Annotated in this window: 58 protein-coding genes and 2 pseudogenes (1 of these 60 cut by a window edge); 35 read left to right on the top strand and 25 right to left on the bottom strand. The window is 66.2% G+C overall.

All coding sequences use genetic code 11. The features are described from left to right. A pseudogene (locus tag AWC27_RS31300) lies at nt 1–225 on the top strand (PE-PGRS family protein); the annotation flags it as partial. 25 nt (nt 226–250) lie between these two features. Here AWC27_RS31300 and mmsB read toward each other — a convergent pair. The 3 genes from mmsB to AWC27_RS21640 are packed head-to-tail and all read right to left on the bottom strand — an operon-like array spanning nt 251 to nt 3,826. Further along, nucleotides 251–1,126, bottom strand: a complete 876-nt coding sequence (gene mmsB, locus AWC27_RS21630; RefSeq protein ID WP_085672373.1) for a 3-hydroxyisobutyrate dehydrogenase — start codon at nt 1,124–1,126, stop codon at nt 251–253. A gap of 10 nt (nt 1,127–1,136) precedes the next feature. Further along, nucleotides 1,137–2,297 carry an acyl-CoA dehydrogenase family protein gene (locus AWC27_RS21635; protein ID WP_085672374.1) on the bottom strand — a complete coding sequence of 387 codons (1,161 nt, stop codon included), beginning with the start codon at nt 2,295–2,297 and terminating at the stop codon, nt 1,137–1,139. An 8-nt stretch (nt 2,298–2,305) separates the two neighbouring features. Continuing rightward, nucleotides 2,306–3,826 (bottom strand): CoA-acylating methylmalonate-semialdehyde dehydrogenase, encoded by a 1,521-nt coding sequence (locus tag AWC27_RS21640; RefSeq protein ID WP_085672375.1) that lies wholly within the window; start codon nt 3,824–3,826, stop codon nt 2,306–2,308. A gap of 118 nt (nt 3,827–3,944) precedes the next feature. Here AWC27_RS21640 and AWC27_RS21645 point away from each other — a divergent pair, with 118 nt between their 5' ends. The 7 genes from AWC27_RS21645 to AWC27_RS21675 are packed head-to-tail and all read left to right on the top strand — an operon-like array spanning nt 3,945 to nt 8,456. Beyond that, entirely contained in the window at nt 3,945–4,775 is an 831-nt protein-coding gene (locus AWC27_RS21645) for a DUF4226 domain-containing protein (protein WP_139837140.1), read from the top strand. 5 nt (nt 4,776–4,780) lie between these two features. Beyond that, complete coding sequence (locus tag AWC27_RS30400; protein ID WP_483869952.1) at nt 4,781–5,386, top strand: DUF7956 family protein; 606 nt, start codon at nt 4,781–4,783, stop codon at nt 5,384–5,386. Nucleotides 5,387–5,445: 59 nt separating this feature from the next. After that, a complete protein-coding gene (locus tag AWC27_RS21655) occupies nt 5,446–5,985 on the top strand; it encodes an RNA polymerase sigma factor (RefSeq protein WP_085672376.1) in 540 nt (179 codons plus the stop codon). Continuing rightward, nucleotides 5,982–6,689: a Rieske (2Fe-2S) protein gene (locus AWC27_RS21660; RefSeq protein WP_085672377.1), complete on the top strand. Its 708-nt coding sequence runs from the start codon at nt 5,982–5,984 to the stop codon at nt 6,687–6,689. Before AWC27_RS21655 ends, AWC27_RS21660 begins: the two co-directional genes overlap by 4 nt. A gap of 29 nt (nt 6,690–6,718) precedes the next feature. Next, complete coding sequence (locus AWC27_RS21665) at nt 6,719–7,123, top strand: cupredoxin domain-containing protein (RefSeq protein WP_085672378.1); 405 nt, start codon at nt 6,719–6,721, stop codon at nt 7,121–7,123. After that, nucleotides 7,120–8,049, top strand: coding sequence for a metallophosphoesterase family protein (locus tag AWC27_RS21670; RefSeq protein ID WP_085672379.1), 930 nt, complete (start codon nt 7,120–7,122; stop codon nt 8,047–8,049). Before AWC27_RS21665 ends, AWC27_RS21670 begins: the two co-directional genes overlap by 4 nt. Continuing rightward, nucleotides 8,046–8,456 carry a hypothetical protein gene (locus AWC27_RS21675; RefSeq protein ID WP_085672380.1) on the top strand — a complete coding sequence of 137 codons (411 nt, stop codon included), beginning with the start codon at nt 8,046–8,048 and terminating at the stop codon, nt 8,454–8,456. Before AWC27_RS21670 ends, AWC27_RS21675 begins: the two co-directional genes overlap by 4 nt. Before the next feature lie 183 nt (nt 8,457–8,639). Here the strand turns inward: AWC27_RS21675 and AWC27_RS21680 are convergent, their stop codons facing one another. The 9 genes from AWC27_RS21680 to AWC27_RS21720 all read right to left on the bottom strand — a co-directional run bounded on the left by AWC27_RS21680 (nt 8,640) and on the right by AWC27_RS21720 (nt 17,021). Continuing rightward, nucleotides 8,640–9,821 carry an MFS transporter gene (locus AWC27_RS21680; protein ID WP_085672381.1) on the bottom strand — a complete coding sequence of 394 codons (1,182 nt, stop codon included), beginning with the start codon at nt 9,819–9,821 and terminating at the stop codon, nt 8,640–8,642. Then, on the bottom strand, nt 9,821–10,846 hold the full coding sequence (hemB, locus tag AWC27_RS21685) for a porphobilinogen synthase (protein ID WP_085672382.1): 1,026 nt from the start codon (nt 10,844–10,846) through the stop codon (nt 9,821–9,823). Before hemB ends, AWC27_RS21680 begins: the two co-directional genes overlap by 1 nt. After that, a complete protein-coding gene (locus tag AWC27_RS21690) occupies nt 10,843–11,661 on the bottom strand; it encodes an aspartate/glutamate racemase family protein (RefSeq protein ID WP_085672383.1) in 819 nt (272 codons plus the stop codon). Before AWC27_RS21690 ends, hemB begins: the two co-directional genes overlap by 4 nt. Next, nucleotides 11,658–12,860: an FAD-dependent oxidoreductase gene (locus AWC27_RS21695; RefSeq protein WP_085672384.1), complete on the bottom strand. Its 1,203-nt coding sequence runs from the start codon at nt 12,858–12,860 to the stop codon at nt 11,658–11,660. Before AWC27_RS21695 ends, AWC27_RS21690 begins: the two co-directional genes overlap by 4 nt. After that, a complete protein-coding gene (locus tag AWC27_RS21700) occupies nt 12,857–13,612 on the bottom strand; it encodes a hypothetical protein (RefSeq protein WP_139837141.1) in 756 nt (251 codons plus the stop codon). The genes AWC27_RS21695 and AWC27_RS21700 overlap by 4 nt, the downstream gene beginning before the upstream one ends. 348 nt (nt 13,613–13,960) lie before the next feature. Continuing rightward, nucleotides 13,961–14,452, bottom strand: a complete 492-nt coding sequence (locus AWC27_RS21705) for a lipoprotein LpqH (protein WP_085672386.1) — start codon at nt 14,450–14,452, stop codon at nt 13,961–13,963. A gap of 92 nt (nt 14,453–14,544) precedes the next feature. Beyond that, a complete protein-coding gene (rfbC, locus tag AWC27_RS21710; protein ID WP_085672387.1) occupies nt 14,545–15,153 on the bottom strand; it encodes a dTDP-4-dehydrorhamnose 3,5-epimerase in 609 nt (202 codons plus the stop codon). Between the two features lies 1 nt (nt 15,154). Then, complete coding sequence (gene rfbB / locus AWC27_RS21715; RefSeq protein ID WP_085672388.1) at nt 15,155–16,150, bottom strand: dTDP-glucose 4,6-dehydratase; 996 nt, start codon at nt 16,148–16,150, stop codon at nt 15,155–15,157. Nucleotides 16,151–16,160: 10 nt separating this feature from the next. After that, the gene (locus tag AWC27_RS21720; protein WP_085672389.1) at nt 16,161–17,021 is read right to left on the bottom strand and encodes an LLM class F420-dependent oxidoreductase; all 861 of its coding nucleotides are present in this window, start codon (nt 17,019–17,021) and stop codon (nt 16,161–16,163) included. A 219-nt stretch (nt 17,022–17,240) separates the two neighbouring features. Here AWC27_RS21720 and infA point away from each other — a divergent pair, with 219 nt between their 5' ends. From infA to truA, 8 genes are all read left to right on the top strand, one after another. Continuing rightward, nucleotides 17,241–17,462, top strand: coding sequence for a translation initiation factor IF-1 (gene infA / locus AWC27_RS21725; protein WP_003418601.1), 222 nt, complete (start codon nt 17,241–17,243; stop codon nt 17,460–17,462). Between the two features lie 48 nt (nt 17,463–17,510). Further along, nucleotides 17,511–17,624 carry a 50S ribosomal protein L36 gene (gene rpmJ / locus AWC27_RS21730; protein WP_003879483.1) on the top strand — a complete coding sequence of 38 codons (114 nt, stop codon included), beginning with the start codon at nt 17,511–17,513 and terminating at the stop codon, nt 17,622–17,624. A gap of 174 nt (nt 17,625–17,798) precedes the next feature. Then, nucleotides 17,799–18,173, top strand: a complete 375-nt coding sequence (rpsM, locus tag AWC27_RS21735; RefSeq protein ID WP_036352829.1) for a 30S ribosomal protein S13 — start codon at nt 17,799–17,801, stop codon at nt 18,171–18,173. 3 nt (nt 18,174–18,176) lie between these two features. Then, nucleotides 18,177–18,593: a 30S ribosomal protein S11 gene (gene rpsK / locus AWC27_RS21740; RefSeq protein ID WP_085672390.1), complete on the top strand. Its 417-nt coding sequence runs from the start codon at nt 18,177–18,179 to the stop codon at nt 18,591–18,593. A 13-nt stretch (nt 18,594–18,606) separates the two neighbouring features. Next, nucleotides 18,607–19,212: a 30S ribosomal protein S4 gene (gene rpsD / locus AWC27_RS21745; RefSeq protein WP_083113012.1), complete on the top strand. Its 606-nt coding sequence runs from the start codon at nt 18,607–18,609 to the stop codon at nt 19,210–19,212. An 83-nt stretch (nt 19,213–19,295) separates the two neighbouring features. After that, nucleotides 19,296–20,339 carry a DNA-directed RNA polymerase subunit alpha gene (locus AWC27_RS21750; protein WP_085672391.1) on the top strand — a complete coding sequence of 348 codons (1,044 nt, stop codon included), beginning with the start codon at nt 19,296–19,298 and terminating at the stop codon, nt 20,337–20,339. A gap of 34 nt (nt 20,340–20,373) precedes the next feature. Next, complete coding sequence (gene rplQ, locus AWC27_RS21755; protein ID WP_085672392.1) at nt 20,374–20,979, top strand: 50S ribosomal protein L17; 606 nt, start codon at nt 20,374–20,376, stop codon at nt 20,977–20,979. Beyond that, nucleotides 20,900–21,817, top strand: a complete 918-nt coding sequence (gene truA, locus AWC27_RS21760; protein WP_085672472.1) for a tRNA pseudouridine(38-40) synthase TruA — start codon at nt 20,900–20,902, stop codon at nt 21,815–21,817. The genes rplQ and truA overlap by 80 nt, the downstream gene beginning before the upstream one ends. On the opposite strand, the gene AWC27_RS21765 is transcribed toward truA, so the two are convergent. From AWC27_RS21765 to AWC27_RS21795, 7 genes are all read right to left on the bottom strand, one after another. Continuing rightward, nucleotides 21,814–22,962, bottom strand: coding sequence for a PPE family protein (locus tag AWC27_RS21765; protein WP_085672393.1), 1,149 nt, complete (start codon nt 22,960–22,962; stop codon nt 21,814–21,816). The two genes, truA and AWC27_RS21765, sit on opposite strands and share 4 nt — an antisense overlap. 29 nt (nt 22,963–22,991) lie before the next feature. Next, nucleotides 22,992–23,990: a PPE family protein gene (locus AWC27_RS21770; RefSeq protein WP_085672394.1), complete on the bottom strand. Its 999-nt coding sequence runs from the start codon at nt 23,988–23,990 to the stop codon at nt 22,992–22,994. A gap of 359 nt (nt 23,991–24,349) precedes the next feature. Then, nucleotides 24,350–25,489 carry a PPE family protein gene (locus AWC27_RS21775; RefSeq protein WP_085672395.1) on the bottom strand — a complete coding sequence of 380 codons (1,140 nt, stop codon included), beginning with the start codon at nt 25,487–25,489 and terminating at the stop codon, nt 24,350–24,352. A gap of 14 nt (nt 25,490–25,503) precedes the next feature. Beyond that, a complete protein-coding gene (locus tag AWC27_RS21780) occupies nt 25,504–26,553 on the bottom strand; it encodes a PPE family protein (RefSeq protein WP_085672396.1) in 1,050 nt (349 codons plus the stop codon). Nucleotides 26,554–26,664: 111 nt separating this feature from the next. Next, nucleotides 26,665–28,314 carry a purine-cytosine permease family protein gene (locus AWC27_RS21785; protein WP_085672397.1) on the bottom strand — a complete coding sequence of 550 codons (1,650 nt, stop codon included), beginning with the start codon at nt 28,312–28,314 and terminating at the stop codon, nt 26,665–26,667. 128 nt (nt 28,315–28,442) lie between these two features. Then, entirely contained in the window at nt 28,443–29,111 is a 669-nt protein-coding gene (locus AWC27_RS21790; protein ID WP_085672398.1) for a cutinase family protein, read from the bottom strand. Nucleotides 29,112–29,142: 31 nt separating this feature from the next. Then, nucleotides 29,143–29,961: a cutinase family protein gene (locus tag AWC27_RS21795; RefSeq protein ID WP_211281686.1), complete on the bottom strand. Its 819-nt coding sequence runs from the start codon at nt 29,959–29,961 to the stop codon at nt 29,143–29,145. 118 nt (nt 29,962–30,079) lie between these two features. Between AWC27_RS21795 and eccB the strand changes: the two genes are divergently transcribed. Continuing rightward, nucleotides 30,080–31,420, top strand: coding sequence for a type VII secretion protein EccB (gene eccB / locus AWC27_RS21800; protein ID WP_245847387.1), 1,341 nt, complete (start codon nt 30,080–30,082; stop codon nt 31,418–31,420). Here the strand turns inward: eccB and mycP are convergent. After that, nucleotides 31,388–32,749 carry a type VII secretion-associated serine protease mycosin gene (gene mycP, locus AWC27_RS21805; RefSeq protein ID WP_085672400.1) on the bottom strand — a complete coding sequence of 454 codons (1,362 nt, stop codon included), beginning with the start codon at nt 32,747–32,749 and terminating at the stop codon, nt 31,388–31,390. The two genes, eccB and mycP, sit on opposite strands and share 33 nt — an antisense overlap. Beyond that, nucleotides 32,746–34,056: a type VII secretion integral membrane protein EccD gene (gene eccD, locus AWC27_RS21810; protein ID WP_085672475.1), complete on the bottom strand. Its 1,311-nt coding sequence runs from the start codon at nt 34,054–34,056 to the stop codon at nt 32,746–32,748. The genes mycP and eccD overlap by 4 nt, the downstream gene beginning before the upstream one ends. A gap of 93 nt (nt 34,057–34,149) precedes the next feature. On the opposite strand from eccD, the gene eccCb reads away from it, so the two are divergent. The 9 genes from eccCb to AWC27_RS21855 all read left to right on the top strand — a co-directional run bounded on the left by eccCb (nt 34,150) and on the right by AWC27_RS21855 (nt 43,821). Continuing rightward, complete coding sequence (eccCb, locus tag AWC27_RS21815) at nt 34,150–37,674, top strand: type VII secretion protein EccCb (protein WP_372516914.1); 3,525 nt, start codon at nt 34,150–34,152, stop codon at nt 37,672–37,674. Further along, entirely contained in the window at nt 37,671–38,858 is a 1,188-nt protein-coding gene (locus AWC27_RS21820) for a type VII secretion-associated protein (RefSeq protein ID WP_085672401.1), read from the top strand. The genes eccCb and AWC27_RS21820 overlap by 4 nt, the downstream gene beginning before the upstream one ends. 52 nt (nt 38,859–38,910) lie before the next feature. Then, complete coding sequence (locus tag AWC27_RS21825; protein ID WP_085672402.1) at nt 38,911–39,219, top strand: WXG100 family type VII secretion target; 309 nt, start codon at nt 38,911–38,913, stop codon at nt 39,217–39,219. Between the two features lie 16 nt (nt 39,220–39,235). Beyond that, nucleotides 39,236–39,538 carry a WXG100 family type VII secretion target gene (locus AWC27_RS21830; RefSeq protein WP_085672403.1) on the top strand — a complete coding sequence of 101 codons (303 nt, stop codon included), beginning with the start codon at nt 39,236–39,238 and terminating at the stop codon, nt 39,536–39,538. Nucleotides 39,539–39,760: 222 nt separating this feature from the next. Next, a complete protein-coding gene (gene rplM, locus AWC27_RS21835; protein WP_085672404.1) occupies nt 39,761–40,204 on the top strand; it encodes a 50S ribosomal protein L13 in 444 nt (147 codons plus the stop codon). After that, nucleotides 40,201–40,659, top strand: coding sequence for a 30S ribosomal protein S9 (gene rpsI / locus AWC27_RS21840; protein WP_085672405.1), 459 nt, complete (start codon nt 40,201–40,203; stop codon nt 40,657–40,659). The genes rplM and rpsI overlap by 4 nt, the downstream gene beginning before the upstream one ends. 123 nt (nt 40,660–40,782) lie before the next feature. Then, nucleotides 40,783–42,120 carry a phosphoglucosamine mutase gene (glmM, locus tag AWC27_RS21845; RefSeq protein ID WP_085672406.1) on the top strand — a complete coding sequence of 446 codons (1,338 nt, stop codon included), beginning with the start codon at nt 40,783–40,785 and terminating at the stop codon, nt 42,118–42,120. A 49-nt stretch (nt 42,121–42,169) separates the two neighbouring features. Further along, the gene (locus AWC27_RS21850) at nt 42,170–42,472 is read left to right on the top strand and encodes a type VII secretion target (protein WP_085672407.1); all 303 of its coding nucleotides are present in this window, start codon (nt 42,170–42,172) and stop codon (nt 42,470–42,472) included. 2 nt (nt 42,473–42,474) lie between these two features. Next, nucleotides 42,475–43,821: a hypothetical protein gene (locus AWC27_RS21855; RefSeq protein WP_085672408.1), complete on the top strand. Its 1,347-nt coding sequence runs from the start codon at nt 42,475–42,477 to the stop codon at nt 43,819–43,821. 4 nt (nt 43,822–43,825) lie between these two features. Here the strand turns inward: AWC27_RS21855 and AWC27_RS21860 are convergent, their stop codons facing one another. From AWC27_RS21860 to AWC27_RS30405, 4 genes are read right to left on the bottom strand one after another with little or no spacing between them, the layout of a single operon-like run. After that, nucleotides 43,826–44,869 (bottom strand): LLM class F420-dependent oxidoreductase, encoded by a 1,044-nt coding sequence (locus tag AWC27_RS21860; protein ID WP_085672409.1) that lies wholly within the window; start codon nt 44,867–44,869, stop codon nt 43,826–43,828. Nucleotides 44,870–44,888: 19 nt separating this feature from the next. Further along, complete coding sequence (locus tag AWC27_RS21865; RefSeq protein WP_085672410.1) at nt 44,889–45,239, bottom strand: ester cyclase; 351 nt, start codon at nt 45,237–45,239, stop codon at nt 44,889–44,891. 26 nt (nt 45,240–45,265) lie between these two features. Then, the gene (locus AWC27_RS21870; RefSeq protein ID WP_085672411.1) at nt 45,266–46,105 is read right to left on the bottom strand and encodes a dienelactone hydrolase family protein; all 840 of its coding nucleotides are present in this window, start codon (nt 46,103–46,105) and stop codon (nt 45,266–45,268) included. A gap of 9 nt (nt 46,106–46,114) precedes the next feature. Then, nucleotides 46,115–46,462 (bottom strand): DUF2510 domain-containing protein, encoded by a 348-nt coding sequence (locus tag AWC27_RS30405; RefSeq protein ID WP_139837149.1) that lies wholly within the window; start codon nt 46,460–46,462, stop codon nt 46,115–46,117. A gap of 144 nt (nt 46,463–46,606) precedes the next feature. Here AWC27_RS30405 and glmS point away from each other — a divergent pair, with 144 nt between their 5' ends. From glmS to alr, 9 genes and pseudogenes are all read left to right on the top strand, one after another. Continuing rightward, nucleotides 46,607–48,475, top strand: a complete 1,869-nt coding sequence (gene glmS, locus AWC27_RS21880; protein WP_085672412.1) for a glutamine--fructose-6-phosphate transaminase (isomerizing) — start codon at nt 46,607–46,609, stop codon at nt 48,473–48,475. Continuing rightward, nucleotides 48,476–49,339, top strand: coding sequence for a DUF4436 domain-containing protein (locus AWC27_RS21885; protein WP_245847390.1), 864 nt, complete (start codon nt 48,476–48,478; stop codon nt 49,337–49,339). Further along, complete coding sequence (locus tag AWC27_RS21890) at nt 49,336–50,163, top strand: DUF4436 domain-containing protein (RefSeq protein WP_085672413.1); 828 nt, start codon at nt 49,336–49,338, stop codon at nt 50,161–50,163. The genes AWC27_RS21885 and AWC27_RS21890 overlap by 4 nt, the downstream gene beginning before the upstream one ends. A gap of 39 nt (nt 50,164–50,202) precedes the next feature. Further along, the gene (locus tag AWC27_RS21895) at nt 50,203–50,913 is read left to right on the top strand and encodes a rhomboid-like protein (RefSeq protein WP_139837143.1); all 711 of its coding nucleotides are present in this window, start codon (nt 50,203–50,205) and stop codon (nt 50,911–50,913) included. A 20-nt stretch (nt 50,914–50,933) separates the two neighbouring features. Next, complete coding sequence (locus AWC27_RS21900) at nt 50,934–51,611, top strand: rhomboid-like protein (RefSeq protein WP_245847393.1); 678 nt, start codon at nt 50,934–50,936, stop codon at nt 51,609–51,611. 10 nt (nt 51,612–51,621) lie between these two features. Further along, complete coding sequence (locus AWC27_RS21905; protein WP_085672414.1) at nt 51,622–53,037, top strand: NAD(P)H-hydrate dehydratase; 1,416 nt, start codon at nt 51,622–51,624, stop codon at nt 53,035–53,037. A 35-nt stretch (nt 53,038–53,072) separates the two neighbouring features. Continuing rightward, a complete protein-coding gene (gene gad, locus AWC27_RS21910; RefSeq protein ID WP_085672415.1) occupies nt 53,073–54,458 on the top strand; it encodes a glutamate decarboxylase in 1,386 nt (461 codons plus the stop codon). A 38-nt stretch (nt 54,459–54,496) separates the two neighbouring features. After that, a pseudogene (locus tag AWC27_RS21915) lies at nt 54,497–54,740 on the top strand (molybdopterin-dependent oxidoreductase); the annotation flags it as partial. A gap of 22 nt (nt 54,741–54,762) precedes the next feature. Further along, nucleotides 54,763–55,915 carry the 5' portion of an alanine racemase gene (gene alr, locus AWC27_RS21920; RefSeq protein ID WP_085672480.1) on the top strand. 26 nt of this gene lie beyond the right edge of the window, so the window shows 1,153 of its 1,179 coding nt (coding positions 1–1,153); it begins with the start codon at nt 54,763–54,765; the stop codon falls past the right edge of the window.

Below are 55,915 nucleotides of genomic sequence, written 5' to 3' on the forward strand. Positions count from 1 at the left end.
TGCGGCGGCGACGGCGGTAACGGCGGCGCCGGCGGAAACGCGATCTGCGGCGGCGCCGGCGGACCAGGGCTGGCGGGGTCCGGCGGCAAGGGCGGTACCGGCGGCAACGGCATGCTGATCGGTGACGGTGGTAATGGTGGCAAGGGCGGAACGGGCCCGCTGGCGGGCGCCGGTGGCACCGGCGGCGCCGCCGGGCTGCTGCTCGGCTTGGACGGGTTGACGTAGCCGGCGGGTAAAGCGGTGCGATGAACTAGTTGCCGCGCAACGTCTCGATCACGGCGCTGAAGTCTTTGTCGGCGTGCTCGGCGGCGAACCGAGCGTAGATCTCGGCGGCGTGGCGGCCCAGCGGCGCCGTCGCACCGGTGGAGTTCACCGCATCCATCGCCAGTCCTAGGTCCTTGTTCATCAGTGCCGTCGCAAACCCCGGCTTGAAGTCGTTGTTGGCCGGTGAGCTCGGCACCGGTCCCGGCACCGGGCAATTGGTGTGTACCGCCCAGCAATTGCCGGTGGCTCCGGTGATGACGTCGAACAGCGATTGCGCCGACAATCCCAGTTTTTCGGCCAGCACAAACGCCTCGCCGATCGCGATCTGCTGCACGGCCAGCACCATGTTGTTGCACACCTTGGCGGCCTGTCCCGCGCCGGCCGAACCGCAGTGAATGATCTTGCCCGCCATGGGTTCCAAAATCGGACGGGCCTTTTCCAGCGCTGCCTCGTCACCGCCCACCATGAACGCCAGCGTTCCGGCGACAGCGCCCTTCACCCCGCCGGAAACGGGTGCGTCGAGCTGGAGCATGCCGTGCGACTGCGCCAGCGAGTGCACCTCCCGGGCGTCGTTCACCGAGATGGTGGAGCTGTCGATGAACAGCGTCCCGGCTTGCGCAGCGGGCAGCACCTCGGCATAGCAGCGCTTGACCACCTCGCCGTTGGGCAGCATCGTGATGACTACGTCGGCGGTGGCCACCGCTTCGGCCGGGTCGTCGAATACCGTCGCACCCTTTTCCGCCGCGGCCGATGCTGCGGCGGGCACCGGGTCGAAGCCACACACAACATGTTCGGCCGCAACGAGATTCGCCGACATCGGCGCTCCCATGTTGCCCAGGCCCAGGAACGCGATGGTGCTCATGTCCGCCTTTCTAAGCGGTAGCTCGAAAACGCGCGGCCTCGGCGCGGCCGATGACCACCCGCATGATTTCGTTGGTCCCTTCCAGGATGCGGTGCACCCGCAGATCGCGGACGATCTTTTCCAGACCATACTCCCGCAGATAGCCGTAACCGCCGTGCAACTGCAACGCCTTGTCGGCGACATCGAAGCAGGTGTCGGTCACGTAGCGCTTGGCCATCGCGCACAGTTCGACCTTGTCGGCGGCATCGGCGTCCAAGGCACTGGCGGCGCGCCACAACAACATTCGCGACGTCTCGACACCGGTGGCCATGTCGGCCAGGGTGAACCTGATGGTTGGCTCGTCGAGCAGGCTGCTGCCGAAGGCGGATCGCTCGCGCACATAGGCGCCGGCCTTGTCGAACGCGGCCTGGGCACCACCCAGTGAGCACGCCGCGATGTTGAGCCGGCCGCCGTTGAGGCCGTTCATCGCGATGCCGAAGCCGGTGCCCTCGCCGTCGGCGCCACCCAGCATCGCCTCGGCAGGTACCCGCACACCGTCGAGAATCACCTGAGCGGTGGGCTGTGCATGCCAGCCCATCTTCTCCTCCGGCGCGCCGAAACTCAGTCCGGGCGTGTCCTTTTCGATGACGAACGTGGAGATGCCACGCGGTCCTTCGTTTCCGGTACGGGCCATCACGACGTACACATCCGATGCTCCCGCGCCGGAGATGAACTGCTTGACACCGTCGAGCACATAGTCTGCTCCCTGCCGGACGGCTCGGGTACTGAGCGCGCTGGCGTCGGACCCGGCGTTGGGCTCGGTCAGACAGTAGCTGGCGATGACGTCCATGCTGGCCAGCTGCGGCACCCAGATCTTGCGCTGTTCGGCGGTACCGAAGGTGTCGATCATCCAGGCGCACATGTTGTGGATGGACAGGAATGCCGCGGTCGTCGGGTCGGCAATGGCCAGCTGCTCGAAGATACGCACGCCGTCGAGCCGGCGCAGCCCGCTGCCGCCCACGTCGTCGCGGCAGTAGATCGCGGCCATGCCCAACTCGGCGGCCTCGCGCAGCACATCCGTCGGAAAGTGCTTGCTGGCATCCCATTCCAGGGCGTGCGGAGCAAGGCGCTTTTCGGCGAAGGCGGCGGCCGTTTCGGTGATCACCCGCTCTTCGTCGTTGAGGGTAAACATGGATGGCTCTACTTCATTGTGGGGATGACGAATTCGGCGCCATCCTTGATGCCGGAGGGCCACCGCGAGGTCACGGTCTTGGTCTTGGTGTAGAAGATGATGGACGAGGGGCCGTGCTGGTTGAGGTCGCCGAAGCCGGAGCGCTTCCAGCCGCCGAAGGTGTGGTAGGCCACCGGAACCGGGATCGGCACGTTGATCCCGACCATGCCCACCTGCACGCGGGAGACGAAGTCGCGCGCGGTGTCGCCGTCGCGGGTGAACACCGCCACGCCGTTACCGTATTCGTGCTCCGACGGTAACCTCAGGGCCTCCTCGTAGTCGTGCGCGCGCACGATGCACAGCACCGGTCCGAAGATCTCGTCGGTGTAGATCGACATGTCCGGGGTGACGTGGTCGAACAGGGTAGGCCCGATGAAGAAGCCGCTCTCCAGATTGGCGTCGCCGAAGGTGAGGTCGTCACTGGCGCGATCGCGGCCGTCGATGACGAGTTCGGCGCCGGCCTCCACGCCCTGGCCGATGTAGTCGCGCACCCGGTTCAGCGCCGCCTCGGTGACCAGCGGGCCGTAGTCGGCCTTGGGGTCCAGGCTGTGCCCCACGCGCAGGTTGTTGATCCGCTCGATCAGCCTGGCGCGCAACCGATCTGCGGTCTGTTCGCCAACGGGAACGGCGACGCTGATCGCCATGCAACGTTCGCCGGCACTGCCGTAGCCGGCTCCGATCAGCGCGTCGACCGCCTGGTCGAGATCGGCGTCGGGCATCACGATCATGTGGTTCTTCGCGCCGCCGAAACACTGCGATCGCTTGCCGGTGGCAGCGGCCCCGGAGTAGATGTACTGCGCGATATCGGAGCTGCCGACAAAGCCGACCGCCTTGATCTCGGGGTGGTTGAGGATGGCGTCGACGGCTTCCTTGTCGCCGTGCACCACCTGGAACACGCCGGCGGGCAGCCCCGCCTCAACGAATAGCTCGGCCAGGCGTACCGGAACCGATGGGTCGCGCTCGCTGGGCTTGAGAATGAACGCATTCCCGCAGGCCAAGGCTGGTCCGGCCTTCCACAGCGGGATCATCGCCGGGAAGTTGAACGGGGTGATGCCGGCGACCACGCCGAGTGGCTGCCGTAGCGAGTAGACGTCGATGCCGGGGCCGGCGCCTTCGGTGTATTCACCTTTGAGCAGGTGCGGAATCCCGAGGCAGAACTCGATGACCTCGATACCGCGCTGAATGTCGCCCTGCGCGTCGGGCACGGTCTTGCCGTGTTCGCGGGATAGCAACTCGGCCAGCTCTTCGGTGTTCTGGTTGACCAGCTCGATGAAGCGCATCAGCACCCGGGCGCGGCGCTGTGGATTCCAAGCCGCCCAACCCTTTTGGGCCTCAGCTGCCGATGCCACCGCAGCGTCGATGTCGGCCTGCGATGCCATCGGCACCTGCGCTTGGACGCCGCCGGTGTTGGGGTCGAAGACGTCGGCGGTGCGGGTGGACTGACCGGCGGTGCGCTGCCCGTCGATGAAGTGGGGGATCTGCGTGGTCATGGGTGCCCTTGAGGGTCGATGCGTGCAAGGCGGATACTTGCATATCCTAGTAAATCGGCTCGGACGATGGCAAGGCGGGTGACTTGCCACGCGGATTGGGACTGCCTAGCTTTTCGGCGTGTCCAAAGACGCGGGTCTGGGTGCTGATGCGGCGAGAGCGCGCGAAACGGTGCTGGCTGCGGCTATCCGACCATGTGTGGAGGCCGACCAGGTAGTCGCCCCAACGCTGCGAGCCGCCTATGAGAGCGCGGTGCGCGGACGACGGCAGCTTCGCGCAATCGCGGCTGATATCGAAAGCGCCGTGGCTAATCAGCGGGGGCTGGCCCTCGACACTCCTGCCGGTGCTGCAGCCTTCTCACGGTTTCTTGCCGTCAAGACAAAAGACATCAACCTGGTAGTTGCCGAGACCACCGCACACGCCCGCGCCGGGGCGACCGCACTTGAATCCCTGGGGCCCTCGTACCAAGCTGTCGGGTTCGGCTCCAAGCCGGAAGAACCGCCGCCTGCGCCGGTGCCGTTTCCTCCCTACCAGCCGAAGGTGTGGGGAGCGTGCCGAGCCCGCGGGCAGGACCCTGAAAAGGTCGTCAGGACCTTCTATCACGCGCCGATGAGCGCGGGATTCCGGTCGCTGCCCGCCGGTGACTCGGTCTTGTATTGCGGCAACGGCAAGTACGGTCTGCTACACGTCGAGAAGGAACACGAAGCCCAGTGGGATCAAATCGCGAACGCACGATGGCCGACCGCCGGCAATTGGCGCTACCTCGCCGACTACGCGATCGCTCAGGCGCTGGCCTATCCGGAGCGGGTGGAGTACAACCAAGACAACGACACGTTCGCGGTGTACCGCAGAATCTCGAGTTCGGATGGCACTTACGTCTTTACGACCCGCGTTGTCATTTCGGCGAGCGACGGCAAGATCATCACCGCATTTCCGCAGACGAAGGGGTAGATAGGTTGGCCAAACAAGGCGCCGAGCCGCCGCGTAGCTATACGGGGCGCCGCGATCTCATCGCTGAGAAGCTCGAGCCCTACTTTCATACCAGCGTTATGCTTCCGAGGAACACCAGACCCACCTCGGAAGCGGCTGAGAAGTTCTGGGACGACTCTCTGCTGTGCAGTTGGGCCGATCGAGAAACGGGCTATCGGCGCACAGTAACCGTGTCGATCTATCGGGCGGCCGACGGCCGACGGCGAGCCGACGAGATTCGCGGCATGATGCGAGAAGAGTGCCCGCCCGGCCTAGATCTGCGGACACCAAACCCGGAGGCTTACGAAATCACCGGCCCGCTCCCAGGAGAATATGTCTTCGTGCTGCACTACCTAGGCCATGTGAGAGCCGTAGTGGGTAATTGCGTTATCGAACTCATGCCGATGGGCACAGCGATCGACCTGAGCAAACTAGCCGATGTGGCGCTGGATATCGGCCGCACCGTCGGATGCTCGGCCTACGAGAATGACTTCACACTGCCGGACATGCCAGAAGAATGGCGCAATCAGCCCATCGGGTGGTACGCAGACGGATTCCCTCCCTACATCCCAGGTCTATCAGATCCGGGATAAGTCGCTGGTGCGCCTCGGGTCTGTAACCCGATCTGCTATTGATCGGGTGAAGGAGACACGTGACGGCACAAAACGACCCCGCCGGCCCGCGACCGTTGCGCGCGGTGCCCGACGACGGCTACCCGAGCTGGGAAGCGGTGTACCAGGACAACGCCATCTGGGTGTACCGCACGCTGTTCGCCCGGGTCGGAAACCGTGCAGACGCCGAAGACCTCACCGCCGAGGTCTTCCTGGCCGCGTTGCGACCGCTGCGTCTGACGGCCAGCGTTGCAGAGGTGCGCGCCTATCTGCGGGCTACCGCCCGAACGGTGCTCGCCGCGCACTGGCGGGAAACCCTGGGCCGGGAGATCACCTCGATCGAGGACATCGAGCAACCTCCCGATAGCGAGGACGCAATCAGTACCGCGCCGCAGCGGGTCGCCCGGGTACTCGAGAATCTGCCCGATCGCTATCGTCACATTCTGGAATTGCGTTTCCTGCAGGGGCATTCGATAAAGGAGTCAGCCGCAGAACTCGGGGTGAGCGTTGCCAACGCCAAAGTGCTCCAACACCGCGCCTTGCGATTGGCGGCGCAGGTCAACGATGGAGGTCAGCGATGAACGCGCGAGGTTTGCGTCGCTACGTCGATGACCTGTTGCGGGGGCGCCGGCCCAAGGCGTTTCAGCCCGACGACTTCGAGGCGGCACAGATCCGCACCGCTATCGAGCTGCGCGCCGCCCGTCCGGACGCCGAACTGGCCGATGCGCCCAGCCAGGAATTTCTTGCCGACCTACATGGTCGGCTCGCCGAGCAGATGTCCGGCGCGCCAACGCCATCGGCGCCGAAGCAAAGCTCTACGCGCCGGCAGGTCATTGTCGGCACCTCAGCTGCCGCGGCGGCGGCGGTGACGGCGGTCTCCGTCGATCGACTCGTGGTCGGCGGTCTGGGTACCGAAGCTCCCGCGGTGGCCGGGCAATTGACGCCCAACACCGGAAGCTGGCAGCGGGTCGCCGCAAGTTCTGATGTGCCCGACGCGGTGATGCATCCGTTCGATCTCGGCTCGGTCAGCGGATTCGTCCGGCGCGTCGACGGCAAGCTAGAAGCCGTATCGGGCGTATGCACGCATCAAGGATGCCGGCTGTGGTTCGACGCACCTGATGACCGGCTGCGCTGCCCGTGTCATTCGACATCCTTCGCGCCCAGCGGCCAGGTACTCACGCACCAATTGCCGATCGCGCCAAAGCCGTTGCCCACGTTGATGGTTCGTGAAGCCGACGGAGTCATCGAGGTGTTCGCCCCGCCGCGGCCGGAAGCGTCGACGTAGTCGTGTAACCAGCTGCCCTATCTAGGGGCATGCTCTCGTTGATATCTAGAAAGCACCAGGCCGCCGCGTTGGCGGTGGTCGTGCTGCTGGCCGGATGCTCATCATCGCGGCCGGCTTCGCAGCCGTCGGCAACTTTGGGGATGCCCATGGGTACCGCGTCGCCCACCGGCACCACGCCCGTGGCCGGCGACCAGGTCAGCATCGAGAACTTCGCGTTTGCTCCCGCGGCGGTGACGGTCCGCGCTGGCAGCACGGTCACCTGGACGAACCGTGACGAAGAACCGCACACGGTGGCCGCGAACGACGGGTCGTTTCATTCGCCCGGGATGGGCACCGGGGCCAGCTTCTCGCAAACTTTCGCTACGCCCGGCACGTTCGACTACGTCTGCTCGATACATCCGTCCATGCACGGCACGGTGGTGGTGACGCAATGACCAGGGATCCGAACGCCATGAGTCGCCGCCAGCTGATCCGGCACACGGCGTGGTTCGGCGCGGCGGTGGGTCTGGCCGTTTCCGGTGGCGAAGTCATCTCCCATGTCGCAGGGGCTGCTTCGGCCCAGCGCGCCATGGCCCACCCCACGCTGCGGTTCGCCCAAATCAGCGACAGTCACCTTGGATTCACCGGCGCGGCCAATCCCGACGTCGCGGCCACCTTCGGCCACGCGATCGACCGGGTCAACAACCTCGGCTACATACCGGATTTCGTCATCCACACCGGCGACCTCACCCACCTGTCCAGTCCGGAACAGTTCGACCAGGTCAAGCAGATGATGGGCAAGCTCAACACGCCGCACGTGTTCACCGTTCCCGGCGAGCACGATTCGGTCGACGATGCGGGCCAAAAATACCGCAGCGTCTTTGGTGCCGGGACCCGCGGCGACGGCTGGTACAGCTTCGACATCGCCGGTGTCCATGTGATCGCTTTGGTCAACACGTTGAACCTGAAGAAGCTGGGGCATCTGGGTGTCGACCAATTGGAGTTCGTCCAAAAGGATGTAGCCGGCTTGTCGAGCGATACCCCCATCATCGTGATCAGTCACATTCCGCTCTTCGCCATGTACCCGGATTGGGGCTGGGGCACCGACGATGCCGCTCAGGCGCTCAGCTATCTGCGCCGGTTCTCGTCGGTCACCTGTCTCAATGGTCATGTCCACCAACTGTTTTCCAAGACCGAGGGCAACGTGACGTTCTACAGCGGAACCACGACCGCCTACCCGTTGCCACGCCCCGGGGATGGGCCGGCGCCCAAGCCCGTCACCCTGCCGGCCGGCCGGCTCGGCGATGCACTCGGCATCCGCGAGGTCAGCTACACCCGGGGACAGCAAGCTCTGGCGCTGAAAGAGCGGTCGCTGCAATGACATCGACGGCGATCCTGCTCCGCATCGGGCTGGCGGCGTCATTGGCCGTCAGCGCTATCAGTCACACCTACCTGTATATCCATGGTTACCAACACATCCCGGCAATCGGCACCGCGTTCTTGGTTCAGGCCAGCGTCTCATTCGCTCTGGCGCTGCTCATCCTGCTGGGCGGTCCGTGGTGGCTGTGCTGGGGCGCGGCCGCGGTGGCCGGCGGCTCGCTGGTCGCGTTCGGACTGTCTCGGACTGTCGGGGTCTTCGGCTTTGTCGAGCGGGGCTGGGATCCTGCACCGCACGCGGCACTGAGCGTGGGGGCCGAACTGCTGACCGTGCTGTTGTGTGCCACAGCTCTACACGGCCTCGACCGCAAACGGAGTTCGCGCTTAGCCGTTCATCCCGGGATTACCTGACGCCCCCTGGTGCCCTCGTGAAGTAGGCCCGACGGTGCCGCCGGTGGCCCCGGCGGCGCCGGTCGTGGCTAGGCCGCCGGGCCGGCCGGTGCCCCCAGTGCCGCCTCGCCGCCGGCTCCGCCGCAGATCGCGTTTCCGCCGTCGCCACCCTGACCGCCGTTGCCGCCGCAACTGCTACGGGTGTTATCCCTTTTCCTCAGATGGCACGGATCGGGTGGCGATATTCGGTGCCCGATTGGGCATTACCCGAGTCACGTAAGCAATCGCAGCGAGTACCGCGAATCCCGACGCGAACATGGGCAATGCTGCTGCCGACACCCCGGCATGTAGCGCGAGTCCACCAAGGCTGCTGCCGATGGCGCTACCGAGGTAGATCGCCGACGCATTGACCGCCACGGCAACCGCGCCCCGGTCCGGCGCGCGCTCGAGCAGTAGATGCTGTTGCGGCGGTGGCGATCCAAAACCCGCGGCGCCCCAAACCGCCACTGCCACACAGAGAACCACGATCACACTGCCCGCGGGCGTGATCGCCGCCATCGCTACGATCAACGCCGCCAGGACGACCAGCATCACCCGGGTGGTACTCGACGAGCGGTCGATGAACGGGCCGATCGCGAACGCTCCGATGATCCCGCCGATGCCCCAAATCCACAGGTACAGAGTCGGATTGGTGATCCCCGCGGTTGCCCGTAACACCGGGGCGATGTATGTGTAGAGGCCGAGGCTGGCAATGTTGAACAGCACCGACACCAGCACAATCGGCGTCACCCGCCGGTCCACCAATGTGCCCAGCCGAGCCTTGATCCCGGGTGGTGCGCCGACCTGCAAGCGCGGCATGAATCGCGCGATGCCGATGGTCGCGACGATGCCGACGGCCGAGAGCAGCCAGAGCGCAGACTGCCACCCCTGTGCCCGCGCCAGCAGCATGCCCAGCGGTACTCCGACGACCGTCCCCACGCTAAGCCCACCGAGAATGACCGACAACGCGCGTCCGCGCTGTTCGGGCGACACCAGATAGGCCGCGGCCGCTGCCGCCGTCGGCGAATACAGGCCTGCGCCAACACCTGCCACGGCGCGGGACAGCAGCAGCACCGCGAATGATTCCGAGGCGGCGGTGCCGATGTTGCCGATGGTGAACACGATGATCGACGCCAGCAGGATCGTCTTGGTACTCAACCTGGTCAGCACCGAGGACAGCAACGGGCCCGACACCGCGTAGCAGAGTGTGAAAACCGTGACCATCTGTCCGACCATCGACTCGGCGGTGTGCGTCGCGGTTGCGATCTCGGGAATCAGGCCGGAAATGATGAACGTGCCCATGCCGAGCGCGAACGTGCCGACCGCGAGCAGGAACACTCTGTGCATCAGAACTCGATCCCGCGCGCGATCGCGTCGGCTACCTCGGTAGCCCAGTAGGTGAGGATGTTGGTGGCCCCGGCGCGGCGGATTGCCAGCAGGGATTCGCGGATTGCCTCTTCGCGGTTCAGCAGCCCTTGTGCGGCCGCCGCTTCGACCATCGCATACTCGCCGGACACCTGATAGGCGGCCACCGGAAGGTGAACCAGTTCGGCCACTTTGGCGATGATGTCCAGGTAAGGCAGGGCCGGCTTGACCATGACGATGTCGGCGCCCTCGTCGACATCCAGCAGGACTTCGCGGATCGACTCCCTGATGTTGCCCGGGTACTGCTGATAAGTGCGGCGGTTGCCGACCAGTGAGGACTCCACCGCCACGCGGAACGGGGAATAGAACGTAGATGCGTACTTCACGGCGTAGGCCATCAACGTGACCGACTGATACCCGGCGGCGTCGAGCCCGCTGCGGATCGCACCGATCTGGCCGTCCATCATGCCGCTGGGCGCGACGACATGGGCACCGGCTTCGGCTTGTGCCACAGCCACTTCGGTGAACCGGATGACGCTCGGGTCGTTGTCGACTTCGCCATTGGCATCGAGAACACCACTGTGTCCGTGAGTCGTGTATTCGTCGAGGTTGATGTCGGCCATGACGACGGTCTGGTCGCCGACCTCGCGGACCACGGCCCGCAGCGCCCGCTGCATTATTCCGTTCGGATCCGACGCCTCCGAGCCGATTTCGTCCTTGGTCGACGGGATGCCGAAGAGCATGACGCCGCCGCATCCGACCGCCGCGGCGGTGGCCGCAGCCTGTACGGCCGACTCCACCGAGTGCTGGAACACACCCGGCATCGAGCGGATCTCGCGCGGCCGGTCGATGCCGTCGCGAACCATGATGGGCTGGATAAAAGCGGCCGGAACCAGCTGCACCTCGGCGGTCAGCCGGCGCAGGGCCGGTGTCCGTCGTAGCCGCCGCGGCCGATGCGGATTGGCTTCCGTCGACAGCGCCTCCCTGCCGTGGAACGAAATACTCATACGGGATGCTCCTGTTCGATGCGGTTGGAGGCGAACACAGAATCGATGTGGTCCACGACAGCCGCGTCGGGACGGGCGAACCAGTAGCCGACGTCGGTTCGCGCGGTGCAGCGCAGCGCGCGCAGCCGCACCTCCGTTTCTGCCGACTTCAGCAGCAGCCCAAGCGGGTCCAGGACCGGCAAGCCCGCCACTTCACGGACTTGGTAATGCCACACGATTTCTGCCGGCAGGCCTGTGGCGGGCAGGATGACCTGGGCGCCGGCCGCGCGGGCGCGCGCTGCGGCCTCGGCGAACTCGCTGAGGAACTGGTCGGGATCGCCGGCGATCGCTGAGGTGGTGGCCGAGATGCTGCCCGGAACCAGTTCGTAACTCGCCAACAGGTGGTCGGTCCGGTAGCGGCGGACATTCTCGATTATCGGCTCCTTCAGGCAGGGCACCATGCCGATGAAGCTGTACCGGACATCCTGCTGGGCACAGTAATTGGATGCCGTCCTGGTCAGACCCAAGGTCGGTATCGTCGCCAAGGCGCGGGCGTTGGTCAGCCCCGGGTCCTGGCCTGCGGCGATCACCCAGGCGTCGTATCCGTCCCGCTCGGCTTGGGCCGCCGTCTCGGCGAAGTACTGACTGAAGCGCAGCGCGACCACACCGTATTGCACGTAGTCGTAAGGTGTTTCGTAGTCGTAGGTGCGCCGCGGCAGGGTATGGATGACCACGTCCGTCCCGGGATCGACGACCGCTTCAATGTGCTGCTCGTACCAGTCGTCGAGTGCTGGCATGCGTCCTTTGACGATGTGCTTTTGCAACCAGATCTTCATCGCAGTCCTGCCTGTAGGGGTAGGGGAGTATCCAGGAGTGAGGCTTCGATCAAGAATCGCCGTGCTTTGTCACGGTCGCCGGCCAGGCTCGCGATATCGTCCAAATGCGTTGTGAGCGAAACACTGTCGTTGTCCTGTAAGCCGCGCACTCGGCGTTCGGTGCGCGGTATGACATGGTCGAGCAGGTATTGGCGGCGGGTTTCGGCGATGTCGGCGACGACGGACTTGTCGACTCGCCTGTGCAGCCAATCGGCCAGGGCGGGCATCAGCGCAAACGCGTCGTGCAGGCCCGAGTTCATGTTGAGACCACCGGCCGTCGACGTCACATGCGCCGCGTCGCCGATCACCAGGACCGGGCCGAGGCTGGACAGGTAGGAATCCACCACGCCACGGCCAAGCTGATAGCTTTCGATGCGGTCGATGGCGAGATCGTCTGCGGCCCAAGGTGTTGCATCGGCGATGGCCTGAGCGACCCGGACCGCATCGGGCCGATCGCCGATGGACCTCACGATGACGCGAGTATCGGCGGCCATACGCAGTGTGCTGAGGCCGTCGCCGTCGCCACGGAAGTAACACAGCCCCGAGAGGGGTTGGGCAGCCGATGCCGGCAGTAGCGCGGCGAGATCCGCTCGGGCGTAGGCGCGAAGCGCAGCCGTCGGATAGCTGCGGACCGCCAGTGCGATCCCGGCCCGCCGGCGCGTCAGTGAATGTGAGCCGTCGCATCCGATGACCACGTCGGCGGTGGTGGTGTGGCGCCGGGAATCCGTGGCTAGAACGGTGACGCTGGGCAGTTCCGGGTCGAGGTCGACCACGGCTGCACCGCAGCGCAATTCGATTGCGGGATTGCCGGCGATCAGGTCGGCCGCCCGATCCAGTAGCGCCTGCTGGTCGAGATGGATGCGGAACGGGTGCTTCGTCAGCTCGCTGAGCAACCGGTAGTCAAGCTCCGCGAGAATGTCGGCGCGGTTGTCGCGCCACTGCAGCGAAGCCACGGTGATCGCCCCGGGCACGGCGGCCAAGTCGATGTCCATGGTCTGCAACAGATCCAATGTCGACGGATGGAACGTGGCTGCATGCGACGTCGTCACCAGCTCGTCGTTGCGCTCGAGCAGTGTCACCTCGACGTCGTTTCTTGCCAGCAGCAGCGCGGCGACCACGCCCACCGGGCCCGCGCCCACGATTACCGCATGCGGCTTCATTGCAGCCGAGCCAGCGGATCCGGGTCGTTCAAGGTGAGCCGCAGCCAGTCCACGCTGCACGAATTCGTCGTGAAGAACTCTTGGCCGGCGAACGCGTGGGTGAGGGCGGCCACGGCCTCGCGGGTATGTATCCCGGTGCCGAGAAACAAGATAGGCGTGCCTGTGCGCCGCGAATTGAAGGCATCGTGGACGGCGGCCGTGATGTCTTCGGTGCGCAGACCATACGGCGACGCAGCGACAGTGCCGGTGCGGCTATCCACTACGTTGATCACTGAGCTGATTCGCAAACCCGCACTGTCCCAGTAGCTTTTGGAGAGCTCGGTGAGCCAATCCGCATAGGGCGACGCGATGGTGATGGTGTCGATGTGCCGGTGGCGCAGCCAGCCGACGACCGCTACGGTCGTCGACACGGCTAGTGCGCCGACGCGCTCCGAAGACCTGCGGCACGCGCACAGGTCGGGCCCGAAACCCTGAAGGTAGTGATTGCCACTGCAGCAGGCCACGATCGCGTGCAGCGGCATGTCGCCGAAACTGGCCAAACGCGAGGGCAATTCAGCGGCGTAGTGATCGAGGCGCTGCCGCAACGGCAGGTCGCTGTGTACCCCGTAGCGGGTCGTAGAGAAGGCGAATGTATGGCCGCCGAGGGCCAGATAGTCGTCTTCTACCGCCGTGTTGGCCGGTGGCACCACCAGACCGACGCGCGGTTTGCGCCGTTGTACGCCCCCTGGACCCCCGCGCCCATCGGTTGCCACGACCGAACCTTTCGGGATTTAGGCCGCCTTCACAACTGGTTGCGCTGGGAAGTGTACGGCCTTTCGCCCATCGGGTGTGCAATTTGTCCGTCAACCGGCGTCTTCTTGACGCTTGTGCCCGTATTGCCCGGGGTCCTCGCCTGGCTAATCTTTGCGCCATCGCAAGGGCAACCCGGAAGGAGGTGATTATGTCCCACGACCTTCTTTTCGGCGAGGTCGAGGCTTTGTATTCCGCCAACGTACTTCGTGCCGACGAGCTGACCGAATGATCGGTATGCCACTCGAGCCGCGCGCGGGGATCTCGTCAGCGCCGATCTGAGATCCCCGCCGCAACCACATCCATCCCGGCTACGGGCAGGTGGCGTCGACCTCGAACGTCTTGCTGACCTGTTGCCCGGCATTGTCAACGCCGGTGGCGGTGCCGGTGATCTTGTAGGCGTTACCGGTTTTTGTCGCGGTGGCGCTGTTACCGGGCGCGCCCTCGGTGAAGCTGAGGACAACCCCGTCCACCGTGCCGAGTCCGGCGGTGTGCACTGCCGACGCGTCCTGCTCGAGGCCGACGATGACGCCGGTGAGCATGTCGCCGACCGCGATGGAGAACCTGCCCTCATTCGTCGAGCACACCACTGGGCCACTGACGTTCTGCTGCTGACCGCCGACGATGACCTTGGTTTCCCCCGACGCCGCCGGAGTGCTGCTGGATGCGGGGGCCGAACTCGTGGCCGCACTGGACGCGCTCGTCGAGCTCGATGACGGACCCGAGTTCTTGTCGCTGGAGCAGCCCGCCATGCCCGCAATGACGGTCGCCGCGCTGACGGCGATCAACAACTCACGCTCCACCAGGTTCTCCTCACTTGTCGGTCTACATCCGCGAGATCGGCGGATCTAGTGAAGCAGTATGTATGGCCGCACAGCTGCGGTACAGATGATCTTTAGCTACTGCGCAGGTTCTCGATGAACCGTTGGGTCTCCGCCCAGGTGGGCAGCAGCCCGCAAGCGCGCACTTCCTCGAAGCCGGGGGCGGCGGCATCGCGGTCGGACAGGCTGGGCCGAGCACCGTCGACCAGCGGCCAGTCGATCGCCAGGGCCGGATCGGTGGCGCAGATGGTGTGCTCGCGCTGCGGGTTGTATTCGGCCGAGCACAGATACATCACGGTCGAATTGTCTTGCAGCGCAAGGAAACCATGCGCGAGCCCTTCGGATATGTAGATCGTGCGCCGGTCCCTGTCGTCCAGCAGCACCGAGTCCCATTGGCCGAAGGTCGGTGAGCCAACCCGGATGTCGACGACGACGTCGAACACCGAACCGGACACACACGTGACGTATTTGGCTTGACTGGGTGGCAGCTGGGCGAAGTGCAGACCGCGCAGCACGCCCGCCGACGACACCGAACAGTTGGCTTGGCGGACATCCAACCGGTGACCGGCGAATGCGGCGAAGCCGTGGTCAGTGATCCATTCGAAGAACAGTCCGCGCGAATCGCCGTGCACGGTCGGTGTGATTTCCCAGGCACCCGGGACGCCGAGTTCGCGTACCTTCATGTCACTGGCCGCGTTGTTCGTAGCGGGCTTCGGCGGCGTCCTTGAGCGGACGCCACCACGACTCGTTTTCCCGGTACCAGTCGATGGTGGCGCGCAGGCCCTCCTCGAAGTCGGTATGCTTTGGCGCCCAACTCAATTCGTTGTACAGCGTGGACGGGTCGATCGCGTAGCGCAGGTCGTGGCCGACGCGGTCGGTCACGTGGTCGAAGTCATCGGGCCCGTGGCCCATCAACCGCAGCAGCGTGCGCAGCACGGTCAGGTTGTCGCGCTCGCCCTCGGAGCTGATCAGATAGGTCCGGCCGATCTGGCCCTTCTCCAAAATCCGGCGTACCGCGCTGTTGTGGTCCTCGACGTGGATCCAGTCGCGGACATTGGCGCCGGCGCCGTAGAGCTTGGGGCGTCGTCCGGTAAGCACATTGGTGATCTGACGCGGGATGAACTTCTCGACGTGCTGATAAGGCCCGTAGTTGTTGGAGCAGTTGGAGATCGTCGCCCGTACTCCGTAGGAGCGCACCCAGGCCCGCACCAGCATGTCGCCGCCGGCCTTGGTCGCCGAGTACGGACTCGACGGGTTGTACGGAGTGGACTCGGTGAACCGTGCTGGATCGTCGAGCTCCAAGTCGCCGTAGACCTCGTCGGTCGAAATGTGGTGCAGCCGAACACCGTGTCGCCGCACCGCTTCCAGGATGGTGAAGGTGCCCAGCACGTTGGTGTGCACGAACGGCTCGGGGTTGTCCAGTGCGTTGTCGACGTGAGACTCCGCGGCGAAATGGACTACCGCGTCGGATTCTGCGACCAGCTGCGAAACCAGTTCTGCGTCGGCGATGTCGCCCTGTACCACCCGCACAATGTCCTCGACGTCTGCCAGCGACTCGCGCCGGCCGGCGTAGGTGAAGGCGTCGAGCACCGTCAGCGTGTCGTCTGGGTACTCGCGTACGGTGCTGTGCACGAAATTCGCGCCGATGAATCCCGCGCCACCGGTGACGAGCAACCGCATGGGTCAAACCCTAACGGGTCAGCCCTAGTGCTCCGGCCAGTTCGGTGAGCGCGGGGACCAGGTTCTCGCTCTTGGTGAGGACCTGAACGGGGACGTGGTCGGCACCGGCATCCAGATGCTCGGTGAGCCGGGCCGCGATGGCCTCGGGGGTGCCGTAGGCGACCACGGCATCCACCAGCCGGTCGCTGCCCGGTTTGGCGACGTCGTCGTCGGTGAAGCCCAGGCGCTTCCAGCTGTTGAGATAGTTGGCGAGGTTGAGATACATGTCGAGCGCCTTGCGCCCGACGGCGCGGGCCTTGTCGCTGTCGGTGGTGAGCACCACCTTGTGCTCGGGGGCCAGGAACGTCCCGGGACCGATCAGCTCACGGGCCTGCGCCGTGTGCTCGGGAGTGGTCAGGTACGGGTGGGCGCCGGCGCTGCGCTGAGCGGACAGCTTGAGGACCCGTGGGCCCAGGGCCGCCACCACGCGCCGCTCGGCGGGGACGCCGTACTCGTCGAGCTGGTCCAGGTACTCCGTCAGGGCGTCATACGGCTTTCGGTATTCGGTGACCGCCTCGGGATGTCCGACGCCGATACCCAGCAAGAAACGGCCCGGGTATGCCCTTTCGATCCGGTGAAACGACTCGGCGACCGGCTCGGCCGGCGCGGACCAGATGTTGACGATGCCGGTGGCCACCTGCAAGGTGGTGGTTGCTTCGAGAATGGGCTCCACCCAGGCCAGCTCGGCCGGCGGTGAGCCGCCCACCCAAACCGCCCCATAGCCCAGGGCTTCGATTTCTTTGGCCTGCTGGGGCGTGACACCCCTTCCGAACGATCCGAAGCGGCCGAGATCGGGCTTCTTGGTGGCTTGGTTGGTCGCAGAGGCGCTCATGGTTGGACTAACCCGCCGGCCGCCGCGCCCTATTCCAGCTCGCGTGTTTTGCGCAGGGAGTGGCGGTGCGAGTAAGGTGGACCAACGGTGCGGCGTCCGTGCCGGCTTCTGGCGTGCCCAGTCTTGGAATTTCCACCACCGGCTCACGTTGAGTAGTCGTAGTACGTGCTGCGCCGAACGGGGTGCACCGACGAGATAGAGAAGGATCGCCACAACGTAATGGCCAAGAAGGACGGTGCCATAGAGGTCGAGGGTCGCGTGGTCGAGCCCCTGCCCAATGCCATGTTTCGCATTGAGCTGGAGAACGGTCACAAGGTGCTCGCCCACATCAGCGGCAAGATGCGGCAGCACTACATCCGCATCCTGCCCGAGGACCGCGTGGTCGTGGAGCTGTCGCCCTACGACCTGTCGCGCGGCCGGATCGTGTACCGGTACAAGTAGCGCGACGATATTTAAGAAAAGCCCAGGAAGAACAGGACCGAGACTGCCGTGAAGGTGAACCCGAGCGTCAAGCCAATCTGTGACAAGTGCAGGGTGATCCGTCGGCATGGGCGGGTCATGGTGATCTGCTCTGATCCGCGCCACAAGCAGCGGCAGGGCTGATAGCCCACACTCCGCGACGACAACTGAATGCAGACCTCCCAGCACCAATGAGCGGGCTGGCATCTACAGAGATGGGCCGGCTCACCCACGCCCGGACGGAGGCCGGGCCCCTACCAGCAGGTGGGGAACGGACTGGGAAAAGACCTCCGCTGAGAAAAAGAGGAAACGCCACCTATGGCTCGACTAGTAGGCGTCGATCTGCCGCGCGATAAGCGGATGGAGATCGCGCTGACTTACATCTTCGGCATCGGCCGGACCCGTTCCAACGAAATTCTGGCTGCCACTGGCATCGATAAGGACCTGCGCACCAAGGACCTCACCGATGACCAGCTCACCCATCTGCGTGACTACATCGAAGCCAACCTGAAGGTGGAGGGTGACCTGCGCCGCGAGGTACAGGCCGACATCCGTCGCAAAATCGAGATCGGCTGCTACCAGGGTCTACGGCACCGCCGCGGACTGCCGGTGCGCGGCCAACGGACCAAGACCAATGCGCGGACCCGTAAAGGCCCCAAGCGCACCATCGCAGGCAAGAAGAAGGCCAGGTAACCGATGCCACCGAAGAAGGCAAGTGGGGCAGGTCCCAAGAAGGGGCAGAAGACCCGTCGCCGGGAAAAGAAGAACGTCCCGCACGGCGCCGCGCACATCAAGAGCACCTTCAACAACACGATCGTGACGATCACCGATCCGCAGGGCAACGTCATCGCCTGGGCGTCGTCGGGTCACGTAGGGTTCAAAGGCTCCCGCAAGTCGACACCGTTCGCCGCTCAGCTGGCTGCCGAGAACGCCGCGCGCAAGGCCCAGGAGCACGGAGTGCGCAAGGTCGACGTGTTCGTCAAGGGTCCGGGCTCCGGCCGCGAGACCGCGATCCGCTCGCTGCAGGCCGCCGGTCTGGAGGTCGGGGCGATATCCGACGTCACGCCGCAGCCGCACAACGGCGTCCGTCCCCCCAAACGTCGGCGCGTCTAGGAGATAAAAGCAAATGGCTCGTTACACCGGACCCGTCACTCGCAAGTCGCGCCGGCTGGGCACCGACCTCGTCGGTGGCGACCAGTCGTATGAGAAGCGGCCTTATCCGCCCGGCCAGCATGGCCGCGCCCGGGTCAAGGACAGTGAGTACCGCCAGCAGCTGCAGGAGAAGCAGAAGGCGCGTTTCACCTACGGCGTGATGGAAAAGCAGTTCCGCCGCTATTACGAAGAGGCCGTTCGCCACTCGGGCAAGACCGGTGAGGAACTGCTGCGCATCCTGGAAAGCCGGCTCGACAACGTCGTTTACCGCGCCGGGCTGGCGCGCACCCGCCGGATGGCCCGCCAGCTGGTCAGTCACGGTCACTTCACCGTCAACGGCGTGCACGTGAACGTGCCCAGCTACCGGGTGTCGCAGTACGACATCATCGACGTCCGGGACAACTCGCTGAACACGGTGCCGTTCCAGATCGCGCGGGAGACCGCCGGTGACCGTCCGATCCCGAGCTGGATCCAGGTCGTCGGCGAGCGCCAGCGCATCCTGATCCACCAATTGCCCGAGCGTGCTCAGATCGATGTGCCGCTCACCGAGCAGCTGATCGTCGAGTACTACTCGAAGTAGCGCAGGTTTCCGCCGGTGCGACCGCACCGGCGGGTCTTAACGGCATCAAATAGCGGGTGCCGAGAAGGAGAAGAAGAAACACCATGCTGATTTCTCAGCGGCCCACCCTGTCCGAGGACATCCTCACCGACAACCGGTCCCAGTTCGTCATCGAACCGCTGGAGCCCGGATTCGGTTACACCCTGGGCAATTCGCTACGGCGTACGCTGCTGTCGTCGATTCCCGGCGCGGCCGTCACCAGCATTCGGATCGACGGCGTGCTGCACGAGTTCACCACCGTGCCCGGCGTCAAAGAGGATGTCACCGACATCATCTTGAACCTCAAGGGTCTGGTGGTGTCCTCCGAGGAGGACGAGCCAGTCACCATGTACCTGCGTAAGCAGGGTCCGGGCGAGGTCACCGCGGGCGACATCGTGCCTCCCGCGGGCGTCACCGTGCACAACCCGTCGATGCACATCGCGACGCTGAACGACAAGGGCAAGCTCGAGGTCGAGCTTGTCGTCGAGCGGGGCCGCGGTTACGTCCCGGCCGTGCAGAACCGTGCTTCCGGCGCCGAAATCGGCCGCATTCCAGTCGATTCCATCTACTCGCCGGTGCTCAAGGTCACCTACAAGGTGGACGCGACCCGTGTCGAGCAACGCACCGACTTCGACAAGCTGATCCTGGACGTGGAGACCAAGAGCTCGATCACCCCGCGCGACGCGCTGGCTTCGGCCGGTAAGACTCTGGTCGAATTGTTCGGTCTGGCACGCGAACTCAACGTCGAAGCCGAAGGCATCGAGATCGGGCCGTCGCCGGCCGAGGCCGACCACATCGCGTCGTTCGCGCTGCCCATCGACGACCTGGACCTGACCGTGCGGTCCTACAACTGCCTCAAGCGCGAGGGTGTGCACACCGTCGGCGAGTTGGTGTCGCGTACCGAGTCCGACCTGCTCGACATCCGCAACTTCGGCCAGAAGTCCATCGACGAGGTCAAGGTCAAGCTGCACCAGCTCGGTCTGTCGCTCAAGGACAGCCCGCCCAGCTTCGACCCGTCCGAGGTCGCCGGCTATGACGTCGCCACCGGTACCTGGTCCACCGAGGGTGCCTACGACGACCAGGACTACGCCGAAACCGAACAGCTCTAATTTCGCTTTGGACATCTAGACAGGAGCCCCTCCAATGCCCAAGCCCACCAAGGGCCCTCGCCTCGGCGGGTCGTCTTCGCACCAGAAGGCGATTTTGGCCAACCTGGCCACGTCGTTGTTCGAACACGGCCGGATCAAGACCACCGAGCCGAAGGCCCGGGCATTGCGGCCGTACGCGGAGAAGCTGATCACCCATGCCAAGAAGGGCACGCTGCACAACCGGCGTGAGGTGCTCAAGAAGATCCGCGACAAGGATGTGGTGCACGCCCTGTTCGCCGAGATCGGGCCGTTCTTCGCCGACCGCAACGGCGGCTACACCCGGATCATCAAGGTCGAGGCGCGCAAGGGCGACAACGCCCCCATGGCCGTGATCGAGCTGGTGCGGGAGAAGACGGTGACGTCCGAGGCGGATCGGGCGCGTCGGGTGAAGGCGTCGAAAAAGGATGCCCCCGTGGCAGCAGCCGCGGCGCCGCAGGCGGCCGTCGAGCCGGAAGCCGCTGAAGGTCCGACGGCTGAAGAAGTCGAGACTCCTGAGGTCGAGACTGCTGAGGCCGAGGCTGCTGGGGCCACCGACGAGGCCGGCGAAGAGGTCACCGAAGAAGCCGCCGAAGAGGCCCCCGAAGAGGCCCCCGAGAATTAGTGGGGACGTCCGTCTGCGGCTCGACATCGCCTATGACGGAACCGATTTCGCGGGCTGGGCGGCACAAGCCGGACAGCGAACGGTCGCCGGCGTTCTCGATGAGGCGCTGACGACCGTTTTCCGTGCGCCGGTCCGGCTGCGCGCGGCCGGGCGCACCGACGCCGGAGTGCACGCCACCGGGCAGGTGGCTCACGCTGACGTGCCCGTCGAGTCGTTGCCGAATGCCTATTCACGCACACTCCGCGCCGGTGATCCGGAATTCGTGCCGCTGCTGCGCCGGCTGGGCAGATTTCTGCCCAGCGATGTCCGAGTCATTGATATCACCCGTGCGCCAAGCGGATTCGACGCTCGGTTCTCGGCGCTGCGACGCCACTACACCTACCGGTTGTCGACAGCTCCCTACGGTGTGCAGCCGCAGCTGGCGCGTTACATCACCGCATGGCCGCGGGCTCTGGACCTCTCCGCGATGAACGCGGCGTCGCAAGACTTGTTGGGACTGCACGATTTCGCGGCGTTCTGCCGCCATCGCGACGGTGCCACCACCATCCGGGAGCTGCAGCGGCTGGACTGGACGGGCGACGGCGACCTGATCACCGCACACGTCAGCGCCGACGCGTTCTGCTGGTCGATGGTGCGGTCGCTGGTCGGAGCGCTGCTGGCGGTCGGCGAGCACCGGCGCACCGCGGCTTGGTGTCGCGAATTGCTCAGTGCGCCAGCACGATCCAGCGACTTCGCGGCCGCGCCGGCGAGGGGATTGACCATGATCGGCGTTGACTACCCGCCTGACGATCAGCTCGCAGCACGCACCTTGATCACGCGCGACCTGCGCTCGCGCTAGCCGGCACAGGGCGGCCGGGCCATGACGGTGAGACGAACCCCGTAGCGGGGACCGGTTCCGGCCGAGCCGGCGCCTGACCCGGCCAGCGGCATACCCCCCAGCAGGTTACCGGGCATGCCCGACTCCGGCGGCTCGATGACATTGCTGACGCGCAGGGGCGCCGCGAGCGGACGTAGCGCCGGGCCGGCTTGGGCCCACGGAGCGGGCACCGACAACTTGCCGATCGCGGGCGCGGTACCCATGGCGGCCGAAACGTGCCCCGCACTCAGCAGCGCTCCCAAGTCGTTGGCGGCCGCCGACGCAGCAGTGCCCGCGCCGGTAGCCGCCGACGGGATGAGGCCCTGCAGTGCGTTCGCCGACGACAGGGCGCTGTTGGCCATACCCAACCCGAAGTAGGGCAGTCCGATCGTGTCGTAGAGGAAGGATTCGAACGGTTCGTACCAGGTCAGCCATCGCTCTAGCGGTCTTTTAGGCGTCGACGACGTTCCGCTGCTCATGGGCCGGGATACCGGCGAGGCCATGTTTCGCAGTGCTTGCGGCACTTGGGAAATCACCCGTCCCAAGTTCGTCTGCGCCGCGCCGGCGGCCGCGGCGGCAGCTGGGTTGGCGGCCGGGTTGGCGATCGGCGGCGGCTCGGCGAACGGCGTCACCATCGAGGCGGTCGCCGACGCGCCGGCGTACTGGTACATGGCTGCCACATCCTGGGCCCACATTTCGCCGTACTTGGCTTCGATGGCCGCAATGGCCGCGGTGTTTTGGCCTAACACGTTGGCTGCAACCAGCGACATCAGCTGCGCGCGGTTGGCCGCGATAAGCGGCGGGGGTACGACGGCAGCAAAGGCGGTCTCGTAGGCGCTGGCCGCCAAGCGTGCGTGGGTGGCGGCCTCTTCGGCCCGGACCGCAGTCGCGCGCATCCACGCCGCGTACGGTGCGACCGCGTCGGCCATGGATGTCGACGCGGGGCCCACCCACTCGTCGCGGTGCAGTCTGGTGACAACCGTGTGGAAATCGCCAGCGGTCGAACGCAACTCGGCGGCCAGTCCGTTCCAGGCCGACGCGGCGGCCAACATCGACGAGGCACCGGGACCGGAATACATCCTGGTGGAGTGAATCTCGGGGGGTAGCGCTCCGAAATCGAAATGCATTGCAGCAGATTCCTTAACCTAGTGCCGCGCTATCCACCGGCCGGCGGCCGTGGTACCACGCTGACGGGGAAGCCGTATTGGCGATGGGCATAGTTCGTCGCGGGAGCCCCGCGCCGCGTTGGTATCCCTCGAAGTAGTCCGCTTGCATCACGTTCCGAGGCGGCGGCGAACACGGAGCGCGAAATCGTCGTGACCTCGGCCTTGGGTGCTGACTGCGGACCGGCCCAACTCGGCGGCGTCGACATCAGGCCGACCCGGCCGGCCGTGCCCATACCGGCCGACACCGCGATCGGCCCTCGGCTGGTGCGCACCAAGCTCGGCAGTGCCGTGGCGGCTGCCGGTGTTGGCGCCGGAGGGAAGATCATCGCCTGCGCTACCTGCCCGGCATTGAGGACAAACCCCGTCGCGTCGTAGAACAATGACTCGAAGGTCGACAGTGCTTCCCAGGCTGTGGTCGAAAGAATCGGGAAATGCTCGCCGAGAGTGTGGTTCCTCGACGGCGGCGTGGTCGGCGGCGGTGGTGGCGCGAAAGGGGTCAGCTGCGCAGCAATCGCCGAAGAGCCGGCATAGCCGTACATGGCGGCGGCGTCTTGAGCCCAGAACTCCGCGTACTGCGCCTCGGTTGCCGCGATTGCCGGAGTGTTCTGACCGAAGAAATTGGTGGCGATCAGGGCGATCAACAATGCCCGGTTGGCAACGATCACCGGCGGCGGCACCGTCATCGCGAACGCTGTCTCGTAGGCTGCGGCCGCCGCTCTGGCCTGCATGCCGGTCTGCTCGCACCGTGCTGCCGTCGCCCCGAGCCAGGCCACATACGGCGCGACCGCGGCGACCATCGACGCCGACGAAGGCCCCGCCCAGGCCGAGCTGATTAGCCCCGAAATCACCGTCTGGCAGCCGATTGCCGCCGAACCCACTTCCGCTGCCAGTCTCTCCCAGGCTGCCGCGGCGGCGAGCAACGGCCCCGAACCCGCGCCTGAATACATGCGGCCGGAATTGATCTCGGGTGGTATTGCTCCGAAGTTCATTGCCGGCAGGCGAATGTGTGGCTTTTCGGTTGCGCCGGGAACAATGGCGGGAATTCGACTATTGCGCCGAATGTCAATTCTCTTTACACCGACGGGGTTACCGGACGTGCGCACTGCATCTAGCTGGCACTTCAATTGATCTGCGCCGCAAGTTATTTGAGCGGGGACGGCCGTGATTAGACCTTGGCGGGTCGGCATGTCAACCGTCATCGAATCCGTCCTGAGCAAAGCGGAATTGTTCGACTACCGACAACAAGCATGCCTACTGCGATAGTATGAATAAGAAATAATCCATACCGTCAATAGTTGTCAATTGTTATGAGCGTTACATACGCCCCGAAAATGTGTCGTGCGTCAAACTAACCGGCAGACGGCGGCCGGGTCATCACCGTCAGCCGGACGCCGTAGCGCGGACCCGAACCGGCTGCGCTTCTGCCCGAACCGCCAACCGGCATGCCGCCCACCACGTTTCCAGCCGGAGCGAACTCGGCCGGTTCCACCACGTCGCTGACGTACTGGGTGTCGGGAATGGGAGTCGCTGCCGGGCTGGCGCCAGCCCAGGTGGGGGGTACCGACATCTTGCCGCCGATGTTGGCCGCGCTACCCGTTGCCGCGGCGACCGGCCCGCTACTGACCACTTGGGTCGCGCCGGTCGCGCCGGCCACGGCCGCGGCTGCCTCGGGCGCGGCGGCCGCCGGCAGCATGCCCATGGTCTTGGCGGTCGAGGCGAAGAAGCTGGCGATGCCGGCGCCGAAGAACGGCAGGCCGAGCGTGTCGTAGAAGAAGTTTGCAAACGGGGCATACCACTCGAGGAACTTTTCGATCGGCCCGAAGGGGTCGATCATCGGCGACGTCAGGCCGCGCAGCACGCCCGGTACCTCAGAGAGCAGCCGGGACAGCGTGGACTGCGTCGCGCCGGCCGTGCTGGCCGCGGCATGCGCAACGGCACCGGCCTGGGCGGCCAACGCGCTGGGGCTACTGGTCTGCGGCGGGGGAGTGTAGGGCGTCACCGTCGCCGCGGCCGCCGAGGCGGCCGCGTAGCTGTACATGGCCACGGCGTCCTGCGCCCACATTTCGCCGTAATGGGCTTCGGTGGCCGCGATCGCAGCGGTGTTGAGGCCCAAGAGATTGGTATTGACCAGTGACGTCAGCTGGGCACGGTTGGCCGCGATCAGCGGCGGCGGCACTGTCGCTGCGAAAGCGGTCTCATACGCGGCCGCGGCCAGACGCGCCTTGCTCGCCGATTGTTCGGCTTGCGCGGCGGTAGCGCGCAGCCATGCCAGATAGGGCGCGACCGAGTCGGCCATGGCCGCCGACGACGGGCCCACCCACTCTTCGGAGCGCAATGCATCGATCACGCCCTCGTATGCGGTTGTAGCCGAATTCAATTCGGCGGCCAGCCCGCTCCAGGACGACGCGGCGGTCAACATCGATGCCGACCCCGGTCCGGAATACATTCGCATGGAGTTGATCTCCGGCGGCAGCGCCCCAAAATCCATTGTTTGCTCCTCTTTCAGCCCGCAGCCGGCGGCCGCGACATCACCCGGAAGCGGCGGCCGTAGCGTCGCCGGGCGAAGGTGCTTGGGCGGCCCCCGCCCGTCAGTGGTGCCCCTGGAAACAGGGGTCCTGGTCCATTGGTGGCGGCGGGTACGACGGTCTCCGAAACCTCCGCAGTCGCACCGGTTAACGTGACCGGCGCTGCGCTCCAGCTGGGCGGTACCGACATCAGGCCGATCTTCTCCGCCTCGCCAATACCCGCCGAAACCGGGCCCGACACGGCACTCACCAGACCTGGCGACAGCCCGACAGCAGCACCGCCGGCACCGGCCGCGGCCGGCGCGGAGTCTGGGATCACTTGTTGGGCGAACAGAGTGGCCAGCTGAACGATGCCGATTCCGAAATAGGACAAACCCCAGGTGTTTACCAGGGTGTTCCAGACGCTGGTCGGGATTATGGGAAACCACGGCGGTTTGACCGGGGCCAGCGGTTTGAGCTTGGCGACTAGCTGCGCGGCGTTTTCGGGGTTGGTGGTGTCCGGCGGCGGCGCGAACGCAGGCAAGACCGAGGCGGCTGCCGAGGTGCCGGCGTATTCGTACATGGCTGCGGCGTCTTGCGCCCAGAACTCGGCATATTCTGCTTCGTTGGCCGCGATCGCCGGTGTGTTCTGCCCGAAGAAGTTTGTTGCGATCAGAGCCATCAACAGGACTCGGTTTGCGGCGATGAGCGGCGGTGGCACCGTCATCGTGAACGCGGCTTCATAGGCCGCGGCCGCGGCCCTGGCCTGCATGCCCGTCTGTTCGGCTTGGCCGGCCATCGTGTTCAGCCACGATACGTACGGCGTGACGGCGCCGATCATGGACACCGACGCGGGCCCCTGCCACGGCATCCCAGACAGCTCAGACAGCACCGAGCTGTAGCCCGCCGCCGTGGCGCTGAGGTCACTTGCCAGCCCGTCCCAGGCGGCTGCGGCCGCCATGAGGGGACCCGAACCAACACCGGCATACATGCGGCCGGAGTTGATCTCGGGCGGTAACGCCCCGTAGAAGTTGGGGTTGATCGGCATGGCAATACGGGACAAAGCTTTCGTGAGCAGGGAAAAACCTTAGACGCAAAGACCGCCTAAGGAAATAATAGCCTAATGCAACATTAATTGCAGGCTAGTGTAGTCTTGCGACTACGCGTGGGCTGGAAGCAGATGCTCGGCGTCTCGATCCGTGGACAGGCACAGTGAGCAGATATGTGCCTGGTGGCTTTGGCAGATCAACATGTCGGGCCGCTCGAAATCGTGCGAGCAGACGTGGCAGTTCAGTTGCTCGGCCGAGGGGTTGCCGTGCTCGTCGTACATGGGCAGATCGATGCCGTCGTGGGTGCGCCGCAGGTAGTACTTGCCTTTGGTGAGGATTGCCAAAATCGGCGGCATCACCAACGCGATGACGATCGCCACCAATGGCGAATAGGGCCGTAGCGTTGCACCCAGGCCCCCGAAGAAGGCGAGGATCGACAGCCCCGCCGCCAGCAGCATCGAGCCGAAGCCGACCGGGTTGATGGCATAGAGCATGCCCCGGCGGAATTCGGGAGTGCGCGGCGACAGCCCGAGCAGGTACTTGTTGAAGACGATGTCGGAGGCAACCGTCACCACCCAGGCCATGCCGCAGTTGGCGTAGAAGCCGAGGATGGTGTTGAGGAAGTCAAACATGTTGGCTTCCATCAGGATCAGTGCGATGCCGAGGTTCACTCCCAGGAACACCACTCGCCCCGGGTAGTGCTTGGTGACGCGGGTGAACGAGTTCGTCCATGCCAGCGAGCCCGAATAGGCGTTGGTCACATTGATTTTGATCTGGCTGAGGACCACGAGGACTACCGCCAGGGTGAGCGCTAGCCACCCCGGCATGAAGTTGCGGTAGATCTGCATGAACTGGTGCACCGGCAGATTGGCGATCGTGATTGCGCCGGCGACGTTGGAGATCAGGTACACCGCCAGGAAGAGCCCGATGATTTGTTTGAGCGCACCGAAAATCACCCAGCCGGGTCCGGCTAGCACCATCCACGTCCACCACTTGCGCGAATTCTCCGGCGTGCGCGGCGGCATGAAACGCAAATAGTCGATCTGCTCGGCGATTTGAGCGATCAGCGAGAGGCAGACGCCGGCGGCCAGCAGGGCAGAGCCGACCGTGACGCCGCCCTTGCCGTCCTTGCCGGCATAGGAGAAGAACTGCGATATCGATCCGGGATGGCTGATCACCAAGTAGGCGAATGGCGCCACCATCAGGGCCAGCCACAGCGGGGTGGTCCAAAGCTGAAGCTGGGAAAGCACTTTCATGCCGTACATCACCAGTGGGAAGATCAGCAAGGTCGAGCAGGCGTAGCCCAGCCACAGTGGGACGTGCAGACCCAGGTTGAGGCCCTGGGCCATGATCGAACCCTCGAGGGCAAAGAAGATGAAGGTGAACGTCGCAAAGATCACGTTGGTTACCACCGACCCGTAGTAGCCGAAACCGCTGCCGCGGGTGATCAGATCCAAGTCGATGTTGTAACGGGCGGCGTAGTAGGCCAGTGGAAAGCCGGTGGCCAACACCACCAGGGCGAAGATCCCGATGCCCCACAGGGCGTTCGCGGTGCCCCAACTGATGCCGACGTTGGCGCCGATGGCGAAGTCGGCAAGGTAGGCGATGCCGCCGAGCGCGGAGATGCCCACCACCGCTGGTGACCATCGCCGGTAGCTGCGGGGTGCGAAGCGCAGGGTGTAGTCCTCGAGCGTCTCACCGGCGGCCTTCGTGGTGGACAGCTCGGTCGCGTCCTCGAGCTGTGTCTCGATGGCTTGCATCAAACCTCCCGAACGCGCGCGAACCTGTCAAGTGACTGCGAAAACCCTTGGGAATTCCTGGAACTGGTCAGCATCGTTGGTGAGGTCGGGAAATCCTAACCTCGCATGCGGCGGCCCGCCAATTTTCGCTAGAGCTTGCCGACGACGAAACTTGCGGCCTCATTGGTCAAGCCGGGCACGTAGCCCATGTGTGCCTTCCACTGATTGCCGTCCGAACAGACGGGGTCGCCCGCGTTGCACAGGTTGTCGATCTTGCCCGCGAATTGCGGGCTCAGCGCTGTCAGGAGGCCGCCGGCCCGGCCGGACGGATTCCCGAAAAGGGTGACCGCGGCGACGTGTTGGGCGGCTTCGGGCGGTAGCGGCTGGGTGAAGCCGAGTCCAGGTAACGGTGCCGCGGTGACGATGTCCATGACCGCGGCGCCCTGGGAGTATCCGCCGAGCACCAGCTTGGTGTCGGGGCAGGTGTTGGCCATCTGCTGGACGTGGTCGCTGGCGTCGTTGGCGCCGTCGGCCGCGGCCAGGAAGTCTTTGTTCGCCGGGTAGTTCACCCCGTATGCGCCGACGTTGCGGCCGGTCTGCTGATGCAGCGAGTTGATCAGGGCCTGGCCCACCCGGCCTACGCCGGGCGGCTCACCGGTTCCCCGGGCGAACACCACCTCGACATCCGGGCATCCGGCCGCCGATGCTTTCGGGGCCAGCGGCGTTGCCAGTAACAACGCGGCCGCCGCGATCGCGGCGGCCGCCAGGCTGGCGAGGCGGTGTGCCCAACATCGTGCACCACTGGGGATAGACCTCATGGCGCAATGTTACGGGCTTACTGACGGTGCGTCAGTGAACCTGCACGGCGTTGGTGTTGGGCACCTGCGATCCGGGCACCTGCTGAATGGGCACCTGCTGGCCGGGTATCTGCGGGCCGGGGCCCGGCGCCAGTTGTGGACCCGGTGCCTGCGGAACCGAACCCGGGATCTGCACAATCGGGGGGCCCATCAACTTGGTCGCGACGAAACTCGCGGCCTGCGTGGTGTACACGGGCACATAACCTTCGGTGTGCCCGCTCCACTCGTTGCCCGGGCCGGCGTGACAGATCGGGTCGCTGGGGTTGCACAGGTCGATTGCCTTGGAGCCCAACAGCGCGCTCTGGGTGGTCAGGGATCCGCCGCTACGGTTGGCCACATTTCCGAAAACCGCGACCGCCGCGATGTTGTCGGCATATTCCGGCGGCAGCGGGCTGCCAAAGCTGATGCCGCCCAACGGAACTCCGGCAACGATGTCGATGACGTCGGCGCCTTGCGAATAGCCGCCCAGGACGATCTTGGTGGTGGGACAGGACGCGGCCATGGACTTGATGTGAGAGATGGCGTCGTTGGCGCCGTCGCCGGTGTGCAGCTGCAGGCGGCTGGCGGCGTAGTTCACCGCGTACACGCCGATGTTCTTACCGGTCTGCTGGCGCAGCGAGTCGACGAAGGCGTCGCCGACGCGGCCGATGCCGGGAGGCTCGCTGGTGCCCCGGGCGAAAGTGACTTCGGCGTCCGGGCAGTCGGTGGCCGAGGCGACCGGAGCGGCGGCCTTGACGGCGATCGGGGCGGTTAACAGAGCGCCGGCGGCGGCCACCCCGATGGCAGCACGGCGCAAGAGGTCATAATTCACCCCGAAATTTTACCCGCGTCCAGGCGACGTGAAACCTTGCAACTTGTGGATGAAGGGCGCGGAAACCCCCGGTCGGCGGCCTACGGTAGGCGCAACGACGTACGGGTCTGGGGGGCCGATGACAGCTTGGCTGCACGTGAGCGGCTACCGATTTCAGGTTCGGCGTCTCGAGCGGGCATTGCTGCACAAGGATCTGGCCACTGCCGATGAACCGATGCGCAGGCCGTTGTCGCTCGGGTACGTGGTGGCGGCAGTCGCGGTGGCGGGGTGTGCGTTTGTTGGGTTGCTGCGCCCGCAGCCCGCGCTCGGTGATGCACAAATCGCGATGGGCCGCGAATCCGGCGCGCTTTACGTGCGGGTGGGCGATGCGTGGCACCCGGTTTTCAACCTGGCCTCGGCGCGGCTGATCGCTGCGACGCCGGCCGATCCGCGGCCGGTTTCCGAAACGGCGTTAAACCGCGCCAAACATGGCCCGCTGCTTGGGATTCCGGGTGCGCCGGCAGTACTCGCGGCGCCATTGGCGGCGGCCGAATCGAGTTGGACGATCTGTGATTCGGACCTGGGCGCGGCGACGACGGTGATCGTCGGGCCCGGCGCCGGGCCGGCACTGGCCGCTGGGGAGGCCGTGCTGGTTACCGCCGGCGCCGGTTCGCCGGCCCAGCTGCTCTTCCATGGCCGCCGCGCAGTGGTAGAACTCAGCGATCCTTCGGTGCTGCGCGCGCTCCGGCTGGAGGGGCGGGTCCCGCAAGTCCTCTCGCCGGCTTTGCTCAACGCCGTGCCCGAGGCGCCGCCGATCCTGGTCCCCCGGATCCGTGGCGCGGGCGGACCGGGGCCGGCCGGCCTGCGATTCACCGTGGGCAGTGTGCTGAGGATCACACGCACCGGCGGCGACGAGTACTACGCCGTGCTGGCCGGTGGGGTGCAGCGCATCGGCCAGGTCGCCGCAGATCTGCTGCGGTTCAGCGACTCGAGAGGCAACGCGACCGTCAACGCGGTGGCTCCCGATGTGATCGGTGCCGTGCCGATCGTCGACAGTCTGCCGGTGTCAACCTTCCCGGACCGGGCACCGGTCGTGGTGCATGGCGCCACGGTGTGCGCATCGTGGACCCCCGCGTCAGGGCCGGTCGACATTTCGGTGGGCCGCGACCTGCCCACGCCCGCCGGGCAGGCTCCCGCGAGCCTGGCACAGGCCGACGGCCGCGGCCCCGCGCTGGATGCGTTCTATCTGCCACCGGGACGCAGTGCCTACGTGTCGGACGGCGCTCGCGGGCACATGCGCTATCTCGTCACCGGCAGCGGCGTGCGGTTCGCCATCGGCGACGACGAGGACGCACGCGCTCTCGGGTTGCCCGCGGTCGCGGTCCCGGCGCCGTGGCCGGTACTGGCGACGCTGCCGTCGGGACCGGAACTGGACCGGCGACGGGCGTCAGTCGCGCGTGATGTGGTCGGGCTGCCTTAGCCGGCGTGACACCGCCCCGCTGACCATCGCCACCACCAGAACCGCCAGGCAGATCACTGCCCCACCCAATGCCGTGTTTCGAGAACCGTCATCGGCCGGCGCGGACGTTGGCGGTGTGACGACCGGCGCCGCAACCGCAGGTGGCTGCACGGGTTTTGAGCCGGGGTCGGTGCTGACCGCGGCCAGGACGTCGACAGTGCCACTGCCCACGAGCGGGTCCCAACCTGCGGATGGGTGGTGTGCGGTCGACTCGATGCGCTGCATCACCTGCCGTGCGGTCAACGACGGGAACCGCGCCCGGATCAGCGCGGCCAGCCCGCTCACCACTGGCGCGGCATAACTGGTGCCCGACAAGGGTGCCGAACCCTGTTGTCCAGTAGCGCGATTCACGATGCCGTCGCCGCCGATCGGGCTCAGTGAAGTCACGCCCTCGCCGGTCGCGGCGACATCCACCCATGGACCGGCCAGCGTGAAGGCCGATGGTGTGCCGTCGGCGTTGACCGAACCGACGGTCAGCACGTAGTCGTCATACCAGGCCGGACTGACCGCGACCGTCACGGTGTCACGGGTTGCGTCGGCGGGCTGGGCCGGACACTGCGCGCTGCCCACCGAATTACCGGCGGCGGTCACTATGACGATGTTCTTGACGTCGACGGCATAGGCCAGTGCGGCGCCCAGCGCACGATCGTCGAGCGCGTCGGTGGCCGAGACGCAGGCAACCGAGGAAATGTTGATCACCGACGCGCCCAGGTCAGCGGCGGTCCGGACGGCTCGGGCCATGGTGTCGACGTCGCCGACCCCCGCGCCGGCCCGGTCGCCGGCCGGGCCGAACTTCGTGCTGGACTGGCGAATGCTGATCAATGTGACATCGGGCGCCAGGCCGCTGAATTCGTCCGAGGCGGGATCCGCTGCGGCGGCGATGATTCCGGCGACCAGCGTGCCGTGCGCATCGCAGTCCTGGGTACCGTCTCCGGCCGAGACGTAGTCGCCGCCCGGAAGCAGATGGGGCAGCCGGCGGTGTCGTGAAACCCCGGTATCGATGACCGCCACCCGTTGGCCCCCGCCGCGGCTGAGTCCCCAGATCTGCGGCAGGTCGAGACCGGCCAGTTGTGCCGGCATTTCGGGTTGGGTGGCATCGGTAGTGGCGGCCGTGCACACCTCGCGTTGCACGGTAGGGCGCTGTGGTGCCGGGAGTGCTGGTGCTGGCAGCAGCTTTTCGTCGATCGGTGGCGGCGACACCGCGCGCGCCGACGGCGCCGCGCATTGGGAGAGCACGGTGAGGGCCGCAATCACCAGCAATCGCAGCAGGTTTGAGGTCCTCGTCCTCATATCAGGTCGAGCCCGCGAACCGCGCTGAAGACTCCGCACACCCAGCAGGTCAGCGGAACCACCGCAACCAGCGCCAGACATTCCAGCGTCTCGACGCCGCGGCGTACGACCGGAGAGAAAGACACGGTGGGCGCGACGAAACCGAGGTAGAACGCCGTCGCGGCCAGTCCCGCTGCCACCGCCGCGATAAGCGGCCCGTGTTTGGCCGCACCGGTCGTTGCCGCGGCGAAGGTCGCTGTGATATCGGCAATCCCGGTGGCAGCGAACACTATTGCCCGTTTCGGCGGGCCCGAACGTGCGCGCAACAGCAGTAGCATAGCTGTGACGGTCGATACCGCTATGGTGTGACGATCGATTAGTGCGGCGGCGAGGGCACCGATGGCTGCCGACGCTGCGCAGCCGGCGAGCAGACCGGTCAACCAGACCTCAGCAGCGCGGGCCTTGGCGTCCAATAGATCCGCCGTGGGCAGTGCATCCTCTCGTGGTGAAAGTCCGGCCATTCTGATCGACATCCGCGGCGACAACTCCATCAGACCCACCGATATCAGCGTGACCAGGCAGCCGATGGTGGGAGGCGGTGCGGCGGCGAGCACACCGGTCAGGGTGGCGAGAGCGACGACCGTCGCAGCGCAGGCGATCGCCGTCAATGTGATTGCGTTGTGACCCGTTACGCGTACCACCAGCACCGAGATCGTGGCTACCGTCATCGAGGTCAGCAACAGGTGCGCAGACCCCGGGCAGCCGGGCACGGTGAACCAGCCGGCAACGGCGGCGAACACGATCGCAACGAGCCCGAGCGTGAGTCCGGCCATCTGATCTCGATATGCCCGACGGGCAAACGCGGCGCCCGCTATTGCGACGACTGAGGCCGCCGCTGCCACACCTGCCGTCGCCTTGTCGGGCGGCCCGTTCGTGACCAGCACCAGGGCGCCGGTGATGGTCAGGCACAACGCGGCGATCGCGCCGGTGAGGCGGGTCGTTGGCCGGTCCACCGCGCTAGCTAGCGCGGCCGACACCGCTTCGGCCGCATCGTCGCAGTGGCGCAGGGGTGGTTCGGCAGTGGCCTGGCTCAAGATCAGTACGGCACCATCACGAATTCCACTCTGGGCCAGGGTCGTCGAATTCGGTAGCGCGGGCGCCCCGAGGAGCGACAGATGGTAGCGCGACGCGCTAATTCGGGTGCCCAGGATGTCGATGATCGACGGGATCAGCGTGGCGACGGGTATCTCGGCGGGTAGTGACAGGTCGACTGCGGTACTGCCGGCATGAACGGCGACGCGACGCAACCCGGGTTCTGATGTGGACATCATCGGGACGTTAACCAGTTCTCCACCGGCCGGTATACGTCTGTGCACAGCCGACTTGCGGCTCGATGCCCGGCTGTTTACCGTCGCCCGATTGTGAACACCGGCATAGAGATTGCCGCGCCGCCCGAGGTACCGGCATCGGCGATGTCGGGCATACTGGTGCGGGCACTGCCGGTGCTCATATCCGTTGCGGGTCTGGGCGTCATGGCGGTGGCGGCGCTGTCCGGGTCGCCCGTCACCCGCAATCCGGCCTTTCTGGCGTTTCCACTGATGATGGTGGTCTCAGCGGTGGTCGCCGGGGTAACCGGACGGGGGCGCAGCCGGGGCGCTGAGATCGGCGCTGCCCGTGTCGATTACCTCGCCTACCTGAGCCGCCTGCGCGAAGCCGTTGCCGAAATAATTGCGGCACAACACTTGTCGCTGCGGCGGGCTCATCCCGATCCCGAGGCCCTATGGACCGTAGTTGGCGGCTCGCGGATGTGGGAGCGGCGACCGGGCGGGCCGGACTTCGGGCATATCCGCGTCGGCCTCGGAAGTGTGCCGCTTGCAACGCCTTTGGTGGCTCCGGAGAACCCGCCGGAACGCCGGGTGGATCCGGTCACCCGCGCGGCGCTGCATCGCTTCCTGCGCGCCCACTCGGCGCTTGCCGACGTGCCCATCTCGATGTCTCTGTGGCAAGCCGGGGCCATCACGATCGACGGCGAAGTGAGCCGGGTTCGCGGGCTGCTCCGCGCCATGGTCTGCCAACTCGCCGTTTGGCACCCCCCGGATCGGGTGTCGATCACCGCTGACGTCGGCGAGGAGAACCAGGTTGACTGGGAGTGGCTGAAATGGTTGCCGCACAACCAGAGTCGGGATGCCACGCATGTGGTGATGATAGTGGACGGCGCGCAAGACGCCGGCGCCCCGATGGCAGATAGGGTCACGCTGCGGGTGGGTGCCGGCCACGGGCCGATGCTTGTCAGATGCGATGGGCGCGAGCTGATATTGCCGAACCCGGATTACCTGGGACTTGTCGAGGCGACGGTGTGTGCGCGCCGCTTGGCCGCGCACCAAAGCCCACGGCGCGGGGCTGGCTGCGGCTGGCCGAGTCTGCTGGATATCGATGAAGTCACCGGCTTCGACCCGCACAAACTGTGGCACGGTCAAGATCGCCGTCATCGCCTGCGTGCGCCGGTCGGATACACACCCGACGGCACACCCGTGGACCTCGACATCAAGGAATCCGCCGAGCAGGGCATGGGGCCGCACGGACTCTGTGTGGGTGCTACGGGGTCAGGCAAGTCGGAGCTGCTGCGCACTATTGCACTGGGCATGATGGCGCGAAACTCCCCGGAGCTGCTCAACCTGCTGTTGGTCGACTTCAAGGGTGGCGCAACGTTTCTGGACCTGGCCCGAGCTCCACACGTGGCCGCCGTCATCACCAACCTCGCCGACGAGGCGCCACTTGTCGCCCGCATGCGCGACGCACTTGCCGGTGAGATGAATCGTCGCCAGCAGCTGCTGCGGGCGGCGGGAAACTTCGTCAGCGCTGCGGCCTACGAGCGAGCGCGTCGCGGCGGCGCGCAACTGACCGCCCTGCCAACGCTGTTCATCATCGTCGACGAGTTTTCCGAACTGCTCAGCCAGCACCCGGATTTCGCGGACACCTTCGTGGCGATCGGCCGGCTCGGGCGGTCGCTGGGAATTCACCTGCTGCTAGCCAGTCAGCGGCTCGACGAGGGCCGGCTGCGCGGGCTGGAGGCCCACCTGTCTTATCGGATATGTCTAAAGACGTTGTCGGCCGCGGAGTCACGGGCGGTCCTGGGTACGCTCGACGCCTACCAGCTGCCGAATGCGCCGGGCGCGGCATTCCTGCGTACCGCCAACGCAGAGCTGGTCCGGTTTCAGACGGCATTCGTGTCCGGACCGCTGATGGTTCGGCCGGCCGAAGACGACGTGGTGCGGGCATTCACTCGTGTGGATGGGTTAAGTCGTGCGGATGCGGATGCGGATGCGGATGCGGATGCGGATGCGAATGCGGTTGCCGCGCCGAGTCTCTTGCACGCGGTCCTGGATCGGCTGTCGGGTCACGGGCCACCCGCGCACCGAGTCTGGCTGCCGCCGCTGGCCAGCGCGCCCCCATTAGACGCACTGCTGGACGCCGCGACTCCGGGTGAGTTGGTGGCCCCGATCGGTATCGTCGACCGGCCCTTCGATCAGTGCCGGGTGCCGTTCGTCGTCGAATTGTCCGCAGCCGCGGGCAATGTCGCGGTGGTGGGAGCACCCCGGTCGGGAAAGTCGACCGCGTTGCGCACGCTGATCATGGCGTTGGCCGCCTCCCACGATCCCGGCCAGGTGCAGTTCTACTGCTTGGATTTCGGCGGCGGCGGACTTGCCGCCCTGCGGGAGCTGCCCCATGTGGGCGCCGTCGCCGGCCGGGCCGAGTCACAGTTGGTTAGCCGCATGATTGCCGAATTGGAATCCGTGTTGCGATCGCGAGAAGATTCCTGGTCCGAGAAGGACATCGATTCGTTCGCCCACGTGTTTCTCGTCATTGACGGTTGGGCCGCCCTGCGTCATGAGTTCGAGAAACTTGAGGAGTCGATTACCGCCCTTGCCGAGCAGGGACTGTCGTTCGGGATACACGTGGTGCTGTCGGCTTCGCGGTGGGCCGAAATCAGACCGTCGCTGAAAGATCAGATCGGTACGCGCATCGAGTTGTGCCTCGGCGACCCTGCGGATTCCGAATTGGACCGCCGTCAGGCTCAACACGTTCCGCGCGGCCGGCCGGGCCGGGGCCTTACCCGAGACGGGCTGCACATGCATATCGCCCAGCCCGAGATGAAATCGCCAATCCGCCGGGGTGACACGGCGGCGCCGCCCATACCATTGCTGCCTGCGCGGGTAGACTCGGGCGTCGTCGTCCGCCAGGCAACTGAGGAACTGGCCGGCTGCATTCTGCTCGGCATCGAAGAGCGCCGGTTGCACCCCATTGCAATCGATTTCGAATGTCAGTCGCACCTGCTGGTACTCGGTGACAACGAGTGTGGAAAGACCGCAACGCTGCGAATGCTCTGTCGCGAGATCGTGCGGACCAGGACGCCGCAACAGGCTCGGCTGCTGATCGTGGACTTCCGCCGCGCTCTCCTAGGTGCCGTCGAGTCCGAACATGTTGGTGGCTATGCCATGTCGACGGCGTCGCTCGGTGCGCTGTTGCCGGATCTGCTCGATCTGTTGGGCGGGCGGATGCCGCCGCCACAGGTGACCCAGTCGCAATTGCGTGCCCATTCCTGGTGGACCGGCCCGGATATCTATCTCGTAGTGGACGACTACGACCTGGTCGCCACCGCTTCCGGTAACCCGCTACTGGGTCTGCTTGAATATCTGCCGCACGCAAGGGATCTGGGATTGCATGTCATTGCGGCCCGGCGTAGTGGGGGTGCGGCGCGGGCCATGTTCGAGCCGTTGCTCGCGGGTCTGCGCGACTTCGGCTGCATGGCGCTGATGATGAGTGGACGCCCCGACGAGGGCACCCTGTTCGGCAGCCGGCCCGCGTCACCGCTGCCGCCGGGTCGCGGGATTCTGATCGCCCGGCCCGGTGACGAGCAGCTGGTGCAGGTGGCCTGGACCCCATGAATACACATCGGGCTGTGATCGAGGCGGGTCCGTGCACCATCCGCCGATTGTGTTGCTCCGCAGGGGGTACCGCCGATGACGAGTTGGTGTCGGGCGCGCTGGGTGCGATAGACGACGCGGTGGCGCTGGTGAATGAACGACCCGTCACTGTCGATTCGGTGTGGTCGGCCGCGCTGCGGTCGGTGGTGTGTGATCACTGTGACGGCGTGGTCGTCGTGTATCCGTCGTGGTGGTCGGGGTCGCGGGTGTCGGTGCTAGCCGCTGCGGCGCAGACCTTGCCCGGCGATGCGATGGTGCACCCCCGCTCGTGGCTGCTGGCACAGGCATCACCGGACACCGCAGCGGTGATGGTAGAGATTGCCGGGCAATTGGTGCTGATCGCGGGGGAAGAGGCGGTCGGCATCGCGCGCGTGGGGGAGCCGCGGCTGGTTGCCGTAGAGGTAGCGGACGCTATCGCCGGACTGTCGCGCGGGGTGGTGTTGATCGACGGACCGGGAACCGTCGACGGAGCGCCGGAACTGGCAAGGTTGATTGCCGAGGCGGTGCGCGAGGGCGGCCACACCGCAGTCCTGATTGACGTAACCCGGCTGGCTCGGCTGGCAGCATCTTTCACGCCTCTCCCGGACCGGCCTGCTCCCCGGCTACGTACCCGGCCGGTCGGGCGCTTCGCCGCCGCCGGAACCGGCTTGGTGCTGGTGTTGCTGGCTCTGTTGCGGGAGCCGGCGTCTGTGCCTCACCGGGAGGCCGCCCTGGAAACGACGACCTCTCTGGTCGAGGGCCGAGTGGCGCTCACCATCCCCGCGAACTGGCCGACCCAGCGCGTGGTGTCCGGGCCCGGATCGGCGCGGGTGCAGGTCACCTCGGCGTCGGACCCCGAGGTGGCACTGCACCTTACGCAATCGGCGGTAGCCGGCGAGACGCTCAGCGCAACCGCAGAACGGCTGAAGCGGGCAATCGATGCCGAACCCGCCGGCGTATTCGTCGACTTCAACGCCAGCGGCATCAGCGCCGGCCGAACCGCGGTGACCTACCGCGAAGTGCGTACCGGCCATGACGTGTGGTGGACCGTGCTGCTCGACGACGGGGTCCGGATCAGCATCGGATGTCAGAGCAGGCCCGCCGCGATGGACGCCGTACGCGATGCCTGTGAACAGGCGGTGCGGTCGGCGCACGTGCTGGGATAAAGCCCGGAAAATTGGGTGGAACCTAGTGCCGTGAGCTGCCGTCGTAGTTGGTATGAGCACACTGAGCACCGATTTTGATCTGATGCGCTCGGTCGCGGCCACTACCGACAGCCGCAACGAGGAGATCCGGGCGATGTTGCAGGCATTCATCGGCCGGATGGGCGCCGTTCCACCGTCGGCATGGGGTGGGTTTGCGGCCGTGCGTTTCAAGGACGTCGTCGATCGCTGGAACGCCGAGTCGATGCGGCTCTACCACGTCCTGCATGCGATCGCCGAGACCATTCGGCACAACGAAGCCGTGCTGCGGGAGGCCGGCCTGGATCATGCACACCACATCGCGGCCGCCGGCGCAGATCTGTAAGAGGAGGAGGGGCCCTATGAACACAGATCCGGTGCTGTCATACAACTTCGATGCGATCGAACACTCCGTCCGTCAGGAGATTCACACCACATCGGCGCGCTTCAATGCCGCACTTGAGGAACTGAGGTCGCACATCGCGCCGCTGCAGCAACTGTGGACCCGCGAAGCGGCGGCCGCCTACCAAACCGAGCAGCAGAAGTGGCATCAAGCGGCGACCGCACTCAACGAAATACTGGTCGACCTGGGCAATGCCGTCCGTGACGGCGCGGCCGACGTCGCCGAGGCAGACCGCCGGGCCGCCGGCACGTGGGCGCGGTAGCGGCGCAACAAGGCTCTGTGCGGTCCCGGCGGAAGGAGAGCCGTTGGGACCGCACAGTCATTTTGACCTGCGGGGATGTGCGTCGGTAAGCTGCTCGGTTGGCGTGCGGGTACGCCGGGGCCTCGGGTCAATGTCGGTCGCCGAGACCAGCCCCACCGTTCACGCCTGACTGGCACCCCGGGTCACACCGGGATTCACCCGAGAGAAAGAGTGGTAAGCGCTGTGCCTACATACGCGCCCAAGGCGGGTGACACCACGAGGTCGTGGTACGTCATCGACGCCACGGACGTGGTGCTTGGCCGCCTTGCCGTCGCAGCTGCCAACCTGCTGCGCGGTAAGCACAAGCCGACGTTCGCGCCCAATGTCGATGGCGGCGACTTCGTCATCGTCATCAACGCCGAAAAGATCGCCCTCAGCGGCGACAAACTGCGCAGCAAGATGGCTTACAGCCACTCGGGGTACCCCGGCGGCCTGCACAAGCGCAGCATCGGCGAGCTGCTGCAAAAGCACCCCGACCGCGTGGTGGAGAAGGCGATCGTGGGCATGCTGCCCAAGAACAAGCTCAGCCGTCAGATCCAGAAGAAGCTTCGCGTGTACGCCGGTCCGGAGCATCCACACACTGCACAGCAGCCGGTGCCCTTCGAGATCAAGCAGGTAGCGCAATGACCGAAACCCAAGAGACGTTAGAAGCCCCGGCCGACCCGGCTGCCACGCACAGCGATTCATTCGTGCTCGAGCGGCCCATCCAGACCGTCGGCCGGCGCAAAGAAGCCGTGGTGCGGGTGCGGCTGGTGCCCGGCACCGGCAAGTTCGACCTCAACGGCCGCAGCCTGGAGGACTACTTCCCCAACAAAGTGCACCAGCAGCTGATCAAGGCGCCGCTGGTCACCGTCGACCGGGTGGAGAGCTTCGACATCTTCGCCCTTCTGCATGGCGGCGGGCCGTCCGGCCAGGCCGGCGCGTTGCGCCTGGGAATCGCCCGGGCGTTGATTCTGGCGCAGCCCGAGGACCGGCCGGCACTGAAGAAGGCCGGCTTCCTCACCCGAGACCCGCGGGCCACCGAGCGCAAGAAGTACGGCCTGAAGAAGGCCCGCAAGGCGCCTCAGTACAGCAAGCGCTGATATCACTTTTGGGCCGCGAGCCTGCGGCTATATCGACGCGTCGGCGTGTCGAGCGGCAAATTTGCAGGCTCGCGGCCAAAAGTGGGTATGTGCACGGCTGTCAACTGTGAAAGGTTTGTCCGTATGGGTCGACTATTCGGCACCGACGGTGTACGCGGGGTCGCCAATCGTGAGCTGACCGCGGAGCTGGCCCTGGCGCTGGGCGCCGCGGCCGCGCGGCATCTGGCGAACTCGGGCGCTCCCGGCCGGCGGGTCGCCGTCATCGGCCGCGACCCGCGGGCCAGCGGTGAAATGCTGGAGGCCGCGGTGATCGCCGGCCTGACCAGCGAAGGCGTTGACGCGCTGCGGGTCGGTGTGCTGCCGACGCCCGCGGTGGCCTATCTGACCGGCGCCTATGACGCAGACTTCGGGGTCATGATCTCGGCGTCGCACAACCCGATGCCCGACAACGGCATCAAAATCTTCGGTCCCGGCGGCCACAAACTCGACGACGACACCGAGGACCAGATTGAGGACTTGGTTGCGGCCGGACCCGGGCTGCGTCCGATTGGCACGGATATCGGCCGTGTCGTCGACGCTGAGGACGCCGCGGAGCGCTACCTGCGTCAGGTGAGCAACGCCAGCACCAACCGGCTCGAGGGGCTGACGGTGGTTGTCGACTGCGCCCATGGCGCGGCATCGTCGGTGGCCCCGGCCGCCTACCGCGCGGCCGGTGCCCGGGTTATCGCGATCAACGCCGACCCCAACGGCTTGAACATCAACGACGGTTGCGGATCTACCCACCTGGATCCGCTGCGTGCCGCCGTACTCGCCCACCAGGCCGATCTCGGACTGGCGCATGACGGCGACGCCGACCGCTGCCTGGCAGTCGACGCCAACGGCGAACTCGTCGACGGCGACGCGATCATGGTGGTCCTGGCGCTGGCCATGAAAGATGCCGGTGAGCTGGCCTCCGACACGTTGGTAACCACGGTGATGAGCAACCTCGGCCTGCACCTGGCGATGCGTTCGGCCGGCGTTTCGGTGCGCACCACCGGTGTGGGCGACCGCTATGTCCTGGAGGAGTTGCGAGCAGGCGATTACAGCCTGGGTGGCGAGCAGTCCGGCCACATCGTGATGCCGGCGCTGGGCTCGACCGGCGACGGAATCGTCACCGGGCTGCGGTTGATGACGCGCATGGTGCAGACCGGTTCGTCGCTGGCCACGCTGGCCTCGGCGATGCAGACGCTGCCGCAGGTGCTGATCAACGTCGAGGTCGCCGACAAGGCCACCGCCGCCGTGGCGCCGACGGTCCAGACGGCGGTCGACGAGGCCGAGGCTGAGCTGGGTGACACCGGCCGAATCTTGTTGCGCCCCTCGGGAACTGAGCCCATGATCCGGGTGATGGTCGAAGCGGCCGACGAGGATGTCGCTCACCGGTTGGCCACTACCGTTGCGGATGCGGTGAGCGCCGCGCGCTGATCGGCGAAAAGGCCGGAACCTCGGCGCGGTATGCGGCGTCGAAATAGGTATGAGATCCGATAGCGCCAGCATCGACGGGGCGGCGGTGTATGCGGTTGCCGACCGGTTCAACACCGCCTCCGAACTTATCGATAACGCGGTAACCGACCATTTGTCCAGACTGGCGTTCGACGGGCTCCGGGCCGGACGAGCGCACACCGTGCGCGGCGACGCTTTGCGCGCCGGGATGGACCGGTTGGCAGAGGACTTGTCGCGGTGGTCACGCGCGGCCGTCGAGATCGCGCTCGCGCTGCGGGCCGGCGCCGACCGGTATGCCGACGCCGACCGGTATGCCGCAGCGCGGATCGCCTGATCATGGCGGATCGGTTGGATGTCGCCGAGCGTCTCGCCGAGGGCCGGCCCGCCGTCGACCACACACATCGGTACGTGCGGGCTTGCCAACAGGTCGGGCTCGCGGATCCCGACCTGGAGGTCCGCGACTGCTTCGAGAGCGAGGACGGACTCGATCTGCGTGCGCTCGACGGCGACTGCGCCCAGCTACGAGCCGCGGGTGCCGCTGTCACCGAAGCGCTGCGGCTGCAGCGTGCCCAGATCAGCGAGCTGACGGCCGCATGGATGGGTCCAGGTGCCGAGGCCGCGGTTCGCTTTCTGCAACGGCATTGCGATGCGGCAAATGAGGTGGCCACCGAAATCCGCGCGGCGGCCCAGCGTTGCGAGTCGCTGCGGGACAACCTGTGGCACCTGGTCGATTCAAAGGTCGCGACGGCCATCGCCATCGACGACCGTTCGCTGGCGCAGCGGCCGGTGTGGTTGGCCGCCGCCGACACGGTGACGAGCGGCGGGGGCGATCGGCCGGCGGCTGAGGAACTTCTTCGTCAACAGGTAAAACCATACGTGGACAACGACATTCGTGATGAGTGGCTCACCTTCATGCGGTCGGCGCGGGCCGGGGTTGCGGCAGCCTATGACATGGTCATCGATCGGATGGCCACCGCTATGCGCGGATACTTCGAGATTCCCGGCGATCTGGGTCCGATGCGTCAAGCCGTGGGGTCGACGACGTTGGCGTACCTCCCGCAAAATCCTGTGCCCGCGACTGCGGCCAGGGCCGGCATTGCCCCTGCCGCCATTGCCCCTGCCGCCATTGCGCCCACCGCCACTCCCGCCGCAGCGGCACCGGCACTGCCGGCGGATCCTGCGGCGGCGATGATGCCGCCGCTTGCCACGACATCTTCGGCGCCGGCTGACGGCAGTGCCCTGGGCGGGATTGGGGGCCCCAACGGACTCAGTGGACTCAGTGGGCTTGGCGGGCTTGGCGGGCTTGCGGACCGGATCGTGGACGCGATGGGCAGCGCGCTGGGCTCAGCGGGCGACGAGCTCACCGGGGATCCCTTCAACGAAGACATCGCCGATGACGATCCGAACGACGAGAATGCCGCCGAGTCGGAACCGCGCGAGAACGCGGCAAAGGCGGACAAGGTAGAAGAGGTTGCCGTCGACGAACCCGCGCCGGCTGAGCAGGCCCCCGGCGTCGCCGAGCCGCCGGCCGCGCAGCCGCCGCCGGCCGGCGAGGTGCCGGTCGCGCAGCCGCCGCCGGCCGGCGAGGTGCCGGTCGCCCAGCCGCACCCGCCGGACCCTCCGGTCAAGGGATCGACCCCGTGTGAGATCGCAGCGGATGAGCTTCCCAAAGCGGGGCAATGACAGGTCAGCCGGGCCGCAGCGCCAGCAGCTCCTCGACGTAGCGCACCGCCTCGCCACCATCTGCGGTCACCGGCCTGACCAACAGCGTGGTCACACCCGCCTCGGCGTACGCGGCCAGCCGTTCGGCTATGAAACCTCGCGGGCCGATCAGCGACATGCCACGCACCAATTCGTCGGGCACCGTCTCGATGGCCTCACGCTTGCGGCCGGAAAGGTAGAGCTCCTGAATCCGATCAGCGACAGCACCGAACCCATACCGGGTCGCCAAGCTGTGATAGAAGTTGCGGCCCTTGGCGCCCATCCCGCCGAGATAGAGGGCCAGCTGCGGTTTGGTCCATGCCAGCCGGTCCGCGACATCCTCGCCGATGGCCAGCGACGTGCCCACCATCACGTCCAACGGACCCAGCGCGGCATCCCGTTTGGCGGCGCCGGCCGCCAGCGCCTCACCCCACACCAGCCCGGCCTTGTCCGGGCAGAAGAAGGCCGGCTGCCAGCCTTCGGCGATTTCGGCGGTCAGTTCGACGTTCTTGGGGCCCAGCGCCGCTATCGATATCGGAATATGTTCGCGTACTGGATGATTGATGAGTTGCAGCGCATTGCCCAGCCCTGTCCCGCGATCTGGCGGTAGCGGGATCTGGTAATGCTTGCCGTCGTAGCGAACCCGTTCCCGACGCCACACCTGCCGGCAGATTTCCACGACTTCGCGGGTCCGGCCCAGCGGTGCATCGAACTCCACACCGTGGAACCCCTCCATGACCTGAGGTCCGGAGGTGCCGATGCCGAGGTGGAACCGGCCGCCGGAGACGAAATCCAGACCCGCGGCGGTCATCGCCAGCAGCGAGGGGGTGCGGATATAGAGGGGAAGCACGCCGGAGGCCAACTCGACGCGGGTTGTCTTGGCGGCCAGATAACCCAGTTGGCTGATGGCATCGTAGGAATAGGCCTCGGCCACCACGGCGATGTCGATGCCGGATTTCTCGAGTTCGACGACGCGGTCGACGGCCTCGTGGAAGCCGCCGGAGTAGTCGAGTGCGATCCCGATTCGCATCACCGACTCTTACCACGGCTCAGCCCGTAGACGTACCCGTCCAATATTCCGCGAACCGTTGCCGGCCGTCGCCGAGTCGCAGGATGTCATTGCCGGTGAACGAGAGCGGTCCCTCTGGTCCGACCCCGGCGCCGGCCCAGCGTCCGGCAACCAGATCGCCATCGCAAATTGGACCAATTTCGATGTGGAAATTCAAGTCGGCCAACATGTTTCGTGTCTGGCTAATGATCTGCTCGAGTTCGGCCGGTCCGTGTACCTCCCGGTCGGGCCAGTGGCCTACGAAGTCGTCGGTGACGATCTCGCCGGCGATCTGACGCCCTGCCCAGAGTTCGGTGATCCAACGTTCGTACAGCAGTTGTGCAGTAGACATAGGGTGCGTCTACCCGCTCGCGTGCGTCACTTCAGCAGCGCGACGATCTTTTCTTCGGGTGTGACCGGCTCCGCCTCGGGGTCCGGTACGTCGGTCTTGGGCAGCCGCACCTCAGGATCGGCGAACTCCCGATAGGTCTTGTCGCCGCTGAGCGTGTAGAGCAGATACCCGGTCAACAGCGCGCGCACCGCACGCTGGGTCTTGCGGTCTGGGCCGGGTAGACCCACCACCTGCGTCAGTCGCCGGCCCTCCACAAGGCCGCCTGCCTCGGCCTTACTGACGATGCGCAGGGCGGCGCTGTCCCAGACGCGCGAGAGCGCCAGAGCATTGGAGTTCAGCGCCGTGGCATCTCCTGGCGCGGTCAGGAGCAGGCCCGGAACGTCCAGGGTTGCCGCCGGTTGCTCGGCTGGGGGAGCGGTCACGGTGGGGAAGATCGCCGCCACAGCCGCCGGCTTGCTCGGCATACCGGCCGCGGCGAACACCGCCGCCGAACCGCCGAAGCCGTGGCCGGCCAATCCGAGCTTGGCGGGGTGCACGCTGATATCGCCCGGTCCCAGCCGCACGCCCGCCAGGATGTCGAGCGCAACCCCCAGGTCGAAGGCCAGGTTGAGCGCCGATGGCGCCAGTCCGCGGTGGGTGTCGGGCGCCCCGGCAACGATGCCCCACGACGCCAGGTGCTCGAGCAGCCCCGAGTACCGCGCCGCGCCGGTGAGCCAGTCGTGCCCGAAGGCGACCCCGGGCAGGTTCAGTCCGGACTCTGGTGTGTACACGACTCCGGGTAGGCCGGCAAAGGCCAGGTCACCGCGCAAAACCCGGTGTGGACCACGTCGGCTGAGGGCGGCGAAGAGCTTGCGGGTGCGGGCCACGGGTCGACGTTAGCGGTGACTCGGCGGATGGGTCCAGTGGGTCCACCCCGCGCCGTCCCAGTACCGCTGCCCTGGGAAACCAGACGGGTCGGCATACCAGCCCGGGGGTGTCGGCGCGGGCATGGCCGCTGCCCGCGGCTGCCCCGCCAGGGCGCGCAGCTTGCGCATCGCGCTCAGGTTGGAAAACAGCGCAATCCAGTTCATCACCAGAATCGACACCAGGCTCCACCACCCGGCGAGCAGGTTCTGGGTTTGCGCGCGGCGGTATGCCGCTTCGCACTGCTGCAGCGTGCCGGTGACCGTATAAGTGCGCTGCTGCCAGAAGATCAGCGCACCGATGTGCTCGATCAGCCTCAGCTGGAAACTTCGGCCGAAACGGGATAGCCGGACGAGCCGGGCGGCTGATACGGATACGACAAAGCAGGCCTTCCGTGCAGGTGAGCAGGTAAACGATACCGTCGGTTCCGTTGTCGGGCTCGCGGCTGCACTACCCTGTTCAGAATGTGCGGAATTGTCGGCTACGTCGGGCAGCGTCCTGCCTGCGACGTCGTCATGGACGCGCTGCGCCGGATGGAATACCGCGGCTACGACTCGTCGGGCATCGCATTGGTCGACGACAGCGGCCACCTCACCGTGCGCCGCCGCGCCGGCCGGCTAGCCAACCTGGAGGCGGCTGTCGCCGACATGACGCAGGCGGAGCTGGCCGGCACCACCGGACTCGGTCACACCCGCTGGGCCACCCACGGCCGCCCCACCGACCGCAATGCACACCCGCACCGTGACGCCGCCGGCAAGATCGCCGTCGTCCACAACGGCATCATCGAGAACTTCGCCAGCCTGCGTCAGGAGCTGGAGAGCGCCGGTGTGGAGTTCGTCAGCGACACTGACACCGAGGTCGCGGTGCACCTGGTCGCGCAGGCCTTTCACCAGGGCGAGACCGCCGATGACTTCCCCGCATCCGTGCTTTCGGTGCTGCGCCGGCTAGAGGGCCACTTCACCCTCGTATTCGCCAACGCCGACGACCCCGGCACCATTGTGGCCGCGCGCCGCTCGACCCCGCTGGTGCTCGGGATCGGCGAAAAGGAGATGTTCGTCGGCTCGGACGTGGCCGCCTTCATCGAACACACCCGCGACGCGGTCGAACTGGGCCAGGACCAGGCGGTCGTCATCACCGCCGACGGCTACCGGATCACCGATTTCCACGGCAACGACGACACCGCGAACGCCCGCGAGTTCCACATCGACTGGGACCTGGCCGCCGCCGAAAAGGGCGGCTACGAGTACTTCATGCTCAAGGAGATCGCCGAACAGCCCACCGCGGTGGCCGACACGCTGCTCGGTCACTTCGTGGGCAACCGGATCGTGCTCGACGAGCAGCGGCTCTCGGATCAGGAACTGCGCGAGATCGACAAGGTGTTCGTGGTGGCCTGCGGGACGGCGTATCACTCCGGGCTGCTGGCCAAGTACGCGATCGAGCACTGGACAAGACTGCCGGTCGAGGTAGAACTGGCGAGCGAATTCCGTTATCGCGACCCGGTATTGGACCGCAGCACCCTGGTGGTGGCCATCTCTCAGTCCGGGGAAACCGCCGACACCCTGGAAGCGGTCCGGCACGCCAAGGAGCAGAAGGCCAAGGTGCTGGCGATCTGCAACACCAACGGCTCTCAGATCCCGCGCGAGTGCGACGCGGTGCTCTACACCCGCGCCGGCCCGGAGATCGGGGTGGCCTCCACGAAGACCTTCCTGGCCCAGGTCGCCGCCAATTACCTGCTCGGCTTGGCATTGGCGCAGGCCCGCGGCACCAAGTACCCCGACGAGGTACAGCGCGAATACCGCGAACTGGAGGCGATGCCGGACCTGGTGGCCCGCGTAATCGCCGGCGTCAAGCCGGTCGCCGATCTGGCGTATCGGTTTGCTCAGTCGTCGACGGTGCTGTTCCTGGGACGACACGTCGGCTACCCGGTGGCGCTGGAAGGTGCACTCAAGCTCAAGGAATTGGCGTACATGCACGCCGAGGGGTTCGCCGCCGGAGAACTCAAGCACGGCCCCATCGCGCTGATCGAGGACGACCTGCCGGTGATCGTCGTGATGCCTTCGCCCAAGGGTTCGGCCACGCTGCACGCCAAACTGATGTCCAACATCCGCGAGATTCAGACCCGCGGCGCGGTGACCATCGTGATCGCCGAGGAGGGCGACGAAACGGTGCGGCCCTACGCCGACCACCTCATCGAAATCCCAGCGGTATCAACACTTTTGCAGCCGCTGCTGTCGACCATTCCGCTTCAGGTGTTCGCCGCTTCGGTGGCCCGGGCCCGCGGTTATGACGTCGACAAACCACGAAATCTGGCCAAGTCCGTCACCGTCGAATAAGTGGGCACACGCGGGCGCAGGTTCGGCATCATCGGTGTCGTCGTCTTCTTTGCGGCATACATCGGTTCGATCGTGCTCTACGTCAACAGCGGAATGGGCCACCCACATCAAATCACCGACGGTGCACCTTCGGGCGACGGCACGAAAGTGACCGTCGATATCGAAGACATCCAATCCAACAGCGGCGTGCTCAGTGCCAACCTCACCGTTACCCCCGGGCCCGCGCAACTCGACCAGCAAACCGGCACTCTGAAAGACGACCTCACCGTGGTGGCCAGCTCCGTGCTACTGGCGAGCAAGCGCACCTGGGCCAGGGGCACCCTGCCCGACGTATTCCGTGTCTCCATCAGCCTGTCCGGTGATGTCGCGAATTGGCCTTTCGACACCTACCAGTCGGGGCCGATCAACGTCCAACTCTTCTCCGGATCTTCGCAAGTGCCCGAACCGGCGACGGTGACCTTGGTCGACCGTCTGCTCGGCTGGAAAATCGAGGTGGCCCGCGTCGACAAAAGCAGCGCATTCGCCCCTTACCGGCTGGAACTGTACCGGTCGCAAAGCACCGCGGCGTTTGCCGTGCTGATCCTCGGTGTGCTCATTGCACTTGCCGTTCTTGCCCTTTTCGTGGCTGTTCAGACGGTGCGGGACCGGCGGAAATTCCAGCCGCCGATGACGACGTGGTATGCCGCGATGCTGTTCGCGGTGATGCCGCTGCGCAATGCGTTGCCGGACTCGCCGCCATTCGGCAGCTGGATGGATGTCACGATTGTGCTCTGGGTGATCGTCGTGTTGGCGATCTCGTTGGTGCTGTACATCTCGTGCTGGTGGCGGCACCTCAAACCCGAGGGGGAGAGCCGCCGCTCATGAAACTAGGCATCGCGGGTCTGTTGCTTTTCATCCTGGCCTATTTCGGCTCGACGTGGCTGTACGGCAGCGCCGGCAAGGGCCCTCACGATCTCAATCGCGGACAGCCCACCGCCGACGGAACGACGGTTACCATCGACCTGCAAGACGTCGCGCAGAGCAACACGGTGCTGGTCACCAACCTTTCCATCACCCCGGGACCCGGGCTGGTGGACCCGCGCACCCACGGCCTTAACGAGGACCTCAGCGTCGTCGTCACCTCCACGGCAACGCCCACCAAACGCAGCTGGTCCAAGGACATGCTGCCCGGCACGTTTCCCGTCCCGCTGACGCTGAGCGGCGATGTCACCGACTGGCCCTTCGACCATTACGTGTCGGGGCCGATCACCGTGGAACTGTTCCGCGGACCCGAGCAAGTGCCGCAACGAGCGGCCGTGACCTTCGCAGACCGGCTCGCCGGCTGGCAGATCAACATTCCCGCGCCCGGCAAACCCGGTGAGCCGTATCGGGTGCAGCTGCAACGCTCGGCGGGCACCGTGGCATTCGCCGTCGTGATCGTCGGAGTCCTGGTCGCCCTTGCCGGCATCGGCCTATTCGTCGCCGTTCAGACGGCACGCGACAAGCGCAAGTTCCAGCCGCCGATGACGACGTGGTATGCCGCAATGCTTTTTGCGGTGGTACCGCTGCGAAACGCGCTGCCCAACGCGCCGCCGTTCGGGTCCTGGATCGACGTCCGCGTGGTGCTGTGGGTGATCGTCGTGTTGGTGTTGTCGATGCTGGTGTACATCACCTGCTGGTGGCGGCATACCGCACCCGACCAGCCTTAAGCTGTACGGCGCGACGGCGGCCGTGCGAGAGTTGAAGCCGTGGCAAGGTCGGTGCCGACACGACTGCGAGGCTGGGCGCTCGCAGTGTGGCATTTCGTCAGCAGTGCGCCGCTGACCTATCTGTGGCTGCTCGGGTTGGTAGCCACGACTATTGCTCAACACGTGCTCACCGGCTACCAGTTGCACACGGTGCTACTGCATCGGTCTACCAATATCCATGCCCTGGCGACCGATCCGCTCGGCGTGCTGTTCTCCAGCCTGCTGTGGATCGACGGCCGGAGTCTGGAACCGTATCTGTTGCTGTTCACCCTGTTTCTCGCACCGGCCGAGCAGTGGCTTGGCCACTTACGTTGGCTCACTGTGGGTTTGACGTCCCATATCGTTGCCACCTATGCCAGCGAAGGCCTGCTGTATCTGGCGATCGAACTGCATGATGCGTCGGAAAGGTTTGTGCGCGCGCACGATATCGGGGTCAGCTACTTTCTGGTTGGGGTGATGGCGGTGCTCACCTATCACATCGCGCGACCATGGCGTTGGGGCTATCTTGCGGTGCTGTTCCTCATCTTCGGGTTTCCGGTGATCGCCATGGACCGCATCGAGCTGAGCTTCACCGCGATCGGTCACTTCGCCGCGCTGCTGATCGGGCTGGCCTTCTATCCGATGGCCCGAGAGCGCAAATCCCCGTCGCTGAGTCCAGCGCGAATCAGGGCCGCCCTGCAGCGGTCCAGTTCGCCGGAGGCGCCTGCCTGACGTAGCGCGGTGGGCATGCAATGGTGGACTCCGTGGAAAAGCCCTCCGGGCACCTGCGCCCGACGGCCTGGCTCACCGCGGCATTGCGCTTCGTGGCCAGTGCCCCGCTCACGTATCTGTGGGTGACCGTCTTGCTCATCACCACGATCATCGCCCGCCACCTGACCAGGCGGCAGTACCACACCGTGGTCGTCGACGGTTCCACCAACATCCACGATTTGAGCCGGGATCCGCTCGACGTGCTGTTCTACAGCCTGCTGTGGATCGACGGTCGCTACTGGACACCGTATTTGGTGCTGTTCACTCTGTTTCTCGCCCCGGCCGAGCAGTGGCTGGGCCAATTACGCTGGCTCACAGTGGGGTTAACCGCGCACATCGCGGCCACCTATATCAGCGAAGGGCTGCTGTATCTGGCGATCCAGCATCACCTGGAACCGCAACGGCTGGTCCATGCCCGCGATATCGGGGTGAGTTACTTCCTGGTGGGAGTGACGGCCGTGCTTGCCTACCGAATACGGCCGCCGTGGCGATGGGCCTACCTGGCCGTACTGATCACGACCTTTGCCGTGCCGCTGATCATCAAGCTGAACTTCACCGCGATCGGGCACTTCTCGGCGATATTCATCGGCCTGTGTTTCTATCCGATGGCCCGAAGTCGCCGGCCAGCGCCTAGCCCCGGGTGGCCGAAAGACACGTAGTGTCAGGCACATGCGCCACTACTACTCGGCCCAGGTGATCCGCGAAGCCGAGGCCCCGCTGCTGGCCAGCCTGCCCGACGGCGCGCTGATGCGGCGGGCGGCCTTCGGGCTGGCCAGCCAGATCATCGGCGAACTGAAAGCGCGGACGGGCGCAGTGGCCGGGCGTCGGGTCTGCGCGGTCGTCGGATCGGGTGACAACGGCGGCGATGCGCTCTGGGCGGCCACGTTCCTGCGCCGCCGCGGTGCGGCCGCCGACGCGGTACTGCTCAAACCCGAACACACTCATCGCGCCGGGCTGGCCGCTTTCCGTAAGGCTGGTGGCCGGGTAGTCGAAAAGGTATCGGCAGCAACGGATCTCGTTATCGACGGCGTGGTCGGCATCTCGGGTTCCGGCCCGTTGCGGCCGGCGGCGGCCGAGGTTTTCGACGCTGCCGCGGGCATCCCGGTGGTGGCTGTCGACATCCCCAGCGGCATCGACGTGGCGACCGGGGCGATCACCGGCCCCGCGGTCCATGCCGCAGTGACCGTCACCTTCGGCGGCCTCAAACCTGTGCATGCGCTGGCCGATTGCGGCCGGGTGGAGCTGGTCGATATCGGGCTGGATCTGCCTGACACGGACGTGTTGGGCTTCGAGGCTGCCGACGTTGCCGCGCGCTGGCCAGTGCCCGGCGCCCGCGACGACAAGTACACCCAGGGTGTGACGGGGGTGCTGGCCGGTTCGTCGACATACCCGGGCGCGGCGGTGCTGTGTGCCGGCGCTGCCGTCGCGGCCACCTCCGGCATGGTCCGCTACGCCGGAAGTGCCCACCCCGAGGTGCTTTCGCACTGGCCCGAGGTCATCGCGTCGCCGACACCCGCGGCGGCCGGGCGGGTGCAGTCCTGGGCGGTCGGGCCGGGGCTGGGCACCGACGAAGCGGGGGCTGCAGCGTTGTGGTTCGCGCTGGAAACCGACCTGCCGGTGATCGTCGATGCCGATGGGCTGACCATGCTGGCGGCCCATCCCGACCTGGTGGCCAACCGCGAGGCGCCTACCGTGCTGACGCCGCACGCCGGTGAATTCGCCCGGCTGGCCGGATCGCCGCCCGGCGACGATCGCGTCGGCGCCTGTCGCAGGCTGGCCGACGCGTTCGGCGCGACCGTGCTACTCAAGGGCAACGTCACCGTCATCGCCGACCCAGGCGGCCCGGTCTATCTGAATCCGGCCGGACAGGCCTGGGCGGCCACCGCCGGCTCCGGCGACGTGCTGTCCGGGATGATCGGCGCGCTGCTGGCCTCCGGGTTGCCCGCCGCCGAGGCGGCCGCGATGGCGGCGTTCGTCCACGCCCGTGCCGCGGCGCTGTCAGCGGCCGACCCGGGACCCGGCGAGGCGCCCACGTCGTCGTCGCGAATCCTGCATCACATCCGGGCCGCGATCGCGGCCATCTAGCCCCACCTAGCCCCATCTACCTGAAAGGATCCGTTGTGCCACAACACCATCCGTCTGTGCCCGCGCACTCGATCGCTCCGGCCTACACCGGTCGCATGTTCACCGCACCGGTGCCGGCGTTGCGGCTGCCGGAGGAGTCGATGGATCCCGAAGCCGCCTACCGGTTCATTCACGACGAACTGATGCTCGACGGCAGCTCACGGCTGAACCTGGCCACCTTCGTCACCACCTGGATGGACCCCCAGGCCGGACGGCTGATGGCCGAAACGTTCGACAAGAACATGATCGACAAGGACGAATACCCCGCGACCGCGGCCATCGAGCAGCGCTGCGTGTCCATGGTGGCCGACCTCTTCCACGCCGAACGCCTGCGCGACGACGATCCGTCCAGCGCCGTCGGAGTGTCGACGATCGGCTCCAGCGAGGCGGTGATGCTGGGCGGGCTGGCGCTGAAATGGCGGTGGCGGGAGAAGGTCGGTAAGGGGTGGGAGAAGCGCACGCCCAACCTGGTGATGGGGTCCAACGTCCAGGTGGTGTGGGAGAAGTTCTGCCGCTACTTCGACGTCGAACCCCGCTACCTGCCGATGGAAGAGGGCCGCTATGTCATCACCCCCGAACAGGTGGTTGACGCCGTCGACGAGAACACCATCGGAGTTGTGGGGATCCTGGGTACCACCTACACCGGTGAACTCGAGCCCATCGCCGAAATCTGCGCGGCGCTGGACAAGCTTGCCGCGAGCGGCGGCGTCGACGTCCCGGTGCACGTCGATGCCGCCAGCGGTGGTTTCGTGGTGCCGTTCCTGCATCCCGAGCTGGTGTGGGATTTCCGGCTGCCCAGGGTGGTGTCGATCAACGTCAGCGGGCACAAGTACGGGCTGACCTACCCCGGCGTCGGGTTCGTGGTGTGGCGCAGCGCCGAGTACCTGCCCGACGAGCTGGTCTTCCGGGTGAACTACCTGGGCGGTGATATGCCGACCTTCACGCTGAACTTCTCTCGCCCGGGCAACCAGGTGGTCGGCCAGTACTACAACTTCCTGCGGCTGGGCCGCGACGGCTATACCAAGGTCATGCAGGCGCTGTCGCAGACCGCGCGATGGCTGGCGGAGCAGTTGCGCACCGGAGACCATTGCGAGCTCATCTCGGACGGCTCGGCGATTCCGGTGGTCAGCTTCCGCCTCGCCAGGGATCGCGGGTACACCGAGTTCGACGTGTCCCATGAGCTGCGGACCTTCGGCTGGCAGGTGCCCGCCTACACCATGCCCGACAATGCCACTCACGTGTCGGTGCTGCGCATCGTGGTGCGCGAAGGACTGTCTGCGGATCTGGCCAGGGCCCTGCACGACGATGCCGTCACCGCGCTGAGCACGCTCGACAAGCTCAAGCCGGGCGGACACTATGAGGCTGCGCACTTCGCGCACTGAGGCTTGTGGTTTGTGCTCTGACCGCGGTGGCGTACGTGCACCCCATCGATCAGATGAGCCACCATCTGAGCATGCTCGCCCACGACATGAACGGCGAAACCGCTGAGCTACGGCCACGGCACGCCGCTGCGGCTGCGGCTGCGCAACGAACTCCAGCATGGCTTCAAGCAGGTCAAGTGGATCAAAGGCATCGAGTTTCTGGCCCACTACCCCGAGATCGGCAGCGGTTACGGCGGCTACAGCGAGGACCACAAGTACTTCGGGCGCCACCAGACCATCTGAACGTTCTGGGACAATGGCGGCCATGAACGGGTGGGCCGTTACGCCGCTATCGCTGACACCGGGAGTCCTCGCCGAGGCCGTGGTGGATCTCGGTGCAATCGCGCACAACGTGCGGGTATTGCGCGAGCACGCCGGCAATGCCGGGGTCATGGCCGTCGTCAAGGCCGACGGCTATGGCCATGGTGCTGTCCGGGTCGCCCACGCGGCGCTGGCGGCCGGAGCCGCCGAGCTCGGTGTGGCCACCCTCGACGAGGCGCTGGCCTTACGCGCCGACGGCATCACCGCACCGGTGCTGGCCTGGCTGCACCCGCCCGGCCTGGACTTCGCGCCCGCCCTGCTGGGCAACGTGGAGATCGCCGTGTCGTCGGTGCGCCAACTCGACGAGGTGCTGGATGCGGCGCGACGGACCGGCCGCACGGCAACGGTGACCGTCAAGGTCGACACCGGACTCAACCGCAACGGCGTCAGCCCGGCCCAATTTCCGGCGATGCTGGCCGCGCTGCGCCAGGCCGTCGCCGAGGAAGCGATCCGGTTGCGGGCCCTGATGTCGCACATGGTTTTCGCCGACAAACCCGACGATCCCATCAACGACCTTCAAGCCGAGCGATTCCGCGACCTGCTGGGCCAGGCCAGCGAGCAAGGGGTGAGTTTCGAGCTGGCGCACCTATCGAACTCGTCGGCCACCATGACTCGGCCCGATCTGGCCTTCGACCTAGTGCGCCCGGGTGTCGCCGTGTACGGGCTGAGCCCGGTCCCTAAGCTGGGTGACATGGGTCTGGTGCCGGCGATGACCGTGAAATGTCCTGTTGCGCTGGTGAAGTCGATTCGTGCGGGCGAGGGCGTGTCGTACGGTCACACCTGGATCGCGCCACGCGATACCAACCTGGCGCTGATCCCGGTGGGCTACGCCGACGGCGTGGTCCGCGCGTTGGGCGGGCGGCTGGAGGTGTTGATCAACGGCCGGCGCCGGCCCGGCGTCGGGCGGGTCTGCATGGACCAGTTCGTCGTCGACCTGGGGCCTGGGCCGCTCGACGTGGCCGAAGGTGACGAGGCGATCCTGTTCGGGCCCGGCAGCAGCGGTGAGCCGACCGCGCAGGACTGGGCCGATCTCCTGGGCACCATCCACTACGAAGTGGTCACCGGTCCGCGGGGACGCATCGTCAGAACCTACCGCG

Source organism: Mycobacterium szulgai (genome assembly GCF_002116635.1).
In the GTDB taxonomy this organism is placed as follows: Bacteria; Actinomycetota; Actinomycetes; order Mycobacteriales; family Mycobacteriaceae; genus Mycobacterium; species Mycobacterium szulgai.

Bases quoted from the DNA above. Each gene is read 5' to 3' on its own strand.
- AWC27_RS21890 (WP_085672413.1), top strand. From the start codon at position 49,336: ATGAAACTAGGCATCGCGGGTCTGTTGCTTTTCATCCTGGCCTATTTC.
- mycP (WP_085672400.1), bottom strand. From the start codon at position 32,749: ATGAGGACGAGGACCTCAAACCTGCTGCGATTGCTGGTGATTGCGGCC.
- AWC27_RS21640 (WP_085672375.1), bottom strand. From the start codon at position 3,826: ATGACCACGCAGATCCCCCACTTCATCGACGGGCAGCGCACCGCCGGT.
- AWC27_RS21780 (WP_085672396.1), bottom strand. From the start codon at position 26,553: ATGCCGATCAACCCCAACTTCTACGGGGCGTTACCGCCCGAGATCAAC.
- AWC27_RS21905 (WP_085672414.1), top strand. From the start codon at position 51,622: ATGCGCCACTACTACTCGGCCCAGGTGATCCGCGAAGCCGAGGCCCCG.
- AWC27_RS21665 (WP_085672378.1), top strand. From the start codon at position 6,719: ATGCTCTCGTTGATATCTAGAAAGCACCAGGCCGCCGCGTTGGCGGTG.
- AWC27_RS21825 (WP_085672402.1), top strand. From the start codon at position 38,911: ATGAGCACACTGAGCACCGATTTTGATCTGATGCGCTCGGTCGCGGCC.
- AWC27_RS21850 (WP_085672407.1), top strand. From the start codon at position 42,170: ATGAGATCCGATAGCGCCAGCATCGACGGGGCGGCGGTGTATGCGGTT.
- glmM (WP_085672406.1), top strand. From the start codon at position 40,783: ATGGGTCGACTATTCGGCACCGACGGTGTACGCGGGGTCGCCAATCGT.
- infA (WP_003418601.1), top strand. From the start codon at position 17,241: ATGGCCAAGAAGGACGGTGCCATAGAGGTCGAGGGTCGCGTGGTCGAG.
- glmS (WP_085672412.1), top strand. From the start codon at position 46,607: ATGTGCGGAATTGTCGGCTACGTCGGGCAGCGTCCTGCCTGCGACGTC.
- AWC27_RS21635 (WP_085672374.1), bottom strand. From the start codon at position 2,297: ATGTTTACCCTCAACGACGAAGAGCGGGTGATCACCGAAACGGCCGCC.
- AWC27_RS21660 (WP_085672377.1), top strand. From the start codon at position 5,982: ATGAACGCGCGAGGTTTGCGTCGCTACGTCGATGACCTGTTGCGGGGG.
- AWC27_RS21900 (WP_245847393.1), top strand. From the start codon at position 50,934: ATGGTGGACTCCGTGGAAAAGCCCTCCGGGCACCTGCGCCCGACGGCC.
- AWC27_RS21670 (WP_085672379.1), top strand. From the start codon at position 7,120: ATGACCAGGGATCCGAACGCCATGAGTCGCCGCCAGCTGATCCGGCAC.
- rfbB (WP_085672388.1), bottom strand. From the start codon at position 16,150: ATGCGGTTGCTCGTCACCGGTGGCGCGGGATTCATCGGCGCGAATTTC.
- AWC27_RS21750 (WP_085672391.1), top strand. From the start codon at position 19,296: ATGCTGATTTCTCAGCGGCCCACCCTGTCCGAGGACATCCTCACCGAC.
- AWC27_RS21785 (WP_085672397.1), bottom strand. From the start codon at position 28,314: ATGCAAGCCATCGAGACACAGCTCGAGGACGCGACCGAGCTGTCCACC.
- rplQ (WP_085672392.1), top strand. From the start codon at position 20,374: ATGCCCAAGCCCACCAAGGGCCCTCGCCTCGGCGGGTCGTCTTCGCAC.
- AWC27_RS21830 (WP_085672403.1), top strand. From the start codon at position 39,236: ATGAACACAGATCCGGTGCTGTCATACAACTTCGATGCGATCGAACAC.
- rpsD (WP_083113012.1), top strand. From the start codon at position 18,607: ATGGCTCGTTACACCGGACCCGTCACTCGCAAGTCGCGCCGGCTGGGC.
- AWC27_RS21675 (WP_085672380.1), top strand. From the start codon at position 8,046: ATGACATCGACGGCGATCCTGCTCCGCATCGGGCTGGCGGCGTCATTG.
- rpsI (WP_085672405.1), top strand. From the start codon at position 40,201: ATGACCGAAACCCAAGAGACGTTAGAAGCCCCGGCCGACCCGGCTGCC.
- mmsB (WP_085672373.1), bottom strand. From the start codon at position 1,126: ATGAGCACCATCGCGTTCCTGGGCCTGGGCAACATGGGAGCGCCGATG.
- AWC27_RS21690 (WP_085672383.1), bottom strand. From the start codon at position 11,661: ATGAAGATCTGGTTGCAAAAGCACATCGTCAAAGGACGCATGCCAGCA.
- AWC27_RS21770 (WP_085672394.1), bottom strand. From the start codon at position 23,990: ATGAACTTCGGAGCAATACCACCCGAGATCAATTCCGGCCGCATGTAT.
- eccB (WP_245847387.1), top strand. From the start codon at position 30,080: ATGACAGCTTGGCTGCACGTGAGCGGCTACCGATTTCAGGTTCGGCGT.
- rpsK (WP_085672390.1), top strand. From the start codon at position 18,177: ATGCCACCGAAGAAGGCAAGTGGGGCAGGTCCCAAGAAGGGGCAGAAG.
- rfbC (WP_085672387.1), bottom strand. From the start codon at position 15,153: ATGAAGGTACGCGAACTCGGCGTCCCGGGTGCCTGGGAAATCACACCG.
- AWC27_RS21765 (WP_085672393.1), bottom strand. From the start codon at position 22,962: ATGCATTTCGATTTCGGAGCGCTACCCCCCGAGATTCACTCCACCAGG.
- AWC27_RS21720 (WP_085672389.1), bottom strand. From the start codon at position 17,021: ATGAGCGCCTCTGCGACCAACCAAGCCACCAAGAAGCCCGATCTCGGC.
- AWC27_RS21820 (WP_085672401.1), top strand. From the start codon at position 37,671: ATGAATACACATCGGGCTGTGATCGAGGCGGGTCCGTGCACCATCCGC.
- AWC27_RS21865 (WP_085672410.1), bottom strand. From the start codon at position 45,239: ATGTCTACTGCACAACTGCTGTACGAACGTTGGATCACCGAACTCTGG.
- AWC27_RS21790 (WP_085672398.1), bottom strand. From the start codon at position 29,111: ATGAGGTCTATCCCCAGTGGTGCACGATGTTGGGCACACCGCCTCGCC.
- eccD (WP_085672475.1), bottom strand. From the start codon at position 34,056: ATGTCCACATCAGAACCCGGGTTGCGTCGCGTCGCCGTTCATGCCGGC.
- AWC27_RS21860 (WP_085672409.1), bottom strand. From the start codon at position 44,869: ATGCGAATCGGGATCGCACTCGACTACTCCGGCGGCTTCCACGAGGCC.
- hemB (WP_085672382.1), bottom strand. From the start codon at position 10,846: ATGAGTATTTCGTTCCACGGCAGGGAGGCGCTGTCGACGGAAGCCAAT.
- rpsM (WP_036352829.1), top strand. From the start codon at position 17,799: ATGGCTCGACTAGTAGGCGTCGATCTGCCGCGCGATAAGCGGATGGAG.
- AWC27_RS21855 (WP_085672408.1), top strand. From the start codon at position 42,475: ATGGCGGATCGGTTGGATGTCGCCGAGCGTCTCGCCGAGGGCCGGCCC.
- AWC27_RS21775 (WP_085672395.1), bottom strand. From the start codon at position 25,489: ATGGATTTTGGGGCGCTGCCGCCGGAGATCAACTCCATGCGAATGTAT.
- AWC27_RS21680 (WP_085672381.1), bottom strand. From the start codon at position 9,821: ATGCACAGAGTGTTCCTGCTCGCGGTCGGCACGTTCGCGCTCGGCATG.
- AWC27_RS21695 (WP_085672384.1), bottom strand. From the start codon at position 12,860: ATGAAGCCGCATGCGGTAATCGTGGGCGCGGGCCCGGTGGGCGTGGTC.